Origin of the sequence: Kurthia senegalensis (assembly GCF_000285595.1) — a bacterium.
GTDB lineage: Bacteria > Bacillota > Bacilli > Bacillales_A > Planococcaceae > Kurthia > Kurthia senegalensis.
Genome location: NZ_HE611064.1, coordinates 205,479 through 263,149 on the forward strand (window position 1 = coordinate 205,479; position 57,671 = coordinate 263,149).

The window sequence follows — 57,671 nt, forward strand, 5'->3', positions numbered from 1 at the left end:
GTTTCTTACAAAAAATATATTATCATAAAAAAACATTATGCGTCAATAGTTTTTTCAACATTTTCCACAAATTTTTTCAGCGATTTGTGTGAAATACTGTGTGCCAAGAAATAAGGCGGATTCATCTAGCATAAATTTGGCATGATGAAGTGGGTATGCTGTACCTAATTTTTCATGATGGACACCTAGCAATTGAATCGAACCTGGCACGACTTCACAATACGCTGCAAAATCTTCTGCAACGAAAAGAGGTTCTTCTATACATACTACGTTCTCTTTCCCGACAATTTTCGCTGCTACTTGTTTTCCAATTTCTGTCGCCTCTTTATCATTTATGACTGCAGCACATCCGAGTTGCCATTGTACAGATGCCGTTGCACCATGTAACGCAGCAATACAATGCGCCGTTTTTTCAACGATTTGCCGACTAGCTACTCGAACCTTTTCATCGTGAGAACGAATCGTTCCACCTATCAAAGCGACATCCTCAATAATATTAGGTACTTTTCCGCATTGAAACATCGTCACACTTAAAACAGGCATAGTCGTTGCCTTTATTTTGCGTGCAATCGATGCTTGTAAAGCTTGCACAATAGCGGTACCAATGAAAAGCGGGTCGATTGTTTTGTGTGGCTCTGCAGCATGTCCTCCTTTTCCGTAAACATGAATAAAAAAGTCATCTCCAGCCGCATTCATTTTCCCACTACGCATCGCAAATGTTCCCGTCTCATAGCTCGGATGAACGTGTAAGGCAAAAACAAAATCAACATGATTCATCACACCTTTTGAAACTAAATCAACCGCTCCACCAGGTGCTACTTCTTCTCCATGTTGAAAAATAAAACGAATTTCCCCTTCAAATTGCGTCCCTCTTTCACTTAATATTTTTGCTGCACCGAGTAACATCGCGGTATGCGCATCATGACCGCATGAATGCATCATACCTGGCACTTTTGATTTAAAAGGTACTGTCGTTTCTTCTTGAATCGGTAATGCATCCAGATCTGCTCGCAACGCCACGCATTTCCCTTTTTTCACACCTTTTAAAGTTGCAACAATACTCGTGTCGGTCAAACGTTGTAATTGTAAGTGTGGCATTGTGCTTAATTGTTTTTCTACAAAAGCAACGGTCTCGTATTCTTCATAAGATCGTTCAGGATTTTCGTGAATATGTCGTCTCCATTGAATGATTTGTTCTGCAATACGTTCCATGAAAAAACCTCCTTTTTTGTACGAAAAAAGCCGCGTTCATCACGCGGCTTTATGAAAAACTTATGCTTCAGATGCTGTGAATGTACGGCTTGCTAATTCATTATCTAACATTAAAATAGCATTTGAATCGCCGTTAATACGTTCTAATTTAGCAATTAGGTTGTCAAAAGTAGCTTCTTCTTCTACTTGTTCATCGATGAACCATTTTAAAAATGCCATCGTCGCATGTTCACGTTCATCTAAAGCGATATCAGATAAGTTGTAAATGCGTTTTGTCACTTCTTTTTCATGACCTAATGCTGTTTTAAATGTATCTAACAATGAAGCAAAATCATTTTTCACTTCAGGGAATGGTTGGATCGTCGCACGGAAGCCCATATCGCTTAAGAAATTATAAAATTTCATTGCGTGGAAACGTTCTTCTTCTGCTTGAATAAGATAAAAATTAGCAAATCCATCGTAATTTTCATCTGTGCAATAAGCAGCCATTGCTAAGTATGCGTGAGCTGAATAAAATTCAAAATTTAATTGATCATTTAATGCTTTGTGTAGTTTTTCTGATAACATAATTGATTACCTCCTAAAATTTGAAGCTACGTAAATTATACCCTATTTTCATCATAAAACACATGAAACTACTCCTAATTTTATCATTTTGTTTCTATATTATTTGTTATACTAAAAACACTTATTATTTTATTGGAGGCATATAGATGATTACTTTAGCGATTCATACAGCGAACCAATGGCCCGATAGTATTTGTCATATTAGTTTAGCAAAAATAGATGCCGATTTGACGGTGATTGATTCACTTGACTGCTACATCCAAGCGACTGACTTCGATCCATTTTTTACGTCTATACACGGAATTGAAGCCCAAGACGTTCAACATTCTCTAACGTTTAGTTCATTTGCGCCTATTCTAACACAGTGGATTGCCAATGAAGAGATTGTCGCTTTTTTTGCACCATTTGAAGAACAAACGCTACGTGCAAGTTTTGATAAACATCAGCTCGCATTTCCTCCGTGTACATTCAAAAGTTTACTACCTCGTGCAAAAAAAGAGTGGCCTCAAGTTACACCTACATTAGCCCAACTTGCTATGTTTGCATCAGAACAATTAGCACCGACTGATGCGGAAATGATTGCAACGATTCTTCACGAAAAGAAATGGCACTATGCCGATTTGACTGATTTCTCACGAGATGTCACAAAAACCATTCATTCACTTGCAGGAGAAACAGTTGTATTTACAGGTAGCTTACAACAAATGACGCGTTCGACAGCTGCACGACTCATTCGTCAACAAGGTGCGCTATTTAGCAATACGTTAACGAAGCACACCACGTTACTCGTCGTCAGTTCTTCGAGCGTAGCACGCCATAAACAAAGCGGCGCAGAAAGTACAAAATGGCGTAGAGCTAAGCAACTTCAATTACAAGGGCAACCGATTCAAATTATAACGGAAGAACAGTTTCACACTTTCTTTAAATAATCTTTCATCTTATGAGCCTTATTTTAGTTTATGAGTTTCAAACAGCTGCAATGAAGCCGTATATTGTATCCGCACATAAACGACCTACATCATAAAAAGCGTACAGCATGCCAGAGCCGTACGCTTTTATTATTTCTTTTATCTTTTAACGCTATTATTCATGACGATGCGTAAATAATAACCTGCCATCTTACTAGCTGGCTCACGATTTTCTAAATACAACCACTCTTTTATGAAGCTAACGATCGTTGAAGCAGCGACCTTCGCCAATATTTTTTTCGGAATTTCTTCTTTTAGTTTCATCATTGGATGTGGTAAAAATCCATCAATTAGCCATTTACTAATCATTTGATTCATATTAGTCGAAAATGAAATACCATTTTCATCTAACAATAGTATTTTAAAAACATGGTCATATTCTTCTATGTAAGAAAATAATTGTTCCATATAATACTGTAATTCTTTAGAACGCGAAAGGTCTAATGAAAAAGGGATTTCTGTTCGCAAGACACACTGTTCTAATTCTTGGAATAATCGTTCTTGAATCGTCTCCAGTACTTCATCTTTATCTTTATAGTGTAAATAAAATGTCCCTCGATTAATGCCTGCTGTTTTCGTAATGCTGGAAACAGAAATTTTAGTATATTCTTGATGTATAAGCAATTCTATGAAAGCATTTTGAATAGCCTCTTTAGTTGAAATCATAGTTGCTGCCCTCCTCGGTAGCGTCCTGTTAATAAGTATATCGACCAGTTTATGCATATGTTTAAGTCTTTTTTCATAATGTTTCATAGAATTTTCTTCATAATCCATAAAAATTTATCAATATCTACTATATTATAGATTGTAGTAAATCTACACGTGTCAATAGTACCTATTGTTATTCCAAAATAACTATAAACGACCTACACTTTTTTAATGAAAAGTATAAAAAAGAATGATTTACCGTATAATTTGGCAAATCATTCTTCCCTCTGCATCTTATTAAAACCGTATTATTCGCTTAGTTCTTTCGCATGAAAACCAACTTTTTTCATTAAATCAATTACCGTAACGACTTCTTCTTCTGTAAAACCTTCGAATAATTGTGCTACTTTTGCTTCATGTTGTGGGAAAATTTGTTCCATAAATGCTTCCCCACTCTTCGTAATTTGCGCAAATGTCACACGACGATCCGTCGGACAGGCATTTCGTTGCACGAAGCCTTTTTTCTCTAATTTATCTACAACGTACGTAATACTTCCGCTCGTAATTAAAATTTTATCTCCAATTTTTTGAATCGGTTGTTCGCCTTTATGGAATAATAATTCTAATACGGCGAATTCTGTCATGTTCATATTTCTTTTTTGCATATCTTTACGCAAAACTTCTTCTACAGACTGCGTGGCACGCAACATAACTGTTAACGCCTTCAATGATTGCTTAGACACTTTCATCTCTCCTATATCTTTAAAAAAACTATCTTAAATTAAAGATACATCTTGTTGCACAAAAAATCAACTATTTCCTATTTTACGTAATGTAAAAAGGTCGTCACCATTTTCACATGGTGACGACCTTTATTTTATTCTCATTCGTTATAAGAACATTTTTTATCTTTCTTTTAAATACGTCATCAATTGTTCTACACATTCCTCAATGGAATACTTTTCCGTATCGATGATAATTTCAGGCTGTTCAGGTGCTTCATACGGTGCAGAAACGCCCGTGAAGTTTGGAATTTCTCCGCGTTTCGCTTTTTCATACAACCCTTTCGGATCACGTTTTGCACATGCATCGACAGAAGCTTTCACATACACCTCAATAAATTCGTCCGCTTCTACTAGTTCACGTACCGTTTGACGATCAGCAATATACGGCGAAATAAACGCTGTTAAAACGACTTGTCCGCTATCTACGAAAAGCTTCGCAACTTCTCCGATACGACGAATATTTTCTTTACGACTTTCTTCATCAAAACCTAAATCGTTATTTAGCCCATGGCGAATATTGTCTCCATCTAAAACATACGATGCGATATTTGAATCAAATAACGCACGGTTAAATGCGTTTGCTAATGTTGATTTACCTGATGCCGATAACCCAGTAAACCAAAAAATCGCACTTTTTTGATTCGTCTTTTGTTGACGCTGTTCTTTCGTAACAGATGCCTCATGCCATACGATATTTTCAACCATTATGCTTTCACCTCTACTTGTTGCATTCCTTTAATTAAAATCTCAACAACTTCTTTGCGGCTAAATTCTTTCGGTGGCACTTGACCTGAACGAAGCATTTCTCTCACTTTCGTACCCGATAAAATAATATGGTCTTCTTTTCCGTGTGGACATGTTTTTGTCGTCGCCATACCGCCACATGCGTTGCAATAAAAACTATGTTCAAATTTCAATGGTTGAATGCCTAATTCGTCTGCCGTAAATAAATTGAAAATTTCTTGGGCATCGTATGTGCCGTAATAATCACCTACACCGGCATGATCTCGACCGACAATAAAATGTGTGCATCCGTAATTTTTTCGAACGAGCGCATGGAAAATCGCTTCACGAGGACCTGCATAGCGCATCGCAGCAGGGAAAATACCCAATTGTACACGATTAGCTGGATAATAATTTTTAAGAAGCACTTCGTAACTTTCCATTCTAACGTCCGCCGGAATATCATCGGATTTCGTTTTACCGACTAACGGATTTAAAAAGAGCCCATCAATCGTTTCAAGCGCTGCTTTTTGAATGTATTCATGCGCTCTATGTACAGGGTTTCGTGTTTGGAAACCGACAATCGTTTCCCATCCTTTTTCTTCAAAAGCTTGGCGTGTTTGAGCTGGTGTAAACGTATACGCCTCAAATTCCGCTTCTTGGTGACGGATCAATGTTACGTCACCGCCCACATACGTATTTGGACGATTTAACATTTGTTTCACACCTGGATGTGCTTCATCATCTGTGCGATAAACGTTGACTGCTTCTTTTTGTTTATCTGGCGTATAAATAGAAGAAATCGTAATGACACCGAAAACAATTCCGTCTTTCACAAGTTTTGCTTCGTCACCTACTGTTAAATGTGTCAACTCTGCTTCTACTACTGGCAAAGCAATCGGAATCGACCACACTGTCCCATCTGATAACCGCATATTTTCTACGACATTTATGTAATCTTCTTCATTGAAAAATCCTGTAATCGGGCTATAGCCCCCAATACCAATTAACTCTAAGTCGCTTAATGCGATTTCATCAATCGTAATTTCCTTCGTAATAGTTGTCGTATCATAATTTGGGTTGAAACGATTCACTAAAGAACCGCCATGTGCTGAAATAGTCATTGTATCTCTCCTTAAAATTTTATTTTTAGCCGTGTAAGCCACATTCGGTTTTCCCTTGCCCTTGCCATCTTCCTGCACGCAAATCTTCCTCCGTCCAAGCCGGTTTCGTACATTTCTCACAACCGATACTCGGATAACCTTGGTCGTGCAACACATTATACGGAAGCTCGTACTTCGATACGTAGCGCCATACGTCTTTCCACGTCCAATGAATAAGAGGACAAATTTTGATTGAGTTAAATTTCCCATCACTATTAATGAAATTCGTCTTAGCACGGGCACCACCTTGTTCACGTCGCAAACCAGAAATCCAAGCTGTAGACTGAGACAATACTTCGTTTAAAGAATCTAGCTTGCGAATTTGGCAACATTTATTCGGATTCGTTTCCCATAAGTTTTCACCAAATTGCGATGCCTGTTGTTCTAGCGTTAACTTCGGTTGCTTCATTTCAATTTGTAAATCCGGGTATTTTTCTTTTACTTTTCGAATCGTATCGTACGTTTCTTTAAAATGGACATTCGTATCTAAAAAGACTATTTTCGCATTCGGTTTCACTTTTGAAATCAAATCGAGTACGACAATGCCTTCAATACCGAAACTACATCCGTATACGATATCGTCCCCGTATTGATCGTATGCCCATTGCAACGTATTCAAAGCGCCTTTATACACTTCATCTACTTCAAATTGTGGTAAGTCACTTTGTTGAAAATTTTCAAAGGTTATCATATTCGTTCACCCCTATTTCATAAAAAAAGGCACTATAAACAACGGGCGTAGAACAATCTACAATCGTCATTTACAGTGCCTCCAGTTGTCTGGCCAGCGTATGTTTCGTTCATCTGATGAATTGTTCAAATTATAAACGAAACAATTCCTATAAGTCAACTCGTATTTAAGAAAAAAACATATAATTCATAGTTGACTTATCGGAAATAAACTTTTAAAGTATAGCTAAGTAATGACATACGTGCTGATCAGGCATCTGAAGGCTACGAAAACATCTCCTCTAAAAGGGTTATTTTCGTAGCCTTCTTTTTATTATTCGTACATAAGGAGTGAAACGCTATGAAAAAAAGAACGATTACGGCACTCGCACTGTCAGTCTCTTTACTATTAACAGGTTGCTCAACGAGTGATTCTAAAAGTCATGCTGAAACGATTAATTTATTAAATGTTTCGTATGACCCGACGCGCGAACTGTATGATGATGTGAATCAAGTTTTCTCAAAAAAATGGAAAGAGGAAACCGGACAAACTGTTAAAATCCAACAATCCCACGGCGGTTCTGGTAAACAAGGTCGCGCTGTAATCGATGGGCTTCCTGCAGATGTTGTGACGTTAGCACTCGCTTACGACATCGATGAAGTGGCGAATAATCGAGAATTACTTAATAAAGATTGGGAAAATGAATTCGCTGACCACTCCTCTCCTTACACGTCGACCATTGTTTTTTTAGTGCGTAAAGGCAACCCAAAACAGATTAAAGATTGGGATGACTTAACGAAACAAGGCATATCGGTCATTACGCCGAATCCTAAAACGTCCGGTGGGGCACGTTGGAACTATTTAGCTGCTTGGGGCTATGCTTCAAAAAAATATGCTCGAGACGAAACGAAAATCAAACAATTCATGAAAGACCTTTACGGGAACGTCCAAGTACTTGATTCAGGTGCGCGAGGTTCTACAACGACGTTTACAGAAAGAGGCATCGGGGACGTGTTAATTTCGTGGGAAAATGAAGCCTACTTATCGTTAGATGAATTAGGAAAAGATCAATATGAAATCGTCACACCTTCTATGAGCATTTTAGCTGAACCACCCGTAGCAGTTGTCGATAAAAACGCGAAACATAAAGGCACTGAAAAAGTAGCCAAAGCCTACTTACAATTTTTATATACGAAACAAGGACAGGAAATTGCGGCGAACAACTATTATCGACCACGAGACACTGAACTATTGAAAAAATACGCCAATAAATTTCCGAATATTCCAATGATTACGATTCGAGACTTCGGTAATTGGCAAAAAGCACAAAAACAACATTTTAGTGATGGTGGCACATTCGACCAAATTTATTCAACTAAATAAGAGGTGAGTTTATTGACTTTGACACAACCCGTTCAAAAAAAACAGAAACATAAAAAAATCACCGTACTGCCAGGATTTAAATTAACGATTGGCTATACGATTTTGTATATTAGCATTTTAATCCTTCTCCCACTTTCAACACTCGTTTGGAATACGATGCAATTAAGTTGGAGCGACTTTTGGTCTGTGATTACAGACCCTCGCGTCGTTGCATCTTATAAAGTTACGTTTGGTACGGCACTCATTGCGGCAGTAATAAACGTGATCTTCGGAACGATGATTGCTTGGGTACTCGTCCGTTATCACTTTTTCGGCAAAAAAGTAATTGATGGCTTAGTCGATCTTCCATTCGCCTTGCCAACAGCTGTTGCCGGTATTGCCTTAACAGCTTTATACGCACCGAACGGCTGGATCGGACAATTCCTTCCATTTCAAGTAGCCTTCACACCACTCGGCATTATCGTGGCACTTACATTTATCGGGCTTCCATTTGTCGTTCGTACCGTGCAACCCGTACTTGAAAATATCGGTGCGGAGGCGGAGGAAGCAAGTGCATCACTCGGTGCAAATCGCTTTCAAACATTTACGAAAGTTCTTTTCCCAGAACTCATTCCAGCAATTATTACCGGCTTTACACTCGCCTTCTCACGCGCACTCGGTGAATACGGCTCCGTCGTTTTCATCGCCGGGAATATGCCGATGAAAACGGAAATTACACCGCTCATGATCATGACGAAGTTAGAACAATATGATTACGCAGGAGCAACCGCCATCGCGATTGTCATGCTCGTTGCCTCATTTGTTATTTTATTCGTTATGAATACGATTCAATGGCTCGTTAGCCGAAAATATACTGTTTAAAAGGAGCTGAATACAAATGGTACTCTCTATCGACCAAACAGATGACAAAAAGAAATCCAAAGCGGCTCCGACCGTTTTAAAAGAACCGAAAGCCGTTCGCATAACATTAACGACTATTTCCATCGCTTTTTTATTCATCTTTCTCGTAATGCCACTCGCTGTCATTTTTATTTCAGCACTTCGTAAAGGGTTCGACGTATACGTTACCTCTATTACAGAAGCAGATGCGTGGAGTGCCATTAAACTTACACTGCTCGTCGCTGTCATTGCTGTACCACTCAATACGTTATTCGGTATTTTAGCGGCTTGGTGTATTACGAAATTTAAATTTAAAGGTCGTAATTTACTCATTACACTCATTGATTTACCTTTCGCTGTTTCACCTGTCATTGCCGGACTCGTTTTCATACTCGTATTTGGAGCACAAGGATTGTTCGGGGAATGGTTTTTAATTCATAACTTCCCAATCGTCTTTGCTTTACCAGGTATTTTACTCGCATCACTCTTTGTAACAGTTCCATTCGTCGCACGAGAATTAATTCCGCTCATGCAATCACAAGGAACACAAGAAGAGGAAGCAAGCGTATCACTCGGTGCAAACGGATTCCAAACGTTTTGGCACGTAACATTACCGAATATTAAATGGGGTTTGTTGTACGGCATTATTTTATGTAATGCGCGTGTTATGGGTGAATTTGGGGCAGTTAGTGTCGTTTCAGGACACGTCAGAGGCTTGACGAACACGATGCCACTTCATATCGAAGTTCTTTATAACGAGTATCAATTTACAGCTGCATTTGCTGTCGCTTCACTCATGTCTTTATTAGCTATTTTAACGATCATCATTAAAAATATTATCGAATGGAAAACATCCCATCATTAAGGAGGCGCTCCTATGAGCATTACTATTCAGCACGTAAAAAAACAATTCGGTGACTTTAAAGCCGTTGACGACGTTTCAATCGACATCGAATCGGGTGAACTCATCGCCCTACTAGGTCCTTCTGGCTCTGGAAAAACATCTTTACTCCGCATCATTGCTGGCCTCGAACAACTAGACGAAGGCGCTATTTTATTCGATGGTGAAAACATTACAGAAATTCATGCGAAAGAGCGAAATATCGGTTTCGTCTTCCAACACTATGCCCTGTTCCGTCATATGACGGTATTTGATAACGTCGCATACGGCTTAAAAGTACGTCCACGTAAAACACGTCCATCTAAAAAGGAAATTAAAGAAAAGGTGACGAAACTTTTATCTCTCGTTAAATTAGAACATTTCGGCGATCGGTATCCGAGCCAACTTTCTGGTGGACAAAGACAGCGTGTCGCACTCGCTCGTGCCCTTGCTGTCGAACCGAAAGTGTTGCTGCTAGATGAACCATTTGGAGCGCTTGACGCAAAAGTACGAAAAGATTTAAGACGTTGGCTTCGTAAAATGCACAATGAATTTCATGTTACGAGTATTTTCGTTACACATGACCAAGAAGAAGCATTGGACGTTGCCGATCGTATCGTCGTCATGAATAAAGGGCGCATTGAGCAAGTCGGACCTCCAGAAGAAGTGTACGATCATCCAAATAGTCCATTCGTATATGATTTTTTAGGCAATGTGAATTTATTTAAAGGCCGTATGCAAAATGGACAATTAATCAATGGGAATTATACAGTGACTGTGCCAGAAGCGACAGCTACTTCTGAAGCGGAAGCAATTGGTTACGTACGCCCACACGATTTACATATCGAACGTCAAAAATCAATGGAAGATGCTGTAAGTGCAACGATTATTTACGTACATGCAATCGGACCTATCGTTCAAATCGAATTGCATCGTGATGATATTGATGAATATTTAGAAGCTGAATTATCGAAGGAACAATTCAAACAATTACAATTAAAGCGCGGTGAAAGCGTCTTTATTCGTCCACGCCAACTCAAAGTATTCATTCCAGAAGATTTTTCAATTTAATAGAGCTTCTACTAAGCCTGGGATACAATGTCTCATCACGTAAATAAAAATGACGCTGCAATCTACAGCGTCATTTTTATTATCCATTTTTTTCGTGAATTGCGAAAAAAATAAGTTGGAGCCGCGCCTGCGAAAAGCGTCGCCCAAATCAAAGAACTATATAAGTACACATATGAAAAAGGCAGGCATAATTTCTCCGAATCATGCCTGCCTTTTTATAAAGCTTCATCCTTTATACGTATTTATTTTGCCACAACATACGCTTCTAGCTGTTCAACTAATGCCTCCGTTTGAAGCGTCGCTGCACATTTTTCTCTCGCATAACGAATCGCCATTCGATGATCTTCTTCTGAAAAATCTGCGACAGCATCCGTTACGTAAAATGGTTGTATATCGTTCATAAAGGCATCTGCTGCAGTGAGTAAGCAACCGATATGTGCATAAATACCGCAAATAATTAATTGATCCCGGTTCCATACATCTTTCATTAATTCTTCTAAATTGCTTTTCTTAAATGCACTGTAGCGCCATTTTGTCATGACCGTATCTCGTTGCGTCGGTGCAAGTGCATCTGTAATCGCTGTAATTTCATCATCTTCACGTAATCCATCTCCCCAAAAATCGGTCAATAAAGCTCGGTCTTTCGGCAATTGATTTCCTGGCTGTGCCGTATAAACGACAGGAATGTTTAATTCAGCTGCCAATTTTTTAATTCGTTGAATGTTCGTAATGAGCTCTGGAATAGGTGCTTGCTTTTGGTCATAATAATTTAAGAAATAATTTTGCATATCATGAATTAAAAGAACGCTTCTTGTAGGCGCTGCTTCCCACGTAATTTTTTCATTTTTCGTTGAAATATGTGGCATTGGGTACGATTGAATTTTTGGTATTGTCATAGTTAAAACGCTCCTTTTTTTAATACATCTTCTTGTAATGCATTTAACATCGTTTGAAATTTAGCTCCCGTTTCACACGCTTCTTCTTCTGGTATAGAAGATGCAACAATGCCCGCACCCGCATATAATGTTAAGCCTGTCGCATGTACTTTACCGCATCGAATCGTCACGACCCATTCCCCGTCACCTGATGCATCCATATAACCAACAACTCCTGTGAAATAACCTCTTTCAAACGGTTCGATTGCTGTGATTGCTTCAAAAGCGGCTTCACGTGGTTGCCCACAAACAGCCGGTGTTGGATGGAGCGCATTCGCTAACTCAAGAGACGTCACAGATGCATTGATTAATTCTCCTGTCACGACCGTAGACAAATGAATCATCGAATCTGTATATAAAATGCTCGGTTCAGCTGGCACGTGTAAATGTTTAGTGAACGGCGCTAACGTTTTTCTAACCATATCGACGACAATTTTATGCTCGTGTAAGTCTTTTGCTGCATGTTGTAAATCTGCGACACTTTCCGCATCTTTCACTGCATCGTACGTGCGCTTTCTCGATCCTGCAATCGGATTTGCGATGACACGATTGCCGATTTTTTTCACGAGAAGTTCTGGACTTGCACCGAGTAATATTTCATCATTTTCGAGTGGAATCGCATACGTATACCCTTTTGGATTATGCGTTGCTAAGTAATGTAAAATCGCATGATGTGGTACGTTAGACGCTTTAATTTCCAATGTGCGTGCTAAAACAATTTTCTTTAAATCTTGCTTTTGAATCGTCGTAACTGCGCCTGCTACCATTCGTTCAAATTGTTTTTTGTCGGATAAGATGCGATGTCTTCTACGTGTAAATCCACTTTCGGATAAGGGATTTGATTACTCGCATCACTTTGTACGACCGCATAATCATGTAAGACGTGAATCGCTGCCGCCTTGGATTCATCAAATGGAATCGCGCCAACAATCATTGCATCCGTTTGAGCATCTAATTGTTCTACTAAACGTTTATTTAATTGCATCATCCCTTGAACACCTGTAACATCTACCATCGTTTGGTTTTCACTGACGATTGTTTTCGTCGGTGTTTGAAAAAACACATCGTTTTTCGTTAAGTGATCGTATACATTTTTCATCGCTTGCATCGTAACCATTTTCTTCTCCTCCTATACGCCTAAAGTTGCGCCACCGTCTACGACAATATTTTCCATCGTAATATGATTCGCTAAATCTGAAAGTAAAAATGAAATAACATTTGCGATATCAATCGGATTCGCAATTTTACCTAAAGGAATCCCTACTTTGTAACGCTCTAAATTTCCATGAATCACATTTTTTTCTCCTCGTTCATCTTGCCACATTGACGTTTGCATCGACGTTCTCGTCGAACCAGGAGAAACGATATTACAACGAATGTTGTAAGGTGCTAATTCTAAGCCGAGTGATTGACAATAACGAATCGTTGCTGCTTTAGATGCCCCATACGCCCCAATGTCTAAACGAGGTGTCGATGCCGCATTTGAGCCGACGATGACCATCGCCCCTTTTGCGCGTTTTTTCATATGACGTGCAACGTGTTTCGTTACGTGGAATACACCTTTCACATTAATATCAAATAAGCGATCCCACTCTTCATCTGAACAGTCACATACGTCTCCAACGACGAGTACACCCGCTACGTGAATCAATGCCGTAATGGCACCAATTTTTTCTTCAATTTCATCAATTGTGTGCTGTACGACTTGTCCATCACGAATGTCTACACAATACGTCGTAACACCTTCTAACTTACGTAATGCTTCTTCGTCATAATCCAACACGACAATTGCCGTATAGTTTGCTTTTAATTGTTGAATGGTGGCAAATCCAATTCCGTTTGCTCCACCTACTACTACTGCCACTTCTTTATGCATGATGTATGTCCTCCTGTTGTTTTGGCATATACATATACGTCATCGCTGCAATGCATGCAGGAATCGCGAATAAAATATAATTCCAATAATTTGAAACGTCTGCAGCTAATAGCCAACCGCCTATTAAAGGTCCAACGATTGCCCCAAGTCGACCAACCGACAAAGCTGCGCCGAGTGCCGTACCACGACATGGTGCATCGTAATAACTAGCATTGCACGCATTGTTTAAATTTTGTGCACCAATAGATGCCGCTCCACCGATTGCGACGAGCACATATAATGTCATAAGTGAAAAATGAAAAGCTAATAAGATGAAACAAATTGCGCCTAGCGTATACAATGTAATGAGCACGAGACGGCTCCCGATACGATCCGCAAGCATTCCTCCGAAAATCGAACCGAGAATAGCTCCGATATTTAAGGCACAAATAAAACTAATGCTCGATGTAATACCGTGTCCTTCTGTACGCATTAACTGTGGCAACCACGTACTTAAACCGTATACGAGCAACAACCCCATAAAACAAATAACCCAAAAAGATAACGTAATGCGACGACGTTCTTTCGTAAATAGCGCTTTAATCGGTTGCTGTTGTTCTTTAGAAACTTCTCGCCATTCGAGCATGTCGTCTTCCACAACGTCTTGATTCAACTTTCGTACAATTCCCTTCATTTTTTCTGGCTCATGTTGTGCTAAATACGGAAGGGATTCTGGTAATCTTCTCACGAGAATTGGAAGTAAAATCAGTGGCAATGCACCGATAATAAACAATGATTGCCAACCGTAATATGGCATTAAAAAGATACCTAAAAGTGCTACAGCAATGCCCCCTAATGAATAACCACTAAACATAATACCGACGAAACGATTCCGCCACTTTTTCGGTGCATATTCTGTCGTAAGCGCAACGACAAGCGGCGGGATTCCACCTAATCCAATCCCTGCAACGAAACGACAAACCGCAAAAAATGTAATCGTTGTGGCAAAAGCATTGCATAATGTAAATAGGCTAAACAAGAGCACACAATAAACGAGGATTTTTTTTCGACCGAAGCGATCCGCTAAAACACCTGCTAAAAAGGCACCAATGAGACTACCAATCAACGTTAAGCTAGCAACAGCTCCTAATGTCGGAATCGCGATTCCCCATTGTTCGTGCAAAATCGGAATCACAATACCTAAAATAGATAAATCGAACCCGTCAAACATAATTAAAAACATCGACCACGCTAAAATGGTCACATGCATACGCGATAGGCGACTATTCGCGACAACTCCCTCTACTGAATTCACTTGCATGAAGTACACTTCCTTTAAAATCAATACATTGCGCACCGTTTATATGACGCGCACAAACCGCAATCATCCATTGCTCACACACGATTTTTGTCATCGTTAGTGGCAATTTCTTTTCTTTCCAAAACACATCATTTTCTTTGACGTCCATGACGTGCAAATCATAATTCAAACCGACGCCTAACCATTTACCGTACGCTTCCTTCCCTGTCCAAACGGATGAAAAGGATTCCGTTTGCTTTTCCACTCTCACCGCTTCATTCGGGTGGAATAAAGAAACAATCGATGCTTGCGTTTGGAGTTGAAGCGGTTCACAATCAATGCCCACTTCTTCGTTTGAGAGTGCGACAACGACCATTCCATCACTATGCGCAACTGAAAAATAAACGTGTCGATCTGCGACATATGGTTTGCCGTACGACGTATACGTAATCTCTTGAAACCCGATGAAATACTCAAGCATCCAACTTGCTAACAAAGAAGTATGTGTATCTTCTTTTTTAGAAAATGACGGGCTTTTTCCACACGCCATGCAGGTAATGTCTGGCACATCTGTGAAAATTCATATTCGCTCCACTCTTGAATATGACTCTTATAAATGATTGTTTTCTCATTCATTTGGAACGTACGGACGTAAATCCGTCCAATTCGTTTCAATATAGTCGTTGCATGCGTCTTTTGAAGAAGGACCAAATTGAGAAGTCCAACCGCCAGGAATGGGCACATACGATGGCCATAATGAAAATTGTTGCTGTTCGTTGCGTAAAACGATAAATGTTGCATCTGTTTGTTCAAATGGATTATACAAAGTTTTTCAGTCCTTTATTTTTAAAATAATGAGCGACTTGTAGCCCGATTTCTTTAATTGGTTCTGGTTGACACATATCTTTATGACGACACGCAATGGATTCAATCGTAATTTCTTTACAGTACGCTTGCCAAATGTGTGGATCGACTTTTTCAAACCACTCTGGAATAATCGTCGATGCATAAAATAAGATCGATGCACTGCAAGGTCTCGGTACGTGCGTACGTAATAAAGTGATAGAATTCATGTACGTCGTCAACAATCGTTGAAGTGTATCCTCTGATAAACTTGCTAACGCACTTCCTTCTTTTTTAAGCACAGCCATCACATTCGGTAATGTCGCTTCGCCTTCTACGAGCGAAACGTCTAATCCGCCTAGCGCGAGTAATGCTTCCACTGCCTCTTCTTCTAGCGTTTGATTGCCCAATTTATGATGAACAGGGAAGGCATCTAAAATGATTAAATGTACTTCTTCCCCTACTTCTTCTAATTGCACAGCCATCTCTTGTACGACATTACCACCTAGAGACCAACCGAGTAATTCATATGGACCGAATGGTTGCACTTTACGAATTTCCGTCACGTACTGCGTGGCCATTTCACCTAGCGTTTTCGGAAGTACAGCTTGTTCTGCAATGCCTACTGCTTGTAAACCGTAAAGCGCCATTTGCTGTGGTAAATGCTGCATTAATCCGGCATAACACCAACTTAAACCACCTGCGGGATGCACACAAAATAACGTGTCAGCATGTTTCGTTTCTCGTAATGGTAACAACGTTTGAAGCGAACTCGTTTCGTCTAAATCTTTCATACTTTCACAAAGCGTATGAACAGTCGGCGCTTCAAATAAATGACCAATCGCCAACTCTAAATCGAATGTTTGCTTAATTTGTGTTATCAATTGTACTGCGAGTAATGAATGACCACCTACTTCGAAAAAGGAATCGTGAATGCCGATGCTTTCATTATTTAAAATCGTTCGGAACAGTTGCAACATAACTTCTTCTGTCGGATTCGTCGGATGATCATGTGTCGTATTGTAAACAGGTTCAGGTAAAGCCGCTTTATTTAATTTACCGTTTGCTGTCAGAGGCATGACATCTATCTGAATGAGTGCATTCGGCATCATATAATTCGGTAACGTCTTCGCAAGTTGTTGCATCGTCATCGTTTGATCTAAATCATCCGCAATAACGTACGCTAAAATACGAACATCGTCTTCACTATATTTTTTCGTTATGACCGCTACTTCACGTATGCGATCGACACGTAACAATGCGCGTTCGATTTCTTCTAATTCAATGCGGAACCCGCGGATTTTCACTTGATGGTCAATGCGTCCGATATACGCTAAATTGCCATCAGACGTCCATTTTGCTAAGTCCCCAGTACGGTACATACGGCTTCCATCTTCTTTAAATGGATTCGCAATAAATCGTTCTGCTGTCAAAGCCATTCTGCCTAAATACCCTTGCGCAAGACCATCTCCTGCAACGTACATTTCACCTGTAACACCTGCTGGAACCGGTTGAAGTGAGGAATCCAATACGTATATTTCTAAATCAGGAATCGCTTCACCAATCAAGCTCGCTTCGTGTTCTGTAATAAACGCTTCACTTAAACGTTGATACGATACGTGTACTGTTGTTTCTGTAATACCATACATATTAATTAATTCTGTTTTCTCTCCATTTTTGGCATACCATTTTTTAAGGCGTTCAAAGCTTAATGCTTCTCCACCAAAAATGATGCAGCGAAGATTCGTTTGTTTCATCGCTTCTTGGTCGGCTTCTATAAACTGATAAAAAGCAGAAGGCGTTTGATTTAAAATGGTGACCCCTTCTTCTAAAACAAGTGCGTGGAATGCTTGTGGTGTCCGACTCACTTCAAATGGTACAATCAACAACTGCGCTCCCGTCAATAAAGCACCCCAAATTTCCCAAATAGAAAAATCAAAAGCGTATGAATGGAAGAACGTCCAACAATCCGTTTCATCAAAATGGAACCAATGGTCGGTGGCACGTAAAAGACGATGAACGTTATTGTGTGGAATGACGACACCTTTTGGCTTACCTGTCGAACCAGAAGTAAAAATAATATAGGCCGCATCTTCTGGAAGTAGTGCTACGTGTAAATTCGTCGTTGGCCATTCATGCCAGACAATGTTTGAAACGAGTACTTCTTTCTCCTTACCACGTGGTTGATCTACTAATGTCCAACGTGGTTGAGCCGTTTCTAAAATGTATTGAACACGCTCGTCTGGATATTGTGGATCAATTGGAACGTACGTTGCACCTACTTTTAATACGGCTAGAATAGACACAATCATGTCCATATGACGGTCCATAATCAATGCTACTTTGTCCCGTTCTTGCACACCATTTGCTCGTAAATAATGCGCTAGTTGATTTGCTCGCTCATTTAACGCGCGATAGGTCATCGTTTCTTCCCCATCTTTCACTGCCATTCTCGTCGCATGTTTCATCGCCATTCGTTCAAAACGCGTCACGATTGTTTCGCGTGAAAAATGTTGTTCATTCGGTGTAGATTGTTTGCAAAGTTTCCTTTTTTCGCCTGGCAATAAAATCGGTAGTACTTGAACGCTTTGAGCCGCTTCTTTCGTGACGGACGTCAACAACTGTTCAAAACGTTGTAATAAATCATTCATTACCGCAAACGTAAATTTCGACGTATCATACTCTGCAATAACAGCTAATTGATCTGGTTGCCAATCAAACTCAAGCGCTAATTCTACTTTCGCTGTATTCGTTTGCAATAAGCGTACAGTTGCTACTTGTCGCTGTACTTCGAATGTTAACGGCGGTGTATTTTGCATCGTCAACATCATTTGGAATAATGGATTTTTAGACGTCGTACGTCGTGGATTCACACGTTCAACGACTTGATCAAATGGAATAAAATCATAGTTGTATGCTTGTTGATTCATTTGATGATTTTTTGAAGTAATTGTTCGAATGTGTCTTTCTCATCCAAATCGTAGCGATACACGACGGTATTCATCATGAGACCGAGCATTTCTTGTAACGCTTCTAGTGGTCTTCCGACAGTTGGGGAACCGATTGTAAAGTCATTCCCTGCACCCATTTTATGAAGTAGTACGGTAAACGTCGTTTGCAAGACGGTATATAAACTGACTCCTTGTTCTTTGGCTAATTGTTGGCTGGCACGTACGAGGTGTTGTGGCATTTCATGTGTAATATGTGCCCCTTCGTACGCACTTTGCCCTTCATCATAAGGAAGAGACACTTCTTCTGACACCGCTTTTAATTGCTGCTCCCAATAAGATAACCCTTCTTCTTTCTTAGGCGTTTCAAGTAGTTTACGTTGCCATTCAACAAATGCCGCATATGATTTTGGCTGTGTACGTGGCTGTAAATGTTCGTACGCAAACGTGAAATCTTCTAAAAATACCGATAATCCAAAACCATCAATCGCTATGTGATGAAATAAAAAGAGTAGTCCCTCTTCATAAGCAAATACGCGTAAGCTTAATTCTTTTTCTAAATCGAATACGTTATGTGTATGTTGTGCCACATCTAATTCAGAAGCAATCGTTACAGAAATTTTATCTTCCGTAACACGCTGCATCGGCACCCCTTCAACGGTGAAAAACTTCGTTCGTAAAATCGGATGTTGCTGTTGTAAAATAGCCAGTGTTTCACGAACACGTTGTAAATCATAAGAGAAATGTTCAACGAGCAATGGAATATTGTACGTCGCAGATGGTTTCGTTTGTTGCATAAACCACATGCCTTTTTGTGCTGGACTAAGTGGTACGTAAGTCGTTTCTTCTACCTCTTCTAATTCAGGTAAAGAATGTCTGTCATTCGCATCAAATAAAACAGCAGCAAGTGCACGTACTGTTGGATATTCGAAAATCGTCGCAATCGTCACATCTACATGCCATTGCTTCCGAATCGCCATCATAAGAGAAGTAGCTAAAATAGAATGCCCTCCTAATTGGAAGAAATGACTCGTCGGCATAACTTGTTCAACGTGTAAAATGGATTGATACAACGCAGCTAATTGTTCTTCTATTTCATTTTCAAATGCTTCTTCTATTACTTCAATGTGTGGTTTTGGTAATGCCAAGCGGTTAATTTTCCCATTTGACGTTAACGGCCATTTTTCTAAACAGCACCAATCGTCTGGAACCATGTAATCCGGCAACGTTTGTTTCAATATTTCTTTCAGTTGATCCACTTCAGACTTGCCGATATAATACGCTACTAATCGCTCATCTCGTAGCATGACGAGTGCTTCTTCAATCGTTGGAAGTTGCTCTAGCGCACGTTCAATTTCCACGAGTTCAACGCGGAATCCTCGAACTTTCACTTGGAAATCTGTTCGACCAACATAATAAAGTGCCTCACCTTGTCGTTTCACTAAGTCACCGGTTTGATACATACGCCCACCATGATGGAAAGGATTGGCGATAAAACGTTCTGCCGTTAATGTTTCACGCCCGTAATAGCCTCGACCAACGCCTTCTCCTGCAATGTATAGTTGCCCTTCCGTACCGTCTAATACAGGTTGTAAATCATCGTCTAAAATATACAATTCGGTTTGACTAATCGGTTGTCCTAACGTAATGTCATGTGCATCGGTAATGAGAGCCATCGTCGACCAAATCGTCGTTTCGGTCGGACCATACATATTGAATACTTGCTTCGTCGTTTGCAACATACTTTGTGCAAGCGATTCAGACAATGCCTCTCCGCCAACAAGTGCTACGATGGACGTTAACTGTTGCGGTATAAATTTCACGAGTGACTTCCAAAGACTCGGTGTCGCTTGTATAAACGTAATATTTTTCGTTTCAATCCAGTTTGCGAGTGCTAACGGGTCATGAATTTGCTCTGCAGTCGTTAAAACTACTTTCGCTCCAACGGATAACGGTAAAAAACATTCCAACATCGAAATATCAAAAGCATTCGTCGTTACAGCGAGTAGCGCATCGTCTTTTGTCATCGGTAATCGTTGTTGCATCCCTACGAGGAAGTTTGATAAATTATGACGTTCAATCATAACGCCCTTCGGATTTCCTGTTGATCCAGACGTATAAATCATATAAGCCATCTGTTCAGGGCAGTAGGCTTCTCGTTGCCAATTGCCTGATAACGATGCCCATGGACGCTCTTCTGTTAGAAGCTGCTTCGCATTGAAATCACATGTTTGTTCACAAATCATCGCTTTAACGTTGGCATCTTGCATCATATAGGCAATACGTTCTTTCGGATAAATAGGGTCCATCGGGATATATGTAGCCTGAATTTTCAGAACAGCTATCATACAACTGATTAATTCAGGTGTTCTCGGTAAATAAAGTGCAACAAAATCTTGCTTTTCAATCCTATTTTTTATGAGCCATTCCGCCATCTGATCACTTTCATAGCCTAATCGTTCGTACGTCCAATCGCCTGCCTCACTTTGAATAGCAATTGCATTTGGTGAATTACGTACATGCTGTTCAATCATCGATAAGACATCTTCAGAAGCGGTATATGCCCCCGCTTCAAGTACGCTTTGTTTCAACGTTTCAAAAGCAGGTACGGTGTTTTCATGTAACAATTGTTCAAAATGACCGATCCATTGTGTCAATTGTTCTGTCGTATATAAATCGGCATTCGCAAGCAATTCACATTGTAAGCCACCTTCTGCATTCCCGAATAAATTCAATGATAAATCATCAATGACGCCAATCGATTGTTTATGCGTCGTAGCGAGACACTCCCCAAAAGCAATCGTTTCATAAAATGGCATAAAGTTCAGTTGCCCTGTACAAATACGCTCTCCTACATGACATCCAGCCTCTCGCTTAATCTGTTCGAAAGGATACGTCCCGTGTTGTTTAATTTTCAGTTCTTGTTCTTTTATAACTTCAGCCATTTCTAACAATGTTTTAGTCGCGTCCACTTGGATACGGAGCGGCACCATATTCATATGTAAGCACGGTACGTTTGCCGCTTTTGAACCGAAACGTTGCATTAACGGCATATTAATCACAACTTCTTTTTTGTGTGCTATTTTATACGCAAATAATGCAAAAGCACTCATAAAGTAATGTTGCGGTGAAACTTGTCGTAAGAAGCCTTCTTTATTCCATTTTTGAACATCTTCTACAGAGAAAACCGTCGAAGCGCGAATCACATCACCTGAAAGCGTCGGCATTTTAGAAGAAAAGGCCGCAATTTCTTGTCGTTCTTCCATATACGTTTTCCAAAAAGCTTGATCTTCTAAAAAACGTGTACTTTCTTCATATTGTTTTTCTTCTTCTAACACCGCTTCGTACGAATCAAATACGTTGGAAAGCGGTTGTTGATTCCCTTTTAATAATGCTTCGTATTGTGTAGCGACTGCTCGATACAATAGTTGATACGCGAATGCATCTATCGCAATGTGATGTACTTTCAAATACCACGTCGTCTCTTGCGTTTCGCTATTTTGTAAAAGAGCTGTGTAAAAAACGTCTCCTTTTTCTAATGCGAATGGACGATGAAACGTCTCTTCCATCCATTTAGTCTCGTCACGTACTTCTATTATTGGAACCGTGATAGCTTTTTGTTGTGGTCGCTGGAATACGTGTTCTTCACATTCCACATATTGTTGATGAAAAACTTCCACTTGTTCAAATGTGTATTGAATGGCACGTTGTAAAAGTTGAACGTCTGGTTTTTTATCAAATTTCACAAATTCCGCCGTAATAAAATTAGACTGTTCGGGATTTAATTGGTATGCGTACCACATAGCTAATTGTCCAGTTGTTAAAGGCTTCATATACGTTCCTCCTTATTTAACGATTCGTTCCATCCAATGTGCTAACGTTGGATTTTTAACTAATTCCATAAACGTGACATCGCTCCCTGCAGCACGAAAAGCTTCGACGACCATCATCATGCGCATAGAATCCATCCCTGCATATTGAAGTGATTCGTCACGTGCTAAATCATGTGCATTTCCATCTACATAGTCATTCATTACTTGAAAAAATTGTTGTTCTGTCATTTTTTACACTCCTAATTTTCTTGAATTATCACACGTAATTGTTTTTTATTTACTTTACCTAAAGCCGTTTCTGGGAATGCTTCAATCCATTCGATGCGATCGGGAATTTTATACGTCGCTAACCCTTTTGATTCTAGATACGTAATGAGACGACGTTTTTCTAACGTTTCATCTTGCCTTATAACAAACGCACATATTTTCTCTCCAAGAAAAGCATCTGGCATGGCGACAACCGCAACATCAAATACACCTTCATGTGCTAATAAATGATTTTCCACTTCTTCTGCGGCGATTTTCTCGCCTCCACGATTGATTTGGTCTTTATCACGACCTGTTACCGTAATATAACCTGCTTCATCTACACGAACGATGTCTCCTGTACGGTAAAAGCCGTCTGGCGTAAATGATTTTTTATTGTGCTCTTCCGCTTTGTAATATCCTTGAATCGTATACGGTCCACGTGTCAGTAAAAAACCTTCTGTATTTACGGGAAGCTCTCGGTCTTCTGCATCGACGACTTTGATTTCATCAAAAGGTGAAATCGGTGTTCCTTGTGTACGAACGATTCGCTCTTCTTCATCATCTAAATGCGTATAGTTTACTAATCCTTCTGCCATACCAAACACTTGCTGCAACTTACAGCCGAAAGTCGGCATAACTTTTCTCGCAAGCTCTTCACTTAACTTCGCTCCACCAACGAGCATGACTTCTAAAGAATGAATATTTTCTGTGCGGAATTTCAAAGCGAACATCCACTGAATCACGATTGGTGGTACGAGCGCAACCATCGTAATTTTTTCACGTTCAATAAGCGGAAATGCTTCATCCGCACTTGGTGTATCACTCATCACTACCGTACCGCCAGCGTAAAAGACGCCAAGAATACCTGGTGAACTCATCGGATAATTGTGCGCCACTGGCAAGACGACTAAAAATCTCGTTTTAGCTGTCACCTGACAAATTTCCACACTTTTCTTTAACGTATAAATGTATTCATCATGCGTTCGAGGGATTAATTTAGATAATCCCGTCGTACCACCTGATAATTGTAAGAAAGCGACATCTGAACCTCGTACGTCTACTTTTTGAAATGGCTCATCTTTATATAACGATTCTAGAGGCGTTTGCTTCGTCTCTCCAGTTAAAATAATATGTTTCAATTTGGGAGAAACAGCTTGCACTTTTTCCATCATGTTTTCATAACAAAAATTTTGATACGTAGCCGCTCCAATATAAGCGACCGCTTCTGAAAACTGACAAAAATATGAGATTTCATTCAATCGATGTGATGGAAGGGCGAATACAGGTAATGCCCCAATGAAAAACAAAGCAAAAATCGTTTCGACGTAAGCGATTGTATTCGGTAATTGGACGACGACTCGTTCTTCTTTTTGAATGCCCATTTGTTGAAATCCTACTGCCAATTGTTCACTTCGTTTGACAAGTTGTGCATATGTACGTTCTGTATCAAATGCTTTCACGGCAACAGCATTAGGGTACAATACAGCTTTCATTCGCAGCATATCCCCTATGCTATAACCTTCCCAGCATCCTTGTTCTTTATAAAAAGCAGCGCGTTCTTTTGGCCACGCTGTATATCCTTCTAACATGTGAACACTCCTTTATTTCTGATAATGATAATCATTTTCATTTATGTTCACTTTCAGTATATTCCCGTTTTTTAAAAATGGTCAACGCCATTAATCAAAATTCATACATTTTACTTAAAAGTAGCGAAAAGAAAAAGAAATGGCTTTTCACATACGAAAAATAGAAAATATACGTCCAAAAAGAGATTTAAACGATTTATAATAGCTTAAAAAACGATTCAGTCCACTAATTTAGTTTGAATTCAAACTAATATTTTGTGCATATTTTTTATTCTCATTTGTATAATATTCCGATAAAACGTATTTATATTTTGTTTTTTATCCATTTTATAAATTATAAAAATCCATATTCAATAAAAATAAATACCTTGTGTATTTTGAATTAAAAATTATTCCATTTTATAAATCAAAAGACTTTCTATTTTTATTTTTCATTTAATTTCTAGTTATTTTAAGCATTTACGATGTAGTAGACACGATTTTCATGCCCTTCTATTCTTTTTTAGGTATTCTTTCAAACACAAAAAACCAGCCCGACATAATGTCAGACTGGTTTTTTACTACGTTATTCATTTACATTTGTTCATTCCATAATACGCTCGCGCTTGAATGTGGTTTTAATGCGTGTTCTTCCTCACTAACGAGTTGCATACGACCTAATGTAACATCATGATGCCACACGTAATGTTCTGGTGTCATACCGTGAGACAAATTGATTCGATCCAATTCCGTTAAAGATAACTCACGCCCTATTTGCTCATCTTGTTTCAACGCTTCATCTAATTTTTTATTACAATAACTCACTTGCTGAAGCGTCTCTGCACCGTAAAGTGATTCTATTAAATTCACTTCATAAAAAACAGTAAACGTTGGGAAATTTTCGATTTCTGGTGTCGCTTCAAAAGGTGGTTTCGTTGCAACTATCGGCGTTTCTTCTGAAGATTCTTTTTTAAAAGCATCATATTCTGTCATACCTGAAGAGCCGGCAACGACCGCTTTGCTTAATGTTTTAAAACCTGACGTTGTTCGCTCACGGTCATTATAAGCAACTCCTTTGACGACTTCTACACCATTTTTCGCAACTGTTGAAATCGTGCTTCCTATATCTTTAACGATATACGTTCCCGCATGCTTCAAATCTGCTACGCCACGGTCTACTGCTGCATCATCTTTTTTCGCAAGACCAACACCCGCTGTAACCGTACCATCAATAACAGCTCCTGTAACTTTCACCGTATTTCCCGTAACTTTCCCTGCAAGTGGCGCTAATTCTTCTACCCAATCGCCCGTTCCTTTTAATGGTGTTTGCTGAATGCCTTTTCCAATGAGTGTCACACTTGTTTTGACCGTACGATCCACTACATTTCCAACCTTTTTACTGAGACGTTTACCTAAATCCATCATCCATTCCCCCTCATTAAAATTTGTACCTTCAGTTTACACGATGCACGTACTCGATGACTAACGATATGAATAGAAACGTATGACACTACGTTTAACATTGTACATAAAAAAGACAATGTATCCTATTGAATACATTGTCTTTTATTGCTACCAAGCCATCTTTAAAAAATCGTAGACGGCACAATTTGTTCAACTAAAATCGTGTTCACTGCATTTAAATACGCTTCCGCACTTGCTCGTATAACGTCTGTATGTGTTGCTTTAGCAATGTATGTCTTTCCTTCGTACTTCACTTGAATTTTCACTTTCCCAAGTGCCTCTTTCCCTCGCGTTACACTAGAAATTTTATATTCCATTACGTCAAAGTCTAAATCAACCACTTCATTTAATGCCGTATATAGTGCATCAATCGGCCCTGTTCCTACCGTACTCGCCTTCCGCACTTGATCCCCTTTGGAAACTTGGACAGTTGCTGAAGGAAAAATTGGATTACTAATGACTTGTAAATCATCTAATACGTAAAAAGATTCTGCTTGTTGCATAAATGAGGACGCTTCATTGTTACGATGTAAATAATTATCGACGAGAATGAATAAATCGTGATCATACACTTCTTTTTTCGCATCTGCTAAATCGAGGAAATCTTTGAAAACTGCTTCGAATTGTTCATCTGTAATATCAATCGTTAAGTTTTGAATCGCATTACGCACAGCATGACGCCCCGAACGTGCCGTTAAGACAAGCTCCATATCGTCCAACCCAATTTCTGTCGGGTGGATAATTTCATACGCATCTCGTGACTTTAATAACCCATCTTGGTGAATACCTGATGAATGGGCAAATGCATTGTCTCCCGTAATCGCTTTATTTACTTGTACGTCTAATCCCATTAAACTCGAAACAATTTTAGACGTATTCATAATTTCTTTTTTGTTAATGGTCGTATGCGCATCGTAATAATCTCCACGTGTCGAAAGCGCCATCACGACTTCTTCTAATGCGGCATTTCCCGCTCTTTCTCCTATGCCGTTAATCGTACATTCTACTTTATCTGCCCCGTTTTTAATCGCTTGCAGTGTATTCGCCGTTGCCATTCCTAAATCATTATGACAATGAACGCTCAGTAATACGTCTGGATTCATATTTTTAATTCGATCATTTAATTTATAAACGAGTTCTCCAAATTGTTCTGGTACTGCCCAACCGACTGTATCCGGTACGTTAATCATCGTTGCACCCGCTTTTATGACCGCTTCAATTGTTGACCATAAATAATCAAAGTCTGAGCGACTCGCATCTTCTGTCGAATATTGAACTTGTGGCATGAGCGTTTTTGCATACTTCACTGCATCGATTCCGATTTGTAAAATTTGATCTTTCGACTTACTAAATTTTTTCTCCACATGTATATCAGACGTTCCGAGCACCATATGAATCATTGGATTTTCTGCGTATTTCACCGCATTGTACACCGCATCAATATCCCCTTTTACAGCACGTGCTAACGCGGTAATCATAATGTCGCTCGTATTCCCGATTTGTGTAGCAACTTGTTTTACCGATTGAAAGTCGCCTTCAGACGATGCCGGAAAACCTGCTTCGATAATGTCTACTTGTAATTTTTTTAATTGATGTGCCACCTCTAATTTTTCATAAATATTTAATTTTGCACCCGGAACTTGCTCTCCATCACGTAATGTTGTATCAAATAGCCAAATTTTTCTCGTCATCGCCAAACACTCCTTTTTAGTTAAAAAATATAAAAAACCCCGTCTCTATATAGAGACGAGGTTTGCTCGCGGTACCACTCTAATTAAGCAATGTAATATATTGCTCCAACTTAAAACGTCATAACGTTCGTTACCCGACTAATACTACTATTCTTCACATTAGCTGCTCCTAGACGAGTTCGAAAGAGTAACATGCTAATTCCCACCAACCATTAGCTCTCTAAAATGTTCAATTCTTTCTACTACTTCTACTCAAAGCATGTAATATATTGCGTTTTTATTATCATACGCATTTACAAATGCTTTGTCAATAAATATTCAGAAAATTAAATCTTCGATATGTTCGGACGTTCATTTTGCCACGTTATTTCAACTGGAACCTCTACAAAATCACTCATAATTTCAGATGTAAGTAACTCTTTCGTATTTCCTGCTTGGAATACTTGCCCACGTTTCAATAACAATGTTTTTGTGAATTGTGGCAGTATTTCATTTAAATGATGTGTCACATACAATAGCGTCGGTCCATTTTCTGCTTCTGCCATTTTTTCGATTGTTTCCAGCAATTCTTCTCGCGCGATAAAATCAAAACCTGTCGCTGGTTCATCTAATATTAAAACTTCGGGGTCTGCCATTAAAGCACGTCCGAGTAGAGCACGTTGCTTTTGTCCCTGAGATAAAAGAGCGTACGGCTTATTCGCATAATCATACGAACCAAGTTGCTGTAAAATCCGTTTTGCTTTTTCACGCATCGCATCGCTCGGCTTTTCATATAAACCAATCGATGCAAAAGCGCCGCTCAAGACGATTTCAAAACTATTGTCGTCCGTATGTAATTTATCTTGTACGCCTGCAGAAACGATGCTAATTTTCCGTCTTAATTCATCCCCGAGTACCGATTGTCCAAACACTTTACCGCAAACTTCCACTTCACCAGAAGTCGGGAAATAGTACGCACAAAGCATGTTGAGTAAGGCTGTTTTTCCCGCGCCGTTCATACCATATACAGCCCAGTGTTCCCCTTCCTCTACGTGCCAATCAACATGATTTAATATGTGATCGTCGCCACGAACTAATGAAACGTCTTTTAAATGAATAACCATTTTCCATTCCCCCTTTATGTCTACCGTCATCGTACTGCTAGTCATATAAGAAAGCAATGAACAAAAAAAGAACGATCTTTGCGTTCCAAAGATCGTTCTTCTTTCATGTATTAACCGATTAAGTTATGTTTTACAACTTCGTAAGCTTGGCAAATGTCCATCATATCTTGTTCTTCTGATTCGATTAAGTCTGTTGCAATCGCGTATAAGTCCGCTTCATCATTCATTGTTAAATCATTTAATAATTGGCTTTCCATTTGTTCTACATATTGTTGAATTGAATTGTTCATCTGTATTATTCTCCTCTTGTAATCTGTATTAAAATCCTTAGTCATTTAGGATGTATCGTTCTTTTCGTTATCTTCATCATACAAGAGCTACCTCTTAAAATCCACTGTTTTTGCTTGCTTTTTGGACGTTTGTGACATACATATGTACTAAGCGTTTTTTCGCTTATTGTGAACGTTTTCTTCTCTTTAAAACGCTTTTTATCAATTATTTTCTGAAAATTCTTTTGATATTTTTTTGTAATCGATTACTATGACTCCATGTAATAAGGAACCTTATATTTTCTGAAAAAATAAAAAATGCACTTTTTTTAATATATAACACATATGTTTTTTGGGAAAACTGTTATATATTAAAAAATCCTTTCCATTAATGAAAAGGATCAAAAAAGCTATCTTTTTTCACATAACGTGGAAAAAGATAGCTTTTGAAACTAACCTAAAAAGGCTTTTAACATCCAAACATGTTTTTCGAGCTGTGTATGAATGCTTAACAACATATCTGACGTCATTTCATCGTCTGCTTGTTGCGCAATTTCCATGCCAGATGTGAGATCTTTTAATAATCCTTCATAGTCTTTAACGATTGCTGCGACCATTTTTTTAGAGTCCTCTTCATATGTTGCTTCATCAATCGTCGTTAAAGCTAAAAATTCTTTCATCGTTGCAACAGGTTTCCCTTTGATTGCTAAAATACGTTCTGCAATCTCATCAATATGTGTTGCCGCTTCTGTGTAAAGTTCTTCAAACTTTGCATGTAATGTGAAAAAGTCGCTCCCTTTCACATACCAATGGAAATTGTGTAGTTTAACGTATAATAAATTCCAATCTGCTACTTGTTTATTCAATAATTTAACAACTTTTTTACTCATACAGCTCCACTCCTTTTTCTTCTATACATACTCAATTCCCTAATTGGCTTTAAATTAATCTTTATTCTAATCTGTTAATAGCATTGTAGTATGTTTCTATATAGACTAAAAAGTTCTATTTAATAAAATAAACTATTCTTTAACGCATAAATCGTTATACACTAGAAATACGTAAAAAGAAAGGAATGATTAATCTGCTAAATGAGGACTTGGAAAATGTTCAAGCTGAAATACGAGCCGTCAAAAAACAACTTCGAGAACTGTATCCACATATGTCAAACTTTGAATTTGACCAAATCGTCAACAACTTCGTCTATGAAAAAATAGGAATTAATATAAAATTGCCGAGCGACCCAATCATGCAACCTTCTACGTATTCAAAACCGACACACTTACCGAAAGACTTTATCGTCTTTGATTTAGAAACGACCGGATTTCAAGCACGTCGCGACCAAATTATTCAAATCGGTGCGATTCGATACGTCAATTTCGTGCCGACTGTTCAATTTAATACACTCATCAATCCGATGCGTCCCATCCCGGAACGTATTACACAATTAACATCGATACAAAATGAAGACGTTTGGGATATGCCGACGATTGATAGTGTGTTGCCCGAATTTTTAACATTTGTAGGTGATGCTACACTGCTTGCGCACAATGCATCGTTTGATATGAAATTTTTAATCGAAAAAATGGACCAATGCCAATTAGCTCCACAACAATTCCACGTAATTGATACGATGGCTTTAGCAAAGAAATACATTAAAAACGTACCCAATTATAAACTTCCTACGTTCAAACAATTTTTCAACATGCAGCACGTAGCCTCTCACGAAGCGCTTGCAGATTGTGAAGTAACGGGAAAATTATACGAATACTGTTATCGAGAAGCTTTACTACGCCAGCAAACATGAAATATGCTCTTTTAACCATTATACAAAAGTATATTTTACTATTTTTTCAATTTTTACTTTTTAAATGTATATTTATACTTATATAAAGTGAAGAGGTGTCTATTTTGAACAAAATCGCAAAAATCAGTATGTCATATTTCATTTTTGGTGCAACCTTATTTTCAACGACAAGTGCACCTGTCAAAGAAGCTGAGGCAGCAAATATTTATACGAACTGTAAAACATTCAACAAATCGTACCCTGCTGGTGTTCGAAAAGCAGCAAGTATTAAAAATAAGGTAACAAGTCGTTCTGGCAAAGTAACTTATCGCTCAACGAATGCCAAAGTTTCTGCTTCGATTTACTCGAAAGCGATGAAATACAACTCAAAATTGGACCGCGATAAAGATGGTGTTGCGTGCGAGAAATAATACAATTCGTACATAAAAAGCAGCAAACATTTTTGTGTTTGCTGCTTTTTCGCATTCATTTCGATTCTCTTTGTTTCATTTCTAAGTGTTTCCAGAGTTTCGGTACTTTTTCGCCTAAAACATCATATGGCTCCACTGCATTATTTTTCGATGCAAATGCAGCTTCTGTATAAGGTACAGTCAGCTTTTCCATCGTTTGATCGTCTTGACAAGATACGTATAATTCATAGCACTCTCGATCATTTGGCCAAAAATGATGCATGCCATCCCCTTTTTCTAACGCTAATTCAATTAACTGTTTTAACTTTTCTAATGCTTGACGATTGCCAACAATTATCGCTTCATCGTGCCAATCTTTTTGTCCATATATGTGTAAATCATCATATGTTTCTTTTTCCATATGTACTCAATCCCCTTTATAAAATTTTCTTTACCAATCATACACTCATCAACTAAATGAATCTACTACGTTTCAATAGTTCGCCTCCGAACTTTTATGGTATACTTCGATTGAAAGGTGTGATTTTAATGAGATTAGAAAACAAAGTAGCCATTATTACAGGCTCTGCAAGTGGTATTGGGAAAGCAATCGCAACAAAATATGCAGCTGAAGGTGCGAAAGTTGTCATTGCGGACTTTAACGAAGAAGCACTTCATGCAACAGTTGAAGCGTTTAAAGCGGATCAAAAAGACGCATTTGGTGTCAAAGTGAACGTAGCAAATGAAGAAGATATCCAACGTATGGTCGATGATACGATTGCCCATTACGGTCGCGTGGACATTTTAGTTAACTGTGCAGGTGTACTTGATAATATGCAAGCTGCACATAATGTAGAAGATGCTATTTGGAATCGCGTAATGGACATTAATGTCGGTGGCGTTATGCGTGGTGTACGTAAAGTATTACCTTATTTCCAAGAGCAAAAAAGCGGCACAATTATTAACTTAGCTTCTATTTCTGGCTTACAAGGTGGTCGTGGTGGTTTCACATACACAGCAGCTAAACATGCCGTAGCTGGTATGACGAAAAACGTGGCCTCTCATTACGGTCCACTCGGCATTCGCTGTAATGCGATTGCTCCTGCGCAAGTTGATACGGGCATGACACAATCTACAGACGGTTACGATATGTTCGGTTTAACACAGTCTGTTCGTGGTGTGAAAGGCTTAATGCATCGCGTCGCACAACCCGAAGAAATCGCCAACATCGCACTATTTTTAGCGAGTGACGAATCATCGTATGTAAACGGTGTCGTACTTGCCGCTGATGGTGGTTGGTCAGCATACTAACTGAATTGAAAGTGAAGTCGTGAAGCGGCTTCACTTTTTTTATTTAAAAAGATTGAAGGCAATATAAAGTGCCATACTAAAAATGAACAAAGCAGCACATTTATTAAAGAAGGTCATCACTTTTTCTTGATTCTTAATTTTCTTCATATGTGCCCCGGCTACGTCTACATGCCGAACGACCTTCATCATTTAAGACTATCGTATGCCTACGCTACGTTCGAAAAAATGGAAAAGGCAATCAAAATACTCGCTGAAACGATCCAACAATATGTATAAGAGAAGCAATGCCCTTCACCGTATAGTGAAAGACATTGCTTTTTAAATCGTTTTATTCAAGTAATTATGTAATTGGTTTATTTGATCTCTCATCATACAATAATATTCATCTTTAAATGCATGCGCATCATTTTTTAAAATATACGTATGATAATTTTTATACTCTTTTACAAACGCTTCTACAAAGTCTTCAAAACGACATTTTAGTACTTCGATCGTTTCTCCGTTGTATCCTTCATAGCGCGTAACAGTCAATAACTTTTGAAAATACGTAAATGTATACTCGTACGTACTCTCAAACATTTCAACCGTAAAATCCCTATCTGTTTGCTCATATATGTCAATTAACCCTTTCGCCATATCCAGTAAAATCGATGCACTAAAAGTGGATGTGCAAAATTCTTCCCTATGCCCATTTGGAAAAATAAAAATATTCATTCTATATTCAAAATAAGTATTTACATTGAAAGGAAGCTTAGCTAACTCTTCGTCTTGTTCAACTTCAAATTTCATTTTCATAAGCATAACTCCTTTTTTCTTCTTACCGAATTTAGCGGTTTTTAAATTAATTTTTTCAAATAATTATTTAAAATGTTTATTTGATCTCTCATCATACAATAATGTTTATTTTCAAATGCGCGAGAATCATGTTTTAAAATATACTTGTGATATTTCTCATATTCTTTCACAAACGCTTCTACGAAATCTTCAAAACGACACTTCAACATTTCTATTGTTTCTCCGTTGTATCCTTCATAACGCGTAATCGTTAGTAGTTTTTGAAAATATGTGAATGTATATTCGTATGTACTTTCATACATTTCAACTGTAAAGTTTTTTCTTTCTGTTCATAACAGTTCAATCAATCCCTCGGCCATGTCTAGCAAAATAGAGCCATTGAAAGTAGATGTACACAATTCCTCCCGCTTATTGTTCTCAAGCACGAATATATTGATTCTATCTAGCAAATAACTTTTAGTCGTGAATGGTTCGTCTAACATGTCTTCATACGGTTCAATTTCAAATACTAATTTCATTAGTATTTCGCCTCCTTGGTTTCATTTACTTAAGTTTTTAATCTTCTTCAAAAATAGGTTCATACATTTGAAATTCTAAATTAAAATTCCAAAATTCATAGCCCTGGCAAATAATTAATTTATTTAACCATTCCTGAAAAGAATATTCAAATCTTTCCCCGTCAGATAATTCTAAACAATACAATTCATCTTTAGAAGTACTTAAATCAATAAATAACTCACCGTTATCTAGATATTCTCCAACTGCAAATAAATCTCCATTTGAAAAATCCTCATGATTCTTTAAAGCATAATCTAAAGAATACAAATGAAATTGAGGTCTCTGCTCATCTTCATCAATAAATAAAGACATACCATCGCTTAATTTTAAAAAACAAATATAATCTAACGGTAATTCCTTATCGTTAACTTTCACTAAATCATTTTCTTTTTTCAATGGCGAATTTATTATATGCTTGGATAAGATCAATCCATCTTCCGGGGAGTCTCTATAAAAAAAACCCATTTCTTGACGCTTTTTTTATGCTGTCAAAAATTTTTTCAATATATTTTTTAGAATTCATTTCCATCATAATCCCCCTTGAGCTTATAAACTTAATAGTTTTCTAAATAATTTTTCAAAAACTTATGTAGATTGTTTTCAATTGGAATCAAATTAGAAAACCTGTTACTGCCACGCTCCCAATTGTTATTATTTTTTAATTACTTCTTTTACAATATACAAATTCTTATATACTCTCCATATTACAACGATATATGATACTAGTGCCAATAAAATATCGAATCTACTATTTTCATTAATCAACTCATATTGAAACGACAATGAACATCTACACACACGTGACTACAGAACAAGTGAAAAAAACAACGGATCTTCTCGTAGAGTACTTAGAAGAAAATAGCTCTTATAGTCAAAATGTAGTCAAAAACAAAAAATAGGCACAAAAAAAGCCCCCGATTTCTCGGAGGCTTTCTTTTTTATATTCATTTTAGAGTGCTTCAAACGCTTTCTGTAAGGAAGTCAAGCCAAGTTCGCAAACGTCGTGTTTGCAAGGCTTAACCAACCTCCGTCCGTCGGCAGTTATTAAGCTTCTAATAATAAATCTTCTGGGTTTTCGATTAATTCTTTAACCATTTTAAGGAATCCAACAGATTCTTTACCGTTAATAATACGGTGGTCATAAGAAAGTGCTACGTACATCATTGGGCGTACTTCCACTTCGCCGTTTACAGCGATTGGACGTTGTACGATGTTGTGCATACCAAGGATTGCAGCTTGGTCACCGTTGATGATTGGAGTAGACATTAATGAACCGAATACACCGCCGTTAGTGATTGTGAATGAACCACCTTCAAGGTCAGATAAAGCTAATTTTTTGTTACGTGCTTTAACAGCTAAATCAGCGATGTCGCCTTCGATTTCAGCGAAGTTTTTACGTTCAGTATCACGAACGTTTGGTACTACTAAACCGTCTGGAGTTGCAACTGCGATACCTACATCAAAGAATTTGTTGTAGTGGATTTCGTCGCCAACGATTTTAGCGTTTACAGCTGGGTATGCTTTAAGTGCAGCAGTTACAGCTTTTGTGAAGAATGACATGAAGCCAAGTTTTGTACCGTTATGTTTTTCAATGAATGCATCTTTTTTACGTTTACGAAGAGCCATAACATTTGTCATGTCGATTTCGTTGAATGTAGTAAGCATTGCAGTACCTTGAGATACTTCTAGTAAACGGCTAGCAGCAGTTTTTTGACGGCGAGTCATTTTCACAACTTCAACGCGTGATTCGTCTGCAGCTTTCGCTGGAGCAGCAGCTTTTGCAGGTGCAGCAGCTGGTGCTGAAGCTTGTTGTGCAGCTGGGTTGTAAGCAGCTACGTCTTGTACGCGTACGCGTCCTTGAGGATCAACTGGGTTGATTGCGCCAAGGTCGATACCTTTTTCACGAGCTAATTTACGAGCAGCTGGTGAAGCGATTACGCGACCGTTAGAAGTTGTTTCTTCTACTACTGGAGCAACTGGTGCTGGAGCAGCTTTAGGAGCTTCTTCTTTTGCTGGTGCTGGAGCAGCAGCTGGTGCTTCTTCTTTCGCTGGAGCAGCGGCTGGTGCTGAAGCAGTACCGTTTGGATCAACGCGTGCGATTACAGCGCCAACTTCAACTACGTCACCTTCTGAAGCTAATACTTCTACAAGTACGCCTGCTTCTTCTGAAATGATTTCAGCATTTACTTTATCTGTTTCTAATTCAACGATGAATTCGCCTTTTTCTACAGTGTCACCTACGTTTTTAACCCAACGTACGATTTCACCTTCTGTGATAGACTCTGCTAATTCTGGTACGATAATATCTGCCACTTTAATTTCCTCCTATTCGGCTTTGCCGAAAATTATTTAGATAATGCATCTGCAATTACGATTGCTTGTGCTTGTTTGTATGTGTCTGCATCGCCTTCTGCTGGAGAAGATAATGCTGGACGACCAATGTATTTCACTTCTTGAGCGTCTGTTGCTAGCTCGCGTAAGTATGGATCTGCAAAGAACCAAGAACCCATGTTTTGTGGTTCTTCTTGAGCCCATTTAATTGTTTTAGCATTCGGGAATTTAGCGAATACGTCTGCAATTTCTTTTTCTGGGAATGGGTAAAGTTGTTCAACGCGTACAAGGTGTACGTGGTCGAATCCTTCGCCATCGCCAATTTTTTCTGCAAGATCGATTGCCATTTTACCAGAAGCAAGAACGATATTTTCCACAGCATCAACGTTTTTACCTGTAGTTGGGTGTTCGATGATTGTTTGGAATTTACCAGAAGTTAATTCTTCTACATCAGCAGCTACGATTTGGTTACGTAAAAGCGATTTAGGAGACATCATAACTAATGGACGAACTTCATCGGTGCCAAGAATAGCAGCTTGTTGACGTAATAAGTGGAAGTAGTTTGCAGCGCTTGAAAGCATGACAACTGTCCAGTTATTTTCAGCTGATAATTGTAAGAAACGTTCTAAACGAGCAGATGTATGTTCTGAACCTTGACCCTCTGCAGAGTGTGGTAATGATAAGACGATACCTGAACGTACGCCCCATTTAGAGCGAGTAGCTGAGATAAAATTATCGAACATCACTTGTGCCATGTTTGCGAAGTCACCGTATTGTGCTTCCCAAATTGTAAGAGCATTTTCATTTTGTAAGTTATAACCGTATTCGTAACCAACGATTGCTGCTTCAGATAATGGGCTATTGATTGCTGTGAATGAAGCATTCGCACCTGAGATACCATGAAGTGGAGTATATTCGTTGCCGTTTTGTTCATCATGTAGAACAAGGTGACGTTGAGAGAATGTACCACGTTGAGCATCTTGACCTGTAATACGTACTGGTTTACCGTCTTGGATAATTGAACCGAAAGCTAATGTTTCAGCATGACCCCAGTCGATTTTACCTTTTCCTTGGAAAGGATCGCGGCGACGGTTCAAGATTTTGTTTAATTTTTTGAAGACGTGGAAATCTTCAGGGAATGTAAGAAGTTCTTCATTCATTTTTTCAAGGCGTTCTTTTTCTACGCCAGTTTCGACTAATTCGAAACCATTTGCTACAGCATCAGGCATTGTCAATTCTGAATGTTTGCCAGCACCTTGTTCTTTAATATAGTCAAGGTCAGCTTGTAATTCAGCTTTAATATCTTTTTGCAATTGTGCTACATATTCGTCTGTTACAACGCCTTCAGTAACTAATTGTTTGCCGTATAAAGCACGTACTGTATCGTGTTTGTGTACGATGTTGTACATAGCTGGGTTTGTAATCATTGGTTCATCCATTTCATTATGACCATAGCGGCGGTAACCGATTAAATCTACTAAAATGTCTTTACCGAATGTTTCACGGTATTCTACTGCGAAGCGTGCAACTTGTACAACTGCTTCTGGTTCGTCAGCGTTTACGTGGATTACTGGTACTTCATAACCTTTAGCAGGATCTGAAGAGTAAACTGTAGAACGAGAATCGAAACGTTCAGTAGTGAAACCGATCATGTTATTTGCAATAATATGAATTGAACCGCCTGTACCGAAACCTTTCGTACGAGAGTAGTTCAATGTTTCTGTCACAACACCTTGACCAGCGAATGCCGCGTCACCGTGTACTAAAATAGCCAATGCTTTAGAAGCATCTTGTACTGGAGCACCTGGTTTTGTTGTATCATCTTGCGCTGCACGAGTTTGTCCTGTAACGACTGGGCTTACTACTTCTAAGTGAGAAGGGTTATAAGCAAGACCGATTGTCGTACCTTTTGGTGATTTGTAAGTAGCACCTAAGTGATATTTCGCATCATTAGACCACCCTTTAGTAACGATTAAAGAACCGTCTTCAGGAACGAATAATTCAGATGGAACGTGAGCAAAGTCAGAAAGCATCATTTTGTATGGTTTGTGAACGTTGTGAGTTAACACATTTAAACGACCACGGTGAGCCATACCGATTTGAATGTTTTTAACACCTTTTGCTTCAGAACCGTTAATGATTTCTTCAATTAATACGACTAAAGCGTCTACGCCTTCGATTGAGAAACGTTTCACACCAACGAAAGTTTTGTGTAAGAATTGTTCGAAACCTTCAACTTTGTTTAACATGTTTAAAACAGCTTTTTTATCATCTGTTGATAATGGAGCGTTTAAAGCGCCACTTTCAATTTTAGATTGAATCCATTCGCGTTCGTCTTTCGCGACAACTTGGTTGAATTCGTAAGCGATTTTATTCGTGTAAATGCCTTTAAGGTAGTTAATTGCATCTAAGCCATTTTTTACATTTGCAGGAACTGTTTTTAATAATACTGAAGCCGGAACTTCGATTAAATCAGATTCTGAAAGGTTGAAATTGCTTAATTCGATACTAGATGAATCTAAGTTTTGGTTGTGCAATGGGTAAATATCAGCTGCTAAATGTCCGTGTTGACGGATTGCGTCTGCTAATTGTACCGCTGCTAAAACTTTTTGTACGTCGCCAGTATTTACTGCTGCGCCAGTAGAAGCAGTTGCTGCTGTATCTACAGGTGCACCGTATTGTTCAAATAAAGCGACTAGATCTGCTTCTACTTCTTCAGGTGAAGTTAAGTAAAGATCATACATATCCATTACATATCCAAGGTTGGGACCTGAGAATGCAGACCATGGGTTGCTGTTTGTCATGGGATTACCTCCAACTAATTTGCGTAAGTAGCACCATAATCATAAATTAAAGATGCACTATAAGTTATTTTTACTATTTTTCTAAAAATGGGCATAACATACCCACCTTTAGAAAAACGCTTTCACACATTCAATCTTACTACTATCCTTCAAAAATTCAATAATTTTAATCAAAACTAGCATATTTCATCTAAAACGACATATTTCGATTGAAAATCACTTAATTCTTGTAATTATTCGTATAGCGGTAAATGAAGCGTGAATCTTGTACCAATTTCTTCTTCACTTGAAACTGTCAATTTGCCATCATATCGGTCCACAAGCATCATCACGATACTAAGTCCTAAACCCGTACCGCCATGCTCGCGCGAACGTGCTTTATCAACGCGATAAAACCGTTCAAATATATGTTCTAAAGATTGTTGGGACATTCCAATCCCATTATCCTCGATTACGATTGTGAAGTTGTTGGAATCGTTTGTCAAGTAAATATTAATGATAGGTATAGAAGAGTTGTATCGTACCGCATTTTGTATTAAATTGTTTAAAATTTGACGCAATGCATTACTTGAGATGGCTGCCCGAACATCTACAACTGATTCGTCATAGTGCACGTTCATTTGTGCCTCGTCTACAATTGTCGTCATTTCATGAACGACGTCTTCTACCTGTTCCACAACAATAACAAAATCACGATCATCTTTTTTTTCACGACGTGCGAGTGCAAGCAACTCTTCAATTAATTGTTTCATTTTTTGAACTTCCGCTTCTGAAATCGCTAACGATTCTTCCAGGATTGCCCGGTCATCTTTCCCCCATCGATTTAAAAGAGAGAGATGCCCCTCCAATACTTGAATTGGTGTTCTTAACTCATGGCTTGCATCCGCAATAAAGCGTTGTTGCTGTACGAATGCATTTTCCAACTCTTGCATCATTTCTTTATACACGTTGATAAGATTACCCACTTCATCATGAGTCGTTGCTTCTATTTGAATAGGTTCTTCAAATTTTGTCGCAGCGACACGCGTCATATTTTTTGAAAGTCGCTGAATAGGCTGTAGTAATACAGACGATAAAATAGCTCCAACAAACCATGAAGCGATGAGTGCGACAACACCCATTAGTAACATTGCCGTCAACATATAACGCATTAATGCATTTAATGAACTAAGCGGTTGCGTTAATTGAATATACCCTTGGAAGTGCCCTAGCTGAATTGGGCCGGTTGCAACAAAGCAAGTCGTATTCCCAACTTTACTTTCCTCCACGACGTAAGGCAAGTGATCCATCGTTTCAGGTAACGCTGGAACTTCTGCAACAGTATCGTTTATACGAACCAATTCTACCCCATCTTCATTTAAAATTCTAACAGTTTGTTTCTTATCGATAATGGAATTCATCAATCCTTTGTTATGACGTAGATCGTCTAAAGATAAGCCACTCCCTGCATTTTCAAAATATGCGGTCAAGTCTTCCATCGACCGATTAACGGATTGCTTTTCTTCATTTAATAACCAACTGTGCAAAGAAATGTACACAATCGTACAAACGAGTGCGAAACTAATAAACAGAACAGAAGCTGTCGCAAGTGCCCATTTTTTACGTAAAGACAAACCGTTCCAACGTTTTCTGAGTGTTTTCATCCTCTCACCACATATCCGACGCCACGAACCGTCTCAATAAAACTAGCAGGTAATTTTCCACGTAAATGGCGAATGTACACATCGACAACATTCGTCTCTACTTCTGTATCGAAGCCCCAAACAGTTTGTAAAATATAATCGCGTGTACACACTTTATTTTTTGAGCGCATGAGCGTATGAAGTAAATCAAATTCTGTTTTCGTCAATGTAAGTGCTTTATTATCTACGTACGTAATAAAAGCATCTTCATCAATTTTCACATTTTTTATTTGAATCGTAGACGTATTTGTTTCTATGTCTACCTTTTTGCGCAATTGTACGCGAATTCTTGCAAGTAACTCCTCAATTGCAAACGGTTTTACTAAATAATCATCGGCTCCCGCGTCTAATCCTGCCACGCGGTCCATTACCGCATCTCTAGCAGTAATTAAAAGAATAGGGACTGAAGATTGTCCGCGAATACGTCGACAAATCTCAATCCCATTTAAACCAGGGAGCATAACGTCCAATAACAACACATCAAATGAACGTTTTTGTGCTTTTGCTAGCCCATCTCGTCCATCATGGCATACGACCACTTCATAGCCTTCATGTTCTAATTCTAGTTGAACGAAACGAGCAATACTTTTCTCATCTTCTACAAGCAATATAGAATGCACGTCGCTACCTCCCTATTTTATTTTGTTGCAAAATGATAGGAATCTTTTCCTTGTTCATTTTTTGCATAGTACAATGCTTCATCTGCTTTTTCGAGCAACAGACCAACATGTTTCCCATTATCCGGTAGCATCGAAATACCAATGGAAGAAGTCGGTGAAAAATGATGTCCCGCAATCGTCCAACCTTTACGTAAAATAGCTTGAATGCGTTCAATCGTGCGTAGTACTTGGTTTTGACGAATCGATACGTCTAGCGACATCTTCGTTAAGACGATCACAAATTCATCACCACCAATACGACAAACGATATCGCTATCTCTTACGCTACTCTTCAATGCTTTCCCAAATTCACGTATGAAAATATCTCCAACGTCATGACCAAATTGATCATTGATCGCCTTAAAGTTATCCCCATCAATATACATAACGACAATCGAACTGTTATTTTGAAATGCATCTCTCTCAAGTGAATTGTATTGCAACGTAAGGAAACGCCGATTCGGAAGCAACGTCAATGCATCGTGATACGCTAGAAATCGTAATTCTTCTTCTTTTTGTTTTCGATCTGTAATTTCTCTTGCAATCATCACAAACTGATAAATCGACTCCCGGTCCGAATCTTGTACACCTGTAATGTATGCATCGGTCCAAAGTGTCTCACCTTTAACTGTTTGCAATTGCAATTCAATTGAGACGTCCTCTGTTCGGTTACGTACTTTAACGAACTCATGTTGGAAAATGGCGTTGCTTTCTTCTGTTAATAAATCGGTATAAAAGCGTCCAACCAATTGTTCCTCTCGATAACCGAGACGTTTTTCATGGTTCGGTGACACATACAAAATAATACCGTCTTCATTCACAATCGTAATAAAGTCATTCGTATTTTCTGTAATGAGTTTAAATGTTTTCTCAACACTTCGTAAATTCGCTACTAATCTGTGACGGTCTGTCACATCAATACAGAGCGATACAAAGTTTTCGATTTCATTATAGGCATTTAATATAGGAACGATCGACGTATGGGCCCAGTAATAACTTCCCTTTTTCGTACGATTACAAATTTCACCACTCCATAAATGACCACTCTTCACCGTATCCCATAAATCTTTGTAAAAAGATTTTGGATGTTGTCTTGAATTTAAAATTCGATTCGTACTGCCAATTAGTTCTTCATTCGAATATCCCGTGATTTTTTCGTATCCATCACTCACAAATTCAATAACACCTTCCGCATCTGTAATACAAAAATTCGTAGCCGAAGCGAGTGCTTGTCGATAACTTTCTAATTCATGATTCGTTTTTTTGAGCGTTTCTTCTAAATAGCGAGGGTTTGTATGTGGCAACCATTCTAATGAAGTAGCAATAATTTTTTCTTCTACATAAATCGGCGAAAAAATAAGTGAATAATTTTCATCTGAAAAATCCGATGTTAATTTCAACGTTTCTTTTCGACTACCTTCAAAAATCTTCGTTAACTTCTCAATAATTTGTGCGTACAGTTTTTTACAACACGTAAATGCTACGTTCATGTATTGACCTTCCACATTTTCGTTACTAACTTCAGGTAACGTATAAAATTGTTGATTCGCTTTTAAAATTTGACGATTTTCTGCGACGACGAGCATTGCATTTTCTTGATTAGCAAAAAGTGCCGCTAAAAAATGCTGTTCTTCTTCAATCTCTTTGCGCTTCGAGATACTTTTAGACATAACGAGTAAATACGTATCTCCGTCACTATGAACGGGCCAAACAGTCGTTTCATTCGTATGATTATGCTTTCCGAATAAATAAAAATCACGATAGATGACTTGTTTATTTCGTTTGTATGCTTCTTCATAATTTGATCGGATGCTGTCAATTACACTTTGACTAATATTCGTTTTACCTAATTCTTTTTGAATCGGCAATTCATCAAATAGCTGTTCAGCTGCTTTATTCACATAAACATATTCATACGAAAATGGTGCGATACGCTTCATGAAAAACACATAGTCTTCGCAGTATTCATATAGGGTGATCATCTGTTGTACCAACAATCGTTCATCCATTAATTTTCCTTCTTTCTACTCCGTACCATTACGCTAAAATCGCTAATTTTTCTTTCACATATTGCGTTAATTTTTCATATTTCGCTTGTTCGTCTGTCGTCGTTAATTGTTGAAGTGCCCACTGCCCTTCCTCGCTATGAAACGCATAGCTTTTAACAAATGTTGCATTGCCGATCAAGCGAAGCGATACATCACCTTGATTGTTCTGAACTTCACATTTCACGAAGCCACCTGGGTTGTAAACGGTCACTGTCCCCTCTTCTACGATATGTAATAACGTCGCAACAAGTGCAGAAGCTGTCATCGCCGTACCGCATGCATTCGTAAAACCAACACCTCGCTCAAACGTACGAACGTAAATTTCTTGCTCGCCTACTGGTAGCATATAACTCACGTTCACTCCATCTGGCGTATAATCATTTTCTCCATTTAACATCGTTGAAAGCATTTCTTGATGTGTTGGATCTTCGATATACGATTTAGATACGAGACCAATCAAATGTGGATTTGGTACTGATACCGCTGTAAAGCGAATATTTTCTGAAAAAGATGGAATTCTTTCATCAATTAATGTTTGTTGTGCATTGAAATTCATTGGAAGTGATTGTAAATCAAACGACACCGGTGCAATTTCTACCGCATATGTCGGAATATCACGTATTAAATCTTCTTCTTTCGTTACGAGCAACGTCGCTTTCATCGTTTCAATGTAACAAGACGTGCAATTTTCTTTTTCTAATACGTATCGTGCAACACATCGTAAACCATTTCCACACATTGATGCTTCAGAGCCGTCTGCATTAATTACACGCATTTTTGCCATTGCATCTTTCGAAGGGGCAACTAACAGTAAGCCATCTGCTCCACCATCATTTTCTGAGCGGCATAGCCATTTACCAAATTCAACCCAATCCATTGATGTTTCATCTGTTGTTTCATATAAATAAAATGTATTCCCCGAACCGTGAACTTTCAATAATTCTGTCATCGTTAGCTACCCCCTAGTATATATAATTATTATGATAATCTTTATCCGCTCAACGTACAACCGTTACATTTTCTGAAAGAAGCAAATTCATATTTAATTTTCAGTAAATAAAAAAAGAAACTTTTCGACAAAAAATCGAACCATTAGTTCTTTATGTCCACTTTATGAATATTTAGACTTATTTTTTTGATTTTATAATTTTTTCTGACTATTTAAGGTTTTTTACGGGTATATAAATACATGATGCCAAAAACGCATCTACTTAAATTCTATTTTCATTCACAATATTGTTAGTTAAACAAAAAATATCTATTTTTAACGTAAAAACACTTTTCAAATTTAGATTTTTTTTGTATAGTTTAATTACAATAAAATAGAATTTCGAAGGCAAATTGGTACACCTCTTCCAGCGGTAGTAAACAGGGAGCATATCCCCATCCTGAAAATTTTTATTTTAATTTTTCTGATGACTTGATTCATCTTAAAGGAGGCGATTTTCATGTTGAAAAAACGTGAATTATTCGAAACTGCGGAACTATTTGAGCTAATGGTTCATCCTGAAGTATTTCCCTTCGTCCGCCAAAAAGCAACTTCTTATGAAGAGTTTGCTTTTATGACACGGCAATTGATTGTCGATGAAGAAAACGGCAATGCCGTATCACGTACAATCACAGACGATTGGGGACGTCCAATTGGAGTCATTTCCCTATTCGATGTTGCACAAGGTGCTGGATTTTTAGGCACTTGGATTGGTAAACCTTACCAAGGTAAAGGATACAATCAAAAAGCAAAAATTGCATTTTTCAAAGAGCTATTTTTCGAATTAGGCTTTCAAACAGTGTTCATGAAGGTTCGCAAAGTTAATAAACAATCACAGCGCGCAGTTCAAAAACTAGGTTACGCTGTCGACGCACAACATTCTCACCCTGCTTTATACGCACAAGTAAATGAAGGAGACATTCCTTTTGAGTTATTTAAAGTAGATCGAGACAATTTCTTTTTATACCTTGCTTCACAACAAACTAAGGAGGAACAAGTCATTTAATGGATACCCCAAGTCAGATTATACCGACCTAAAAGCAGCTCCCATCCGATCATCGATGCGAGCTGCTTTTATGTGCAAAAAAATAAGCTTCTCCGAGGAGAAGCTTACGTATTAGACAATTATTTTTTTGCGTATTGTAAAATTAAAGCCATCATATCATCTGGAAGTTTTGGTTTTTCTGCTTCTTGCATCGCCGCTTTTAATTCAGGTTCTTTCGCACGTAATTCATGCACTGCATCCATAAAGCTTTGTTTATTCACAGCTTCTTCTTCTAAAACGAGTGCTAATTTTTGAGATTTAAATAGACGCGCATTTAAGATTTGATCTCCACGTGATTGTGCAGCTGAAAGTGGAATCAATAACATCGGTTTTTCAAGTGCTAAAAATTCGAAAATAGAGTTCGAGCCTGCACGTGAAATAATATAATCAGATGCATACAATAAATTAGGTAATTCCGTTGTCACGTAATCAAACTGTTTGTATCCCGCATAACGTTCAAATGATTGTTCCACATTCCCTTTACCGCAAAGATGAATAATGTTGTACGTAGTTAATAGTTCTTCGATATTATCACGAACCGCATCGTTAATAAATTTTGATCCAAGTGAGCCACCCATAATCATAATCGTCGGTTTACCGTTCGTAAATCCGCACGCTGTCAAACCAGATTCTCGGTTCCCAGAGAAAAGTGCTGGACGGATAACCGATCCTGTACATGTTGATTTTTCTGATGGAACGTATTTTAACGTTTCTTTGAATACGGTGAAAATGTGAGAAGCGAATGGTAAAGCTAATTTATTCGCCAAACCAGGCGTCACATCAGACTCATGAGAAACAACAGGAATACCTGCCATTTTAGCTGCCATAACGACCGGTACAGAAACGAATCCACCTTTTGAGAAAACGATTTGTGGTTTTAATTTGCGAAGTAGTGCACTTGCTTGAGCCATACCTGCTAATACACGAAATGGATCCGAAAAGTTTTTTGTTGAAAAATAACGACGTAGTTTCCCGCTTGAAATAGCATGATATTCAATTTGTGGGAAAGCTTGCGGAATAATTTCTTTTTCGATTCCTTCTTTTGAACCGATATAATGAACTTCATAACCTGCTTCAAGGAATGAAGGAATAATTGCTTGGTTTAATGATACGTGGCCTGCTGTACCGCCACCCGTAAAGACAATTGTCTTTTTTCATAGTAAAACGCTCCTCTTCATAAAAAAAACCTGTTTTATTAGTCTAAAACAGTGCATAAATGTGTTTGATTCATCCATATATTGTAGCATAACATCGTACGATAATCTTATGATTCTAAGCATTTCTTCCGCTTTTTTTACGATTCCTTCGAATTCCCTATATTTAGGTCGCTCTTTCTTTCTCTTTGAACAATTCCATTTCTTACTCCTTTCTTAAAATGATTAAAATACAATCATCGCTAACGAAAAAATTATTAAGTACATAACAAAAAAATGACGTTGCCAACTAACAACGTCATTTTTATTCGAAAATTTCTTTTCTTTATTCGCGACCTAACAACGGAATTTGATCAACTTGATCTCCGATAATGACTAAATTCGGTTCCATTTTCATATATTCAGGCATCCACTGTGTTAAACCATATGCGTATTGGAATAACATCGGATGACTCATACCTTCAATCGGCACATAGCCCTTCATACGATAAACGGTTTCCGGTAAAGAGCGTACCCAATCTTCCACTTGCTCCATTGAATACATTTCTCCTTCTTCAAAATGAAGAAGACGTGAGCTTAAATGTAGATGATGACCAATATCTGCTTTTTTCACTTCACCTGTAGCCGTTGCTTCTAATTTTTCTAAAAAGGCAAACGGAATTTTTGCGTTCACTGTTTGTAAAATTTGTGCATGCTCATTAAAGCCTTGAATTTCATACGTTACTTGTGCCATTTGTTCTTCCGTTAATAAATCCGATTTATTCGCTAAAATTAAATGCGCATGGCGAATTTGTTCTAAAAAAAGTGAACGCGTTTGAGGCGTCATTTCTTGACGATGTAACCAACGTTTACTATCCGCAATCGTTACGATACCTTTAATGTTTAATTCATTCGCAAAAAGTGGCGAATAAACCGCATCTAACGCTTCGACTGGATGTGCTGCGCCCGTCGTTTCAATTAATAATACGTCCCAGTCAGATTCCGCTAGTAGTGATTGTACTTGCGCTTCCGTTTTCTCAGCACCCGAACAACAAATACACCCATTTAACATTTCTTTTAATGGCACACCTTCTTCTACTGCTTGAGAATCAAAATTTAATGCACCTAATTCATTCATAATAACAGCTGGTTTCAAACTACGTTCTTTTAATTCATGAATAAAGTTCGCTAAAAAAGTCGTTTTTCCGCTTCCTAAAAAACCACTTAATAAATAGACATCCTTCATTTAATTTCCCTCCAAAAAATGAAAGAGAGCTACTTTCGCAGCTCCCCTTCGATTATTTTATTTGTGCTTCCACAATACTTTGAGCTTTTTTCAATTGTGGATCTTCTTTTTTAATTTTATTACGTAACTGTGTCATAATTTCAGTCGTTGTATTTCCTTTTAATACGCCTGTCACTTCTAAATCGTGATCCGCTTGGAATTTTTGAACGGCTGTTGTCATTTGATAATCGTAAAGACCATCGATTTTACCGACATCGTAGCCAAGCGCATCCAACATTTTTTCTGCTACTTTCACAGAATCTGAAATATCATCTTGTTTAAATGTTTTAGACGTATCTAAATATGGAAGACTCGCATACGATGGATATTTCACTTTTACATTCGGTTGAATGCCTTTTTCGTGAATCCAATTACCGTCTGGTGTTAACCATTTAGCCATCGTATATTTCAATGTTGCTCCATCCGATAAATCTTCAACCGTTTGAACAGTCCCTTTACCGAATGATTTTTCCCCGACAAGTTTCACATTCGATGACTCGCTCATCGCTGCTGCTAAAATTTCTGAAGCAGACGCACTACCACTATCGATTAATACCGTCGTTGGAACGGTTACTTTACGACCATCTTGTGCATTTGCTACCTCTTTTTCGCCATCGCGATTTTCTACTTGTACAACTGTTTCGCCTGTTTTCACGAATAAGCTTGCAATGTTAATGGCGATGTCTAAACGTCCACCAGGGTTTTGTCGAACGTCCAGCACTAAGCCTTTCATTCCTTTACTTTCCATCTCATCTAGTTTTTCTAACAATTCTTTATACGTATTATCAGAGAAACTTGTAATTTGGATATGGGCAATTTTTTGCTTATTCATTGACGCATATACTGTTTCTACAGGAATTTCAGCGCGTGTTAAAGTTAACTTATGTAACGTTTTAGAACTTCCACGTTGGAATTCAATCGTCACATCTGTTCCTTTTTCACCACGAATTAATTTCACTGCTTCGTTAGCCGTTTTGCCGACGATTGATTTCCCATCTACCGTTTTCACAATGTCATTTGGTTTCAATCCTGCTTTTTCAGCTGGTGAATTTTTAATCGGTGATACGACGACAATTTGACCGTCTTTTTCTTGAATTTCAGCACCAATACCTTCAAAACTTGAAGAAATTTGATCATTAAACTCATCTGCTTCGGCTTTTGGCATGTATGTTGAATAAGGATCGTCTAACGCCCCCATCATACCTGTCATTGCACCTTGAACCATTTGATCTTCGTCAAGTTCTTTATAATATTTGGTGCTTAACTCATCGTAAACATCGAATAATTTTTGGAACTGTGGATGTGTGTTCGTACGTACTTGCACAACTTTCTTTTCTCCGAAAGTTAAAGCTAGTATCGTAATACCCGATGTTCCAACAATCAGTACGATGATTAACATAATAAGCGTAAACGGTTTTAAGCGAATGTATTTTTTCGCTGGTTGTAGCTCTTCTTGCTTCTGATTTTCTTTTTGCGAATTTTGTTCGTCCAATGTTTTCACCACTTTCACATTTCAAGCGTTCGCACACTTCCTTTATTTTATCAGTATTCAGGAGAGACGGAAAGGAATGTAGGAAAGTTTTTTCTGAATACATGTAAAATATATGCCATTTAGCATTCTTACGATGAATGTTCACGTAATTCGGCTCTTCATTCCATCGAAATATAACCATTTCCTTATTTAATTGTAAATTAAAAAAGTGTCTAACGTGTCGCTACGACATCGTTAGACACTTTTTATATAACAACTATTCTTGAATAGCCGCTTCTAGTGCAACGACCATCATTTCTTTAAACGTTGTTTGACGTTCTTCAGAACTTGTCGCTTCGCCTGTAATCAAATGATCTGAAATAGTTAAAACAGAAAGGGCTTGTACATCGTATTTTGCTGCTAATGTATAAAGTGCTGCTGTTTCCATTTCTACTGCTAATACACCATAATCTGCTAACAATTCATTTGGATTTTTTTCACCATAGAATAAATCTGCTGTATAAACATTCCCTACGCGTAAGTTGAGTCCTGCTTCTTTTCCTGCATTATACGCTTTTAATAATAAGTTAAAATCAGCGATTGGTGCGAAATCTAATCCACCAAACTGAATTTCATTCATTTTAGAGTCCGTAGTTGCGCCTTGTGCTAATACGACGTCACGTACTTTTACGTCACGTTTTAAAGCACCTGCTGTCCCAACACGAATTAATTTTTTACAACCGTAATCTTTCATTAGCTCTGTTGCATAAATTGAAATAGATGGAACGCCCATACCTGTACCTTGTACAGAAATACGGTGTCCTTTATACGTACCTGTATACCCGAACATATTACGGACATCGTTGTATTGTACAACGTCTTCTAAAAATGTTTCGGCGATAAATTTCGCACGTAATGGATCTCCTGGTAATAAAACGATATCAGCGATTTCGCCGTCTTTTGCATTAATATGAATACTCATTGCTCGTTACCTCATTTCATTATTTTACTAAGTCTATTTGATTGTACTAAAATGTCTGACCTCTGACAATTAATAATTGTTTTAATAATTAGAAAAATATTTCTCCTCATACATACCCCACAACTCATCGAACGTAACTGCATTCATTTCATCATCTGCTAAGTCTTCTATATAGGAAGAAAGCACGCTGAATGTCGTAGCGCTTTTCGGAAAGCTATGATCGTGAAACATCGCTTCTGCAAACGCTCCTTTAGAATCTTTAGAACCACGAAATTTCAAAGAAAATAAGTAAAAACTATCATTCATTTTATTCACCACCTAATCTTTAAGACTTATAAATTGATTTACACGTCTTAAGTCCTCCACTATAATTGAATTTATAGTAAAGGAGGAATTTTATGTCAAATGTAAACGTATCGAAAAAACACACGGAAGCGACTCCTCAAAAGAAACGAACGAAAAAAATGAAAAGACATCCATTCCAACTCATCCGTTGGAAAATCATCGGCGCTTTTGCCGGAATCATCATTCTACTTTGCGCAATGCTCTCTTTAACGTATCGAAATTTAGAACAATTAAAAGATGAGCTAAACACATTCAACGAAGTCACACTAAAAACACAAATGGATATGAATAAACTATCAGGTAATCTTGCTCAACTATCATCTATTCATAAAAATTATATTATTAGCGGTAATTCAACCGATTTATCGAACTATGAATCTCAAAAAGAAACGTTTGAAGACAATTTAGCAGCGCTTCAAAAGACGTTTCAAACATCCCATACATACACAAAATATCTCGAAACGATTGTAGCATATTACGAAACATATGCGAATACAGCCGAACAAATAAGTACGATTCGAAAAACAGATGGCTTCGAAGCCGCTCAAAAAACGATCAGCCTCGGCATCGGTGAAAAGTCGATGGATAAAGTTAACCAACAAATTGATTATACGACGACACATATGAATAAAACTAGTTCAGATAAATTAAGAAAAATCGAGAAAAGTACGACGCTCACCGAATATATTTTCTTTTTATTAACAGTCGCAGCAATTTTATTTCTCACGATTGCGGGTAGCTATTTATTCCGCTCGATTCGACGAAATACGAAAAAATTAATGAAACGCTCATTACGATGGCTGGTAGTGGTGGTGATTTAACGAAACGCTTAACGATTACGACGCAAGATGAATTTGCGCATATTGGTCATAATACGAATCAGCTCATCGATTCGGTCGTTAACTTAATTAAACAAATCAATACGCTTTCTGACACAGTTTCTATAAACGGACAACATTTAAAACAAACTGCCGAACAGAGCCAACAAATTATTCAAACGATCGCGATATCGTCAAGTTCCATTTCGAAAAGTAGCGAAAATACGATTACACATATGAATTCTGCCGCACAGAAAATAGATAAAATGCATTATGCTGCGACTAATTTACAACAAAATACGACGGATATGAAACGGACGGCCGAAACGATGATTGAAGCCGCAAACATCGGATTCCAATCTGTACAAGATGCTGCGGATCGTATGATGGATATTGAAGAAACGATTTCAAATACGACGGACACCGTCCAAAAGCTGAGCGATAGTTCAAAGCAAATCACCTCGATTATCGGCACGATTACAGAAATTGCTGACCAAACGAATTTGCTCGCCTTAAATGCATCTATTGAAGCCGCTCGTGCCGGTGACGCAGGAAAAGGATTTTCCGTCGTTGCGGAAGAAGTACGTAAACTCGCCGAATCTTCACAAGAGGCAGCGAACAATGTAACCGATATGATCCAGCACATTCAAGAAGAAATTAAGCTCATCATCCAACAAAATCAAGATGGCGTTCAATCTGTCATTCACGGGGTCCGTGTAACAAACGATACGACGCGCTCCCTCGATACGATTATTGCGCGTGCCGAACGAACTGTTGCAACGATTGAAACAATGAGTCATTTAATAAACGAATTACAACAATTTAGTGAAGGTGTTACACACTCATTCATTGAAGTAAATATGATTGCTGAAGAAAATGCCTTACAAGCAGTTGAAAATAAACAATCTACAGAAGACGGTACACAATCCATCGACCAAATTTTCACCCGAATCGATACGCTATCATCCGAGGCAAAAGAGTTACAAACACGTCTCTCTACGTTTAAAATTAAATAAGGAACTTTTCAATAGTCATTTCGTTCTCTATAGTTGTCATACAAAAATTGACTATATTCAAGTTCCTTTTTTTCGTGATAGCATAACTTTTTAGGAGATGAATTCATTATGAAATTAACAAAATATGCACTATCAGTCGGCATTCTTACAGCATCTGTGACAGGTGTTTCAACAATTTCACATGCCGCTACTCAAACAACAATGAAAACAGGTACGATTACGAGCCCTGTCACGGTTCATAAAACAGCAGACGTCAAAGGCCAATCTGTTGGCACACTTAAAAAAGGTGCGAAAGTAACTGTTCAAAATACAAGTAAAAATGGCTGGGTCAAAATCGATTTTAACGGTGAAGCAGCTTATATTTATAAAGACTTCGTTACCGTTTCAAAAACGACAACTTCTACGTCAAAACCTAGTAAAACAACGCCTTCAACTACTGTTAAAACAACGAAAAAATACGTGAAAAAAAATGTGACCGTACGTCAAAAAGCAAATGCAACGAGTAAACAACTCGGTACATTAAAAACCGGTACAGCACTAAAAGTCATTAGCACAAACAAATACGGTTGGGTTAAAATTATTTATAAAAACACAACCGCTTACGTTTATAAAGACTTCGTTACAACGAAAAAACCAATCGTAAAAACAACAAAACCGACTCCGACTATTTCTGTAAACAAAGCAAAAGGTTTTGCATATGATGCGACAAAAACGTATACAGTAAAAGAAAACGGTAAAAAAGCGACGTTAACGACAAAAAATAAAAAAATGCAAATGGCTTCAAAATTTGGACGAAACAGTTCAGTTCAACAGCTAAAAAAGAAACAGTTTACGTGAAAGAGATTGCAAATAAAGGTCTTTACTACAAAGACGGTTCAGCTGCAACGGTAAAATTATTACCATATCCTTTCTCAAAAAATCAAACGTATAAAAATGGCACGACAGTTTATAAAGTAACTGAAACGAATACGACAGTAAAAACTGCTGCCGGTACGTTTAAAAATGTCGTAGCTGTACAAGCTGGTAATCAAACATTTTATATCGCACCAGGTAACGGCATCGTCAAAAAAGTAAAAGGGACGAAAACGATTTTTGAAGTAACTGCAATTAAATAACATAAAGCAAAAGCCGGTTGGTACTTCACTGTATCAGCCGGCTTTTGCTTTACTGTCATTTTAAAGAGACAGAGCGATGTCTTTTGATTTAAAACACGTAAATAATGCTTATTTTTCTATTTTTCTTAATTTTCAATAAATTGATTGTATCCTTCATTGTTTAATGTTAGAATTTCCATTAATTGATGCAAATGAATTGAATACATTTCTTATCGAGAGAGATTGAGGGACATGGCCCGTTGACATCTCAGCAACCTCCAATTGGAAGGTGCTACGTCCATGAAGACAATGTCTTGCAGATAAGAAAGGTCTGAATTGGCTTTTTCTCTCCTTTCTATCTACATAGAATTGGGGAGTTTTTTTATTTCACAATAAAGGATGATGAATATGACAACAATCGAAACGAAATTAGCACAACTTGGTAATAATTCCGATCCACAAACTGGGGCGATTAACACGCCGATTTATTTATCGACAGCTTATCGTCACCCCGGACTCGGTCAATCGACAGGTTACGATTATACACGTACGAAAAATCCAACGCGTACCGTTTTAGAAGAAGGCATTGCAGATTTAGAAAGTGGCGATGCAGGGTTTGCCTGTAGTAGCGGTATGGCTGCTGTCTCGCTTGTCTTCTCTTTATTCCAATCAGGTGATGAAATCATTTACCCTGAAGACTTATACGGAGGTACGTATCGCCTCGCTAAACAATATGAAGAATCTTATAACATTAAGGCACATTTTAACTCATTCGAATCGATTGAAGAAGTCGCATTACTCATCAACACACGTACGAAAGCCATTTTTATCGAAACACCGACAAATCCATTAATGCAACAAATCTCTATCGAAGCGTACGCACAACTCGCTCATGCACATAACTTGCTTCTCATTGTCGACAATACGTTTTTAACACCTTACTACCAACGTCCACTCGAGTTAGGTGCCGACATCGTTCTACATAGTGCAACGAAATATATCGGCGGCCATAACGATGTTCTCGCTGGATTAGTCGTTTCCAAAGGTGCGAAGCTAAGTGAGACGCTCTTCCTACGTCATAACGCAAGTGGTGCTACACTGAGCGCATTCGATAGCTGGTTACTCATCCGTGGTTTAAAAACATTGCATTTACGTATGAAACAACATACGAAAACAGCGACAGCACTCGTTGAATTTTTAAACGAACGACCTGAAATTAAAGACGTTCTTTACGCAGGACTCGGCGGTATGATTTCATTCCGACTTCAACGTGCCGATGACGTTCCAGCCTTTTTAGAAGGGATCGAGCTCATCGCTTTTGCAGAAAGTTTAGGCGGCGTCGAAAGTTTTATTACGTATCCGACGACACAAACACATGCCGATATTCCGGAAGAAAAACGTCAAGCACGCGGTGTAGATGCTTCTCTTCTCCGCTTCTCTGTCGGATTAGAAAATATCGAAGACTTAAAAGCAGACTTAGCACGTGTTTTAAGTAAATTAAAAGGAGTGGCGCTACATGACTAAACGACAAGAACAATTTGAAACGACATTAATCACAGCTTCTACACGCGGTGAATATGAACAAAAAACAGGTGCCGTCAACGTACCGATTTACGTATCCTCTACGTTTGATCAAGAACAATTCGATTCATTTGGTCCTTTCGACTATAGCCGTTCCGGAAACCCTACACGACAAGCACTTGAAAATACGATTGCTGAATTAGAACATGGTACGCGAGGATTTGCCTTTTCATCAGGCATCGCTGCCATCGCTTCCGCCTTACTGACACTCGATGCAGGTGACCATATCGTTGTCACATCCGAAGTATACGGTGGTACGTATCGTTTCGTAACGAAAGTACTTCCAAAATATAATATTACGCATACGTTTGCAGACTTTACCGATTTAGAAAGCGTCGAGCAAGCAATCCAACCGAATACGAAAGTGTTGTATGCCGAAACACCAGCTAATCCACTGTTAGGTATTACCGACTTAGAAGGTATTATTGCCCTTGCTAAAAAACATCAATTAAAAACATTTGTTGATAATACATTCATGACACCTCTTTACCAAAAACCTCTCGATTTGGGTGCTGACGTCGTCTTGCATAGTGCGACGAAATTTTTAGGTGGTCACAGTGACATTATTGCCGGTTTAGCCGTGACGAAAGAGGAAGAAATAGGTGAAGCTATTTACTTCATGCAAAATTCAATGGGTGCCATTTTAGGGGCACAAGATTCCTTTTCGTTAATTCAAGGCATTAAAACGTTAAATGCGCGCCTCTCTTTAGAAAGTGCTTCTGCTCATAAAATTGCCGAGTACTTACAGCAAAATGATTTCGTTCAAGCGGTGCACTACCCCGGTCTAAAAGATCATCCTGGTCATGCAACCCATTTTAAACAAGCGACAAACGCCGGCGCAGTTCTATCGTTTGAATTACCGACAAAAGCGTTTACGAAAGCGTTCGTCGAAAACGTCCAAATCCCTGTTTTTGCGGTTAGTTTAGGTGGCGTCGAATCCATTTTATCGTACCCTGTCACGATGAGCCATGCAGCCATTCCAGAAGAGGAACGAACGAAACGCGGCATTACAGATGGACTGCTCCGTTTATCTGTCGGTCTCGAAAACGTAGACGATTTAATTCAAGACTTCCAACAAGCATTTGAAAAAGCGGAAGCTCTTACTTCGCTCAAACAATAAATAAGCGCTCATTACATAAAAAGAGCCGTCATGATTTTGAAGTCATGACGGCTCTTTTTAAATTGCTCTTTATTTTAAGTAACACTTCTCAAACGAGTTAGCGGTGCATTTAAGAGACTCGACGCCTTATCCGCTTTTACTATTCGTTTAGGTTAATCGAATAAGTTTTCGAACCCTTTGTATCCTTGTTGTTCTAACTCTGCTTTCGGAATAAAACGTAGAGAAGCTGAATTAATACAATAGCGTAGACCACCCGTTTCTTTCGGACCATCTGGGAATACATGACCTAAATGTGAGTCCGCTTCTTTACTTCTTACTTCCGTACGAACCATATTAAACGTTCGATCTGTATGTTCTACTAACGCTTCAATTGGTTTCGTAAAAGCGGGCCAACCACAGCCTGAATTGTATTTATCAGTAGAAGAAAATAGTGGTTCACCTGAAACGATATCTACGTAAATTCCTTCTTCAAAATGTTGGTCGAATTCATTTTGAAATGGTGGTTCTGTTCCGTTACTTTGCGTTACGTAACGTTGCAAATCTGTTAATTGTTCTAATCGTTTTTCTTTATTTTCCATGTGAATCCCCCCAATGTTGGCGTTGGAACTCAACTCTACCAGAACCATGTGCATATTGTGAATAGTGGAATGGATTTTTCTTATAGTAGTGTTGATGTCCTTCTTCTGCTGCATAAAAAGGCTTCGCTTCTAAAATTTTTACAACGATTGGTTTTGAAAATTTCTTCGACGCTTCCAACGCTTGTTTCGATGCTTCTGCTATTCGTTTTTGTTCATCATTGTGATAAAAAATTGCCGTTTCATAATGCTGTCCACGATCATAAAATTGACCACCAGCATCTGTCGGGTCAATTAAAGTCCAATACACTTCTACTAATTTCTCATATGGATAAATAGCTGGATCAAATGTAATTTGAACCGCCTCGTAGTGGCCTGTTAAATCGGTACAAACTTCTTCATACGTTGGGTTTTCTACCGTTCCTCCTGTATAGCCAGAAATAACCGATTCGATACCTGGTTGCTCATCAAACGGTTTGACCATACACCAAAAACACCCACCTGCAAATGTTGCAAACTGTTTCGTCAAATGATGCCACTCCTATCTCGCTGGTAATGTAACCGTTAATTCAATATCATCTTTCGCTAAATCAAATTTCGTTGCAGCTAAGTGCGCAGTCGTTTGATCTGTAATCGGTATATTAATTGCATTTAAATCAATATACGCTTGTTCTTTGCTCGGTTGAATCGAAATAAAGTTTGGTAATTTACCAGAGTTTTTCACTAATTTTAAAGCAGTTGAGGTTGGAATATCAAGCATTCCTACTCCTATGCTCGTTTGATGCAACAATAAATTTCCATTCGCATCAACAGTTGGGTCAAATTCC

At 38.3% G+C, this 57,671-nt stretch carries 54 protein-coding genes, 2 pseudogenes, 1 riboswitch and 1 other annotated feature (1 of these 58 only partly in view); of the genes and pseudogenes, 15 read left to right on the forward strand and 41 right to left on the reverse strand.

The genetic code is table 11. The features are described from left to right. Positions 1–54: 54 nt before the first annotated feature. Positions 55–1,212, reverse strand: coding sequence for a M20 metallopeptidase family protein (locus KSHG_RS01395; RefSeq protein WP_010300726.1), 1,158 nt, complete (start codon positions 1,210–1,212; stop codon positions 55–57). Between the two features lie 60 nt (positions 1,213–1,272). Further along, positions 1,273–1,779 (reverse strand): ferritin, encoded by a 507-nt coding sequence (locus KSHG_RS01400; protein WP_010300729.1) that lies wholly within the window; start codon positions 1,777–1,779, stop codon positions 1,273–1,275. 146 nt (positions 1,780–1,925) lie between these two features. On the opposite strand from KSHG_RS01400, the gene KSHG_RS01405 reads away from it, so the two are divergent. After that, positions 1,926–2,708, forward strand: coding sequence for a BRCT domain-containing protein (locus KSHG_RS01405; protein ID WP_010300731.1), 783 nt, complete (start codon positions 1,926–1,928; stop codon positions 2,706–2,708). 138 nt (positions 2,709–2,846) lie between these two features. Here the strand turns inward: KSHG_RS01405 and KSHG_RS17315 are convergent, their stop codons facing one another. From KSHG_RS17315 to KSHG_RS01430, 5 genes are all read right to left on the reverse strand, one after another. Next, the gene (locus KSHG_RS17315; RefSeq protein WP_010300734.1) at positions 2,847–3,413 is read right to left on the reverse strand and encodes a TetR/AcrR family transcriptional regulator; all 567 of its coding nucleotides are present in this window, start codon (positions 3,411–3,413) and stop codon (positions 2,847–2,849) included. Between the two features lie 290 nt (positions 3,414–3,703). Continuing rightward, complete coding sequence (locus tag KSHG_RS01415; RefSeq protein WP_026022470.1) at positions 3,704–4,144, reverse strand: MarR family winged helix-turn-helix transcriptional regulator; 441 nt, start codon at positions 4,142–4,144, stop codon at positions 3,704–3,706. Positions 4,145–4,300: 156 nt separating this feature from the next. Next, the gene (gene cysC / locus KSHG_RS01420) at positions 4,301–4,885 is read right to left on the reverse strand and encodes an adenylyl-sulfate kinase (RefSeq protein WP_010300740.1); all 585 of its coding nucleotides are present in this window, start codon (positions 4,883–4,885) and stop codon (positions 4,301–4,303) included. Continuing rightward, a complete protein-coding gene (gene sat, locus KSHG_RS01425) occupies positions 4,885–6,027 on the reverse strand; it encodes a sulfate adenylyltransferase (RefSeq protein ID WP_010300744.1) in 1,143 nt (380 codons plus the stop codon). Before sat ends, cysC begins: the two co-directional genes overlap by 1 nt. A gap of 25 nt (positions 6,028–6,052) precedes the next feature. After that, positions 6,053–6,757 carry a phosphoadenylyl-sulfate reductase gene (locus tag KSHG_RS01430; protein WP_010300747.1) on the reverse strand — a complete coding sequence of 235 codons (705 nt, stop codon included), beginning with the start codon at positions 6,755–6,757 and terminating at the stop codon, positions 6,053–6,055. A gap of 339 nt (positions 6,758–7,096) precedes the next feature. Here KSHG_RS01430 and KSHG_RS01435 point away from each other — a divergent pair, with 339 nt between their 5' ends. Genes KSHG_RS01435 through KSHG_RS01450 form a run of 4 tightly spaced genes read left to right on the forward strand, consistent with a single transcriptional unit; the run spans position 7,097 to position 10,949 of the window. Then, positions 7,097–8,119: a sulfate ABC transporter substrate-binding protein gene (locus tag KSHG_RS01435; protein WP_010300752.1), complete on the forward strand. Its 1,023-nt coding sequence runs from the start codon at positions 7,097–7,099 to the stop codon at positions 8,117–8,119. A gap of 12 nt (positions 8,120–8,131) precedes the next feature. Beyond that, positions 8,132–8,980 (forward strand): sulfate ABC transporter permease subunit CysT, encoded by an 849-nt coding sequence (gene cysT, locus KSHG_RS01440; protein ID WP_010300755.1) that lies wholly within the window; start codon positions 8,132–8,134, stop codon positions 8,978–8,980. 16 nt (positions 8,981–8,996) lie between these two features. Continuing rightward, positions 8,997–9,863 carry a sulfate ABC transporter permease subunit CysW gene (gene cysW, locus KSHG_RS01445; protein WP_010300758.1) on the forward strand — a complete coding sequence of 289 codons (867 nt, stop codon included), beginning with the start codon at positions 8,997–8,999 and terminating at the stop codon, positions 9,861–9,863. Between the two features lie 12 nt (positions 9,864–9,875). Beyond that, positions 9,876–10,949 carry a sulfate/molybdate ABC transporter ATP-binding protein gene (locus KSHG_RS01450; protein WP_010300760.1) on the forward strand — a complete coding sequence of 358 codons (1,074 nt, stop codon included), beginning with the start codon at positions 9,876–9,878 and terminating at the stop codon, positions 10,947–10,949. 242 nt (positions 10,950–11,191) lie between these two features. On the opposite strand, the gene KSHG_RS01455 is transcribed toward KSHG_RS01450, so the two are convergent. The 17 genes and pseudogenes from KSHG_RS01455 to KSHG_RS01520 form a co-directional block, all read right to left on the reverse strand. Next, positions 11,192–11,845: an isochorismatase family protein gene (locus KSHG_RS01455; protein WP_010300763.1), complete on the reverse strand. Its 654-nt coding sequence runs from the start codon at positions 11,843–11,845 to the stop codon at positions 11,192–11,194. A 2-nt stretch (positions 11,846–11,847) separates the two neighbouring features. Then, on the reverse strand, positions 11,848–12,651 hold the full coding sequence (locus KSHG_RS15845; RefSeq protein WP_010300767.1) for an isochorismate synthase: 804 nt from the start codon (positions 12,649–12,651) through the stop codon (positions 11,848–11,850). Beyond that, on the reverse strand, positions 12,645–13,001 hold the full coding sequence (locus tag KSHG_RS17870; RefSeq protein WP_010300770.1) for a hypothetical protein: 357 nt from the start codon (positions 12,999–13,001) through the stop codon (positions 12,645–12,647). The genes KSHG_RS15845 and KSHG_RS17870 overlap by 7 nt, the downstream gene beginning before the upstream one ends. 12 nt (positions 13,002–13,013) lie before the next feature. Beyond that, complete coding sequence (locus KSHG_RS01465; protein WP_010300772.1) at positions 13,014–13,760, reverse strand: 2,3-dihydro-2,3-dihydroxybenzoate dehydrogenase; 747 nt, start codon at positions 13,758–13,760, stop codon at positions 13,014–13,016. Continuing rightward, positions 13,753–15,060: an MFS transporter gene (locus KSHG_RS01470; RefSeq protein ID WP_010300775.1), complete on the reverse strand. Its 1,308-nt coding sequence runs from the start codon at positions 15,058–15,060 to the stop codon at positions 13,753–13,755. Before KSHG_RS01470 ends, KSHG_RS01465 begins: the two co-directional genes overlap by 8 nt. After that, positions 15,023–15,589 carry a 4'-phosphopantetheinyl transferase family protein gene (locus tag KSHG_RS01475; RefSeq protein ID WP_010300780.1) on the reverse strand — a complete coding sequence of 189 codons (567 nt, stop codon included), beginning with the start codon at positions 15,587–15,589 and terminating at the stop codon, positions 15,023–15,025. The genes KSHG_RS01470 and KSHG_RS01475 overlap by 38 nt, the downstream gene beginning before the upstream one ends. A 78-nt stretch (positions 15,590–15,667) precedes the next feature. Then, positions 15,668–15,865: an MbtH family protein gene (locus KSHG_RS01480; protein WP_010300783.1), complete on the reverse strand. Its 198-nt coding sequence runs from the start codon at positions 15,863–15,865 to the stop codon at positions 15,668–15,670. Next, on the reverse strand, positions 15,858–16,961 hold the full coding sequence (locus KSHG_RS18650; protein ID WP_438821526.1) for a thioesterase domain-containing protein: 1,104 nt from the start codon (positions 16,959–16,961) through the stop codon (positions 15,858–15,860). Before KSHG_RS18650 ends, KSHG_RS01480 begins: the two co-directional genes overlap by 8 nt. Then, positions 16,950–18,356: pseudogene (locus tag KSHG_RS19320) on the reverse strand (amino acid adenylation domain-containing protein); the annotation flags it as partial. The pseudogene KSHG_RS19320 and the gene KSHG_RS18650, both read right to left, overlap by 12 nt. Positions 18,357–18,482: 126 nt before the next feature. Next, a pseudogene (locus tag KSHG_RS17880) lies at positions 18,483–22,663 on the reverse strand (amino acid adenylation domain-containing protein); the annotation flags it as partial. A 12-nt stretch (positions 22,664–22,675) separates the two neighbouring features. Next, on the reverse strand, positions 22,676–22,891 hold the full coding sequence (locus tag KSHG_RS01490) for a phosphopantetheine-binding protein (RefSeq protein WP_010300794.1): 216 nt from the start codon (positions 22,889–22,891) through the stop codon (positions 22,676–22,678). 11 nt (positions 22,892–22,902) lie between these two features. Further along, positions 22,903–24,501, reverse strand: a complete 1,599-nt coding sequence (locus KSHG_RS01495; RefSeq protein WP_010300797.1) for a (2,3-dihydroxybenzoyl)adenylate synthase — start codon at positions 24,499–24,501, stop codon at positions 22,903–22,905. Positions 24,502–25,074: 573 nt separating this feature from the next. Then, positions 25,075–25,905: an HNH endonuclease gene (locus tag KSHG_RS01500; protein WP_235728330.1), complete on the reverse strand. Its 831-nt coding sequence runs from the start codon at positions 25,903–25,905 to the stop codon at positions 25,075–25,077. Between the two features lie 161 nt (positions 25,906–26,066). Beyond that, entirely contained in the window at positions 26,067–27,635 is a 1,569-nt protein-coding gene (locus KSHG_RS01505) for a 2-isopropylmalate synthase (RefSeq protein WP_010300805.1), read from the reverse strand. Positions 27,636–27,683: 48 nt separating this feature from the next. Then, positions 27,684–27,900, reverse strand: a binding site (T-box leader). A gap of 61 nt (positions 27,901–27,961) precedes the next feature. Further along, complete coding sequence (locus KSHG_RS01510) at positions 27,962–28,738, reverse strand: ABC transporter ATP-binding protein (RefSeq protein ID WP_010300807.1); 777 nt, start codon at positions 28,736–28,738, stop codon at positions 27,962–27,964. A 110-nt stretch (positions 28,739–28,848) separates the two neighbouring features. Next, positions 28,849–29,028 carry a hypothetical protein gene (locus KSHG_RS01515; RefSeq protein WP_026022472.1) on the reverse strand — a complete coding sequence of 60 codons (180 nt, stop codon included), beginning with the start codon at positions 29,026–29,028 and terminating at the stop codon, positions 28,849–28,851. A 431-nt stretch (positions 29,029–29,459) separates the two neighbouring features. Beyond that, positions 29,460–29,897: a Dps family protein gene (locus KSHG_RS01520; protein ID WP_010300809.1), complete on the reverse strand. Its 438-nt coding sequence runs from the start codon at positions 29,895–29,897 to the stop codon at positions 29,460–29,462. A gap of 209 nt (positions 29,898–30,106) precedes the next feature. Here KSHG_RS01520 and KSHG_RS15860 point away from each other — a divergent pair, with 209 nt between their 5' ends. Together KSHG_RS15860 and KSHG_RS01530 are read left to right on the forward strand one after the other, a co-directional pair. Continuing rightward, entirely contained in the window at positions 30,107–30,814 is a 708-nt protein-coding gene (locus tag KSHG_RS15860; protein ID WP_010300811.1) for a 3'-5' exonuclease, read from the forward strand. A 104-nt stretch (positions 30,815–30,918) separates the two neighbouring features. Continuing rightward, positions 30,919–31,224: an excalibur calcium-binding domain-containing protein gene (locus KSHG_RS01530; protein WP_010300813.1), complete on the forward strand. Its 306-nt coding sequence runs from the start codon at positions 30,919–30,921 to the stop codon at positions 31,222–31,224. A 55-nt stretch (positions 31,225–31,279) separates the two neighbouring features. Here KSHG_RS01530 and KSHG_RS15865 read toward each other — a convergent pair whose 3' ends face one another. After that, a complete protein-coding gene (locus tag KSHG_RS15865) occupies positions 31,280–31,624 on the reverse strand; it encodes a hypothetical protein (protein ID WP_010300814.1) in 345 nt (114 codons plus the stop codon). Positions 31,625–31,752: 128 nt separating this feature from the next. On the opposite strand from KSHG_RS15865, the gene KSHG_RS01540 reads away from it, so the two are divergent. Continuing rightward, positions 31,753–32,514: a glucose 1-dehydrogenase gene (locus tag KSHG_RS01540; protein ID WP_010300816.1), complete on the forward strand. Its 762-nt coding sequence runs from the start codon at positions 31,753–31,755 to the stop codon at positions 32,512–32,514. A 318-nt stretch (positions 32,515–32,832) separates the two neighbouring features. Here the strand turns inward: KSHG_RS01540 and KSHG_RS01550 are convergent, their stop codons facing one another. From KSHG_RS01550 to dapF, 8 genes are all read right to left on the reverse strand, one after another. Next, positions 32,833–33,309: a hypothetical protein gene (locus KSHG_RS01550; RefSeq protein ID WP_010300818.1), complete on the reverse strand. Its 477-nt coding sequence runs from the start codon at positions 33,307–33,309 to the stop codon at positions 32,833–32,835. A 555-nt stretch (positions 33,310–33,864) separates the two neighbouring features. Next, positions 33,865–34,332 carry a hypothetical protein gene (locus KSHG_RS01565; RefSeq protein ID WP_010300829.1) on the reverse strand — a complete coding sequence of 156 codons (468 nt, stop codon included), beginning with the start codon at positions 34,330–34,332 and terminating at the stop codon, positions 33,865–33,867. 579 nt (positions 34,333–34,911) lie between these two features. Next, a complete protein-coding gene (gene odhB / locus KSHG_RS01575; protein ID WP_010300832.1) occupies positions 34,912–36,180 on the reverse strand; it encodes a 2-oxoglutarate dehydrogenase complex dihydrolipoyllysine-residue succinyltransferase in 1,269 nt (422 codons plus the stop codon). A 32-nt stretch (positions 36,181–36,212) separates the two neighbouring features. Next, a complete protein-coding gene (locus KSHG_RS01580; RefSeq protein WP_010300836.1) occupies positions 36,213–39,002 on the reverse strand; it encodes a 2-oxoglutarate dehydrogenase E1 component in 2,790 nt (929 codons plus the stop codon). A 233-nt stretch (positions 39,003–39,235) separates the two neighbouring features. Further along, positions 39,236–40,645 (reverse strand): HAMP domain-containing sensor histidine kinase, encoded by a 1,410-nt coding sequence (locus KSHG_RS01585; protein ID WP_010300839.1) that lies wholly within the window; start codon positions 40,643–40,645, stop codon positions 39,236–39,238. Next, the gene (locus KSHG_RS01590) at positions 40,642–41,304 is read right to left on the reverse strand and encodes a response regulator transcription factor (protein WP_010300842.1); all 663 of its coding nucleotides are present in this window, start codon (positions 41,302–41,304) and stop codon (positions 40,642–40,644) included. The genes KSHG_RS01585 and KSHG_RS01590 overlap by 4 nt, the downstream gene beginning before the upstream one ends. A gap of 17 nt (positions 41,305–41,321) precedes the next feature. Then, complete coding sequence (locus tag KSHG_RS01595) at positions 41,322–43,352, reverse strand: diguanylate cyclase domain-containing protein (protein WP_010300845.1); 2,031 nt, start codon at positions 43,350–43,352, stop codon at positions 41,322–41,324. 28 nt (positions 43,353–43,380) lie between these two features. Then, on the reverse strand, positions 43,381–44,340 hold the full coding sequence (dapF, locus tag KSHG_RS01600) for a diaminopimelate epimerase (RefSeq protein WP_010300849.1): 960 nt from the start codon (positions 44,338–44,340) through the stop codon (positions 43,381–43,383). 499 nt (positions 44,341–44,839) lie between these two features. On the opposite strand from dapF, the gene KSHG_RS01605 reads away from it, so the two are divergent. Further along, positions 44,840–45,385: a GNAT family N-acetyltransferase gene (locus KSHG_RS01605; RefSeq protein ID WP_010300850.1), complete on the forward strand. Its 546-nt coding sequence runs from the start codon at positions 44,840–44,842 to the stop codon at positions 45,383–45,385. A 119-nt stretch (positions 45,386–45,504) separates the two neighbouring features. Here the strand turns inward: KSHG_RS01605 and KSHG_RS01610 are convergent, their stop codons facing one another. From KSHG_RS01610 to KSHG_RS01630, 5 genes are all read right to left on the reverse strand, one after another. Continuing rightward, positions 45,505–46,569: an undecaprenyldiphospho-muramoylpentapeptide beta-N-acetylglucosaminyltransferase gene (locus tag KSHG_RS01610; RefSeq protein WP_026022475.1), complete on the reverse strand. Its 1,065-nt coding sequence runs from the start codon at positions 46,567–46,569 to the stop codon at positions 45,505–45,507. 334 nt (positions 46,570–46,903) lie between these two features. Then, positions 46,904–47,803 carry a CobW family GTP-binding protein gene (locus KSHG_RS01615; RefSeq protein WP_010300854.1) on the reverse strand — a complete coding sequence of 300 codons (900 nt, stop codon included), beginning with the start codon at positions 47,801–47,803 and terminating at the stop codon, positions 46,904–46,906. A 52-nt stretch (positions 47,804–47,855) separates the two neighbouring features. After that, entirely contained in the window at positions 47,856–49,334 is a 1,479-nt protein-coding gene (locus tag KSHG_RS01620; protein ID WP_010300856.1) for a lmo1851 family serine protease, read from the reverse strand. A gap of 256 nt (positions 49,335–49,590) precedes the next feature. After that, positions 49,591–50,295, reverse strand: coding sequence for a purine-nucleoside phosphorylase (gene deoD / locus KSHG_RS01625; RefSeq protein WP_010300860.1), 705 nt, complete (start codon positions 50,293–50,295; stop codon positions 49,591–49,593). Positions 50,296–50,376: 81 nt separating this feature from the next. After that, complete coding sequence (locus KSHG_RS01630) at positions 50,377–50,601, reverse strand: YozE family protein (RefSeq protein WP_010300863.1); 225 nt, start codon at positions 50,599–50,601, stop codon at positions 50,377–50,379. Between the two features lie 92 nt (positions 50,602–50,693). Between KSHG_RS01630 and KSHG_RS01635 the strand changes: the two genes are divergently transcribed. From KSHG_RS01635 to KSHG_RS01660, 6 genes are all read left to right on the forward strand, one after another. Beyond that, entirely contained in the window at positions 50,694–51,461 is a 768-nt protein-coding gene (locus tag KSHG_RS01635; protein ID WP_026022476.1) for a CHASE3 domain-containing protein, read from the forward strand. Then, entirely contained in the window at positions 51,437–52,474 is a 1,038-nt protein-coding gene (locus KSHG_RS01640; protein ID WP_026022477.1) for a methyl-accepting chemotaxis protein, read from the forward strand. The genes KSHG_RS01635 and KSHG_RS01640 overlap by 25 nt, the downstream gene beginning before the upstream one ends. A 108-nt stretch (positions 52,475–52,582) precedes the next feature. Beyond that, on the forward strand, positions 52,583–53,311 hold the full coding sequence (locus KSHG_RS01645) for an SH3 domain-containing protein (protein ID WP_010300867.1): 729 nt from the start codon (positions 52,583–52,585) through the stop codon (positions 53,309–53,311). Next, positions 53,308–53,589 carry a hypothetical protein gene (locus KSHG_RS01650; RefSeq protein ID WP_010300872.1) on the forward strand — a complete coding sequence of 94 codons (282 nt, stop codon included), beginning with the start codon at positions 53,308–53,310 and terminating at the stop codon, positions 53,587–53,589. Before KSHG_RS01645 ends, KSHG_RS01650 begins: the two co-directional genes overlap by 4 nt. Before the next feature lie 206 nt (positions 53,590–53,795). Further along, positions 53,796–53,895: riboswitch (SAM riboswitch) on the forward strand. A gap of 75 nt (positions 53,896–53,970) precedes the next feature. After that, entirely contained in the window at positions 53,971–55,092 is a 1,122-nt protein-coding gene (locus tag KSHG_RS01655) for a methionine biosynthesis PLP-dependent protein (protein WP_026022478.1), read from the forward strand. After that, positions 55,085–56,269: an aminotransferase class I/II-fold pyridoxal phosphate-dependent enzyme gene (locus KSHG_RS01660; RefSeq protein WP_010300878.1), complete on the forward strand. Its 1,185-nt coding sequence runs from the start codon at positions 55,085–55,087 to the stop codon at positions 56,267–56,269. Before KSHG_RS01655 ends, KSHG_RS01660 begins: the two co-directional genes overlap by 8 nt. Before the next feature lie 152 nt (positions 56,270–56,421). On the opposite strand, the gene msrB is transcribed toward KSHG_RS01660, so the two are convergent. The 3 genes in view from msrB to KSHG_RS01675 are tightly spaced (at most 12 nt apart) and all read right to left on the reverse strand, a layout consistent with a single transcriptional unit that may run on beyond the window. Further along, the gene (gene msrB, locus KSHG_RS01665; RefSeq protein WP_010300881.1) at positions 56,422–56,847 is read right to left on the reverse strand and encodes a peptide-methionine (R)-S-oxide reductase MsrB; all 426 of its coding nucleotides are present in this window, start codon (positions 56,845–56,847) and stop codon (positions 56,422–56,424) included. Beyond that, positions 56,837–57,373 (reverse strand): peptide-methionine (S)-S-oxide reductase MsrA, encoded by a 537-nt coding sequence (gene msrA, locus KSHG_RS01670; RefSeq protein WP_010300885.1) that lies wholly within the window; start codon positions 57,371–57,373, stop codon positions 56,837–56,839. Before msrA ends, msrB begins: the two co-directional genes overlap by 11 nt. A 12-nt stretch (positions 57,374–57,385) precedes the next feature. Then, a protein-coding gene (locus tag KSHG_RS01675; protein WP_010300889.1) for a YpmS family protein crosses the window boundary here: on the reverse strand, positions 57,386–57,671 show its 3' end. Its footprint extends 314 nt past the window's final position; the window shows 286 of its 600 coding nt (coding positions 315–600); the start codon falls outside the window, past its right edge; the stop codon is at positions 57,386–57,388.

Coding starts and splice junctions, on each gene's coding strand:
- KSHG_RS01395 (WP_010300726.1), bottom strand. CDS start 1,212: ATGGAACGTATTGCAGAACAAATCATTCAATGGAGACGACATATTCAC.
- KSHG_RS01400 (WP_010300729.1), bottom strand. CDS start 1,779: ATGTTATCAGAAAAACTACACAAAGCATTAAATGATCAATTAAATTTT.
- KSHG_RS01405 (WP_010300731.1), top strand. CDS start 1,926: ATGATTACTTTAGCGATTCATACAGCGAACCAATGGCCCGATAGTATT.
- KSHG_RS17315 (WP_010300734.1), bottom strand. CDS start 3,413: ATGATTTCAACTAAAGAGGCTATTCAAAATGCTTTCATAGAATTGCTT.
- KSHG_RS01415 (WP_026022470.1), bottom strand. CDS start 4,144: ATGAAAGTGTCTAAGCAATCATTGAAGGCGTTAACAGTTATGTTGCGT.
- cysC (WP_010300740.1), bottom strand. CDS start 4,885: ATGGTTGAAAATATCGTATGGCATGAGGCATCTGTTACGAAAGAACAG.
- sat (WP_010300744.1), bottom strand. CDS start 6,027: ATGACTATTTCAGCACATGGCGGTTCTTTAGTGAATCGTTTCAACCCA.
- KSHG_RS01430 (WP_010300747.1), bottom strand. CDS start 6,757: ATGATAACCTTTGAAAATTTTCAACAAAGTGACTTACCACAATTTGAA.
- KSHG_RS01435 (WP_010300752.1), top strand. CDS start 7,097: ATGAAAAAAAGAACGATTACGGCACTCGCACTGTCAGTCTCTTTACTA.
- cysW (WP_010300758.1), top strand. CDS start 8,997: ATGGTACTCTCTATCGACCAAACAGATGACAAAAAGAAATCCAAAGCG.
- KSHG_RS01450 (WP_010300760.1), top strand. CDS start 9,876: ATGAGCATTACTATTCAGCACGTAAAAAAACAATTCGGTGACTTTAAA.
- KSHG_RS01455 (WP_010300763.1), bottom strand. CDS start 11,845: ATGACAATACCAAAAATTCAATCGTACCCAATGCCACATATTTCAACG.
- KSHG_RS15845 (WP_010300767.1), bottom strand. CDS start 12,651: ATGGTAGCAGGCGCAGTTACGACGATTCAAAAGCAAGATTTAAAGAAA.
- KSHG_RS17870 (WP_010300770.1), bottom strand. CDS start 13,001: ATGGTTACGATGCAAGCGATGAAAAATGTATACGATCACTTAACGAAA.
- KSHG_RS01465 (WP_010300772.1), bottom strand. CDS start 13,760: ATGCATAAAGAAGTGGCAGTAGTAGTAGGTGGAGCAAACGGAATTGGA.
- KSHG_RS01470 (WP_010300775.1), bottom strand. CDS start 15,060: ATGCAAGTGAATTCAGTAGAGGGAGTTGTCGCGAATAGTCGCCTATCG.
- KSHG_RS01475 (WP_010300780.1), bottom strand. CDS start 15,589: ATGGCGTGTGGAAAAAGCCCGTCATTTTCTAAAAAAGAAGATACACAT.
- KSHG_RS18650 (WP_438821526.1), bottom strand. CDS start 16,961: ATGCCTCTGACAGCAAACGGTAAATTAAATAAAGCGGCTTTACCTGAA.
- KSHG_RS01490 (WP_010300794.1), bottom strand. CDS start 22,891: ATGACAGAACAACAATTTTTTCAAGTAATGAATGACTATGTAGATGGA.
- KSHG_RS01495 (WP_010300797.1), bottom strand. CDS start 24,501: ATGTTAGAAGGATATACAGCGTGGCCAAAAGAACGCGCTGCTTTTTAT.
- KSHG_RS01500 (WP_235728330.1), bottom strand. CDS start 25,905: ATGATGGATTTAGGTAAACGTCTCAGTAAAAAGGTTGGAAATGTAGTG.
- KSHG_RS01505 (WP_010300805.1), bottom strand. CDS start 27,635: ATGACGAGAAAAATTTGGCTATTTGATACAACATTACGTGATGGAGAG.
- KSHG_RS01510 (WP_010300807.1), bottom strand. CDS start 28,738: ATGGTTATTCATTTAAAAGACGTTTCATTAGTTCGTGGCGACGATCAC.
- KSHG_RS01515 (WP_026022472.1), bottom strand. CDS start 29,028: ATGAACAATTCAATTCAACAATATGTAGAACAAATGGAAAGCCAATTA.
- KSHG_RS01520 (WP_010300809.1), bottom strand. CDS start 29,897: ATGAGTAAAAAAGTTGTTAAATTATTGAATAAACAAGTAGCAGATTGG.
- KSHG_RS15865 (WP_010300814.1), bottom strand. CDS start 31,624: ATGGAAAAAGAAACATATGATGATTTACACATATATGGACAAAAAGAT.
- KSHG_RS01540 (WP_010300816.1), top strand. CDS start 31,753: ATGAGATTAGAAAACAAAGTAGCCATTATTACAGGCTCTGCAAGTGGT.
- KSHG_RS01550 (WP_010300818.1), bottom strand. CDS start 33,309: ATGAAAATGAAATTTGAAGTTGAACAAGACGAAGAGTTAGCTAAGCTT.
- KSHG_RS01565 (WP_010300829.1), bottom strand. CDS start 34,332: ATGGGTTTTTTTTATAGAGACTCCCCGGAAGATGGATTGATCTTATCC.
- KSHG_RS01580 (WP_010300836.1), bottom strand. CDS start 39,002: ATGACAAACAGCAACCCATGGTCTGCATTCTCAGGTCCCAACCTTGGA.
- KSHG_RS01585 (WP_010300839.1), bottom strand. CDS start 40,645: ATGAAAACACTCAGAAAACGTTGGAACGGTTTGTCTTTACGTAAAAAA.
- KSHG_RS01595 (WP_010300845.1), bottom strand. CDS start 43,352: ATGGATGAACGATTGTTGGTACAACAGATGATCACCCTATATGAATAC.
- dapF (WP_010300849.1), bottom strand. CDS start 44,340: ATGACAGAATTATTGAAAGTTCACGGTTCGGGGAATACATTTTATTTA.
- KSHG_RS01605 (WP_010300850.1), top strand. CDS start 44,840: ATGTTGAAAAAACGTGAATTATTCGAAACTGCGGAACTATTTGAGCTA.
- KSHG_RS01615 (WP_010300854.1), bottom strand. CDS start 47,803: ATGAAGGATGTCTATTTATTAAGTGGTTTTTTAGGAAGCGGAAAAACG.
- deoD (WP_010300860.1), bottom strand. CDS start 50,295: ATGAGTATTCATATTAATGCAAAAGACGGCGAAATCGCTGATATCGTT.
- KSHG_RS01630 (WP_010300863.1), bottom strand. CDS start 50,601: ATGAATGATAGTTTTTACTTATTTTCTTTGAAATTTCGTGGTTCTAAA.
- KSHG_RS01635 (WP_026022476.1), top strand. CDS start 50,694: ATGTCAAATGTAAACGTATCGAAAAAACACACGGAAGCGACTCCTCAA.
- KSHG_RS01640 (WP_026022477.1), top strand. CDS start 51,437: ATGGCTGGTAGTGGTGGTGATTTAACGAAACGCTTAACGATTACGACG.
- KSHG_RS01645 (WP_010300867.1), top strand. CDS start 52,583: ATGAAATTAACAAAATATGCACTATCAGTCGGCATTCTTACAGCATCT.
- KSHG_RS01655 (WP_026022478.1), top strand. CDS start 53,971: ATGAATATGACAACAATCGAAACGAAATTAGCACAACTTGGTAATAAT.
- KSHG_RS01660 (WP_010300878.1), top strand. CDS start 55,085: ATGACTAAACGACAAGAACAATTTGAAACGACATTAATCACAGCTTCT.
- msrB (WP_010300881.1), bottom strand. CDS start 56,847: ATGGAAAATAAAGAAAAACGATTAGAACAATTAACAGATTTGCAACGT.